Origin of the sequence: Myxococcus sp. CA023 (genome assembly GCF_010998615.1) — a bacterium.
Taxonomy (GTDB): domain Bacteria; phylum Myxococcota; class Myxococcia; order Myxococcales; family Myxococcaceae; genus Myxococcus.
Map to the genome: position 1 here is coordinate 1 of NZ_JAAEAH010000073.1, position 47938 is coordinate 47938.

Here is a 47938-nt window from a genome sequence, read left to right on the forward strand (position 1 = left end):
CTCTTCCGCCACCCTTGTCGCCGCCCTTGCCCCCTCCTCCGCCGCTAGGACGCACTGGGCCCTGGTCGGGAATCGCGAGTCCGTGGGGGATGGGCTCGAGGTCGAGCGCCCGGCGGATGAAATCGCGCAGCGATACGACCAGCCGCGCGGTGCCGACCTTGCGCCCGGCGACCATGTCCGCGGCAGCCTCCGCGGCGAGCCGCACCTGCTCCTCAGTGCCGAGCAGCATCACATCCGACAGCGCCGCCTCGACCGCGTCGCGCGTGCGCCGACGGCGTTCGAGCGCCGGGTGGTCGAGCGACGACGCAAGCACGAGGCCCTGGTCGGGCTCCTGTTCGAGTGGCTCGCCAGCCGCGAGCCGACGGCGCATGTCGCGCAGATGGGTCGGGTCCACGACGAGCTCACCGGTGAATGAGCCGCCGAGTGTCTTGTATGCGGAGATCAGCGTCTTCAGTCGCTCGTTGATCTGGCGGTTCTCGCGTTCGCGCCGGCGCTGCACGGTCTGCATCACCAGCAGGCGGATGCTGACGACGACCAGCGACACCAGCACGAGGCTGGCCAGCGTCGCCGCGAGGCCACGCCAGGAAGTGAAGTCGAGTGAGCTCATCATTGGCGCGACGATAGCGCGTCCATCGCGCAGTCGCCGCGACGCGCTCCCGTGTGCCGCTGACTCGTCTTGCTGAGGAAGTGCTGCCACGGTGGAGTCCTTCACCCATCGGTACCCTGTGGCCGTGGTGGCGGCGGGCACTCACAAGCCGGACCAGGAGCGCTTCAGCCTCCAGGTGAAGCAGAGCCGCTTCGGGTTGTGGCTCAACGAGGAGGGCACCGTGCGCGGCCAGGTGGAGCTGGGCTTCGTGGACCTCGCCACGGCCACGCCCACCATGCAGGCCCTGCCGCGACTGTGTATCGGGCGGGCGGAAAAGCCGCGAGGGCGTGAGCGTGCTGGCCACCGGGCTCACCTTCGCGAGCCCCGGGGGCGCCGAGGGCGGTGAGGCGCTCGCCGCCCATGCCGACCTCTCCGCCGAGCGGGCGCAATCCCCAAGCGCCGCGCTCCGGGTGAAGCAGGCGTTGTGCCGAGCCTGGCGCAACCACGCCCCACAACGCTCTACCGCCCTCCTCAAGCAAGGCGGCCAGGGACGTCAGCGCGCCCGCGTTCTGGCGGAGGGATTCTTCGCGGTGCTCTTCTTCCTGGCCGAAGCGACCTTCGCCTTCGCGACTGCCGGCTTCCCTTCGCCGCGCGGTGCCTTCGCCTTTGCGGCCGCCTCCATCGCTTTTCGGGCTTCGGTCTTCTCGCCTTTCCGCAACGCGAGCGCCGCGGAGATCCACTCCGGTGCGTAGCTCGAAGTGCATCCCTTCGGAATCGGTCGCGGGTCCCAGCGACCGAGGCGCTCGCCGATGGCGATGGCCTCCGAGGTGTACGCGGGCAGGTGGAGGCCGATCCAGACCAGGCAGAAGTTGATGCCCTCCTTCACCCGGTACGGTGCATCCGGAAGCTCACGCTCAATGCGCTCGAGCGTCGCGCCTACGTCGAGTTCCTTCTCGAGGCCTCGCGCAATGCGCCCAGCAAGAAGCTTCCATCCGGCGCGGCGAGGGAGTTCCTTGCTGCCGTCCATCCACTTCTCCTGAAGCTTCGGGGCGACGGGCGCATGTATGAGCACGCGACCGACGAGTTCGTCGACCAGGGTCGGGTTCGAGAGTGGCTCGAGGAGCCCGCGAGCCTCCTTCTCAGTGAGCGCCGCGGGATCGAGGAGCATGCACGCGAGGATGCGCGCATCGTGATTGCCGGTCCCCCACAGTTCCAGTCCGAGCCCGTGGTTCGTCCCCAACGTCGCTGCCAGGCCACGGATTTTGCCGAGCAGCACACCGAAAACATTGTCGACCACCCCGTCGCGCACATAGCGCTGGCGCACCTTCTCGTCACCATGGCTCTCGAGCAGCTTCATCACCTGGGACAGCGACATTGTTTTTGGCATGGGGAGCACCTCGACGAGCGGTGGATTGAGAGCGGCCGGAAGGGTGGCACGACAGGTGCCCACGGTCGAGGAACGCTTCCCCAGTCAATGCCAACGCGCAGCCACAGAAGCGAGGGTGCGGCCATCCGGATGTGGCACCGTGGCCACGGGAACCGAAACGCTGCAACCAGGCGCGCGTCCCTAGCGCGCGTAGAGGCCCACCGCCGGGAAATCATCCTGGCGAGCGGGCCCCCGCCCCTGCTGCCACTCAAGGCGGAAGCAAAGGACGGACAGGCGCCCTGGCGAGGTTCGGGGTCGCCAATCGCCGCCCATGCAATTGGTCCTTCTCCTTCTTGGAACTGTTCTCCGCCCTCAGGCACCCGATCCTCGTATAGGAGTACGAGATATCGAGCAGATGCCCGCCACCATCGAACTGTTGGAGGTGGCCCCCACCACCTGGAGTTCTACGCGCCGCAGGAGTACGAGCGGCTGGTAAAGGCGGCGGCGAGGCGGGGCTGCTGAACCGGGGAAACTTCACCGTGAGCGTGGAGTACAGCCGCCAAGATGAGGGCGACGCGGAGCCCCGCAAGGTCAAGCAGGCGTTCAGCCATGGAGAATCCGTTCCCTCCTGCAGGGAATTCCAGGTCCTGCCCCCCCGAAATGCTGTGTGACAACGGCAAGGAATGCGCCTGAACCATGGATGAACTACTTGCACTGCTCGGGCGCTACGCTCCCTGCTCCAGCGGTCAAATCGAAGGCTACCCAGACTTTCTCGTGGATGAATTGGAGGACGTCTTCGGTCGTCCGCTCCCAGCCGTCTACCGTCTCTTCGCCGAGGTCTTCGGGTCGCGTGGAGGGCCGCTCCTGGCCCATGTGCGCTCCTTCGACCCCATCCTCGATGTCGCCGAACTCTATCGGGTCGTGCCCAAGGGAGAGATGCCCCCCAGGCGTTTTCTCTTCATCTTCGGAGACCCCGACCCACTGGCCCCCCATCATTACTGGCTCGACCTGGAGTCCCCTTCCGAAGAAGGAGACTGTCAGGTCGCGCGCATGCCCTTTGGTGCGGACGCATGGAAGACGAAGCTGCACCGGGAGGCCATCAGCTTCCGGGAGCTGCTCTTCCTCTGGGCCATGGAGCACGTCCACCTGCCCACCCTCCCTCATCAAGCCAGCTATGTACGTAGGGAGGGACACTCGACTCCCAGCGCCGAGGACCTCGCGCGTCTCATCGAGAAGATGGGCTTCGCCCGGCTCCCCTATCCCCGCTACAGCCTACTCTTCGAGCGGGAGGGGGCCGCAGCACGACTGTACCGCCCTCCTGATAGCCCCCACTTCAACCTTCGCGTGGGCATGCGGCGTCCCAAGGAGCTGGAGCGATTCCAGATGCTCCTTGAAGACAACACGGACCTGCGGAAGTCCCCATTCTAATCGGGGACCCTGCACGGGCACTCAGCACGTCGTTGGCCGGACGCTTACGATGCTTCAACGCTGCAGCAATGGCCTCGCACGCTGGTCTTCGCACCAGGACACAGCACCTTCCCCCCTGTGTCAGGGAAGTTGTCGCGTAAGAGGGTGAGCCAATCCGAGTCGTGCCTGATTTGGCGGGGGTAGTTCCATTACCAGACCAGCGCGGCGGCGTTCTAACAGCGATCTGATGGAGTCCGCGAGAGGTCACGCCATCCAGATGCGATGCTCGGTCAACTGGCCGGATGAATCCCTCTCCAGTCGCACTCCGTACGCATCCCGCGGTCCGCAGTGACTCGCCGCGTACACCGCAGGCTCGCGACGATACGGAGCGACTTCAAGCACTCCGACCCTTGTCGCCAGTGGGGAGTACAAGGAAGAACGCTGCATGGAGTGGTGGCGCAGATAGCGCCACACGTCATGGCGAACGAAACAGGAGTCGCTCAGGAACCAAGCCCCTAGCAGCGGCACAGCAATCCTGAGGCGCTCAAGTTCCTCATCATTCTCGATAGCCCCCCACAGCAGAACCCAGGTCCCCCAAGGACGCCTCCGCTCATCACGTGACGACCAGTCAGCCACCAGCATCCGGACCGCCTGCGCGATGAGCCATCGTCCTGGGTTGTCAAAGTAAGCCATGGGAGTCAGTGAAGTCTTGGCTCCAGGCGTCGAGAGAGCAATCTCGTCCACGGTTCGTTGTACCGATGCCCCACTCCAACAGGGCTCCCATCCATCCTATACATCGAGCCAGTGATACTTCGCGCCAGCAAGCTTCGGATTAGCTGGACAATCGGCATGACCATGAAGAGCCGCTTGCTCGCCAATCCCAGACTCTAGACGTAACGCCCGACATAGAACAGCTTCACCAGACCATCGCCCAAGGCGTGTACAACGAGCTTCCAGACGACGGCTGGGTTCAGGCCACCTATTCGTACCTGGCCATCACCCTCTTCTCCGAAGAAACCGGCCGGTACCGCCTCGCCGACGGGCAGCAGCGCTCCTTCGCCGCGACAGACGAAGTCACGGACGCCTTCGACGAGTTGAGGACCCGGACGGCGACACTCGGCAAGAACGGCCACGCCTGGTACACGACCACGCTGACCATCACCGCCGACGGCAACTTCGCGTTCGACTTCAACTATGACGAACTGCCACAGTTCGAAGTGGTGCCCTCTGCCGGCAAATGGGCCGATGAATTCCGCACCTACCCGCGCCAGGAACTCCAGGCTCGCGTCCCCGTCCAGCCCAGGTGACCCGAGGTTCGCGCCCGCAACCGGTCGGCCAGAGCCGCGAGGACTATCGCCCCAAAACGAAACGGGCTGGAGACCTTGCGATCTCCAGCCCGCTTCATGACGTGGTCGGGGAGACAGGATTTGAACCTGCGACCCCTTGGTCCCGAACCAAGTGCTCTACCAGGCTGAGCCACTCCCCGATATGTCACCTCGCCGGACGGTCCTTCTCGGGACCGGCGAAGTGCGGGCGGTAGTACCCGAGCCGCCCAGCCGAGTCAACGTCCTCGGATCACCTTTTCTTCCGCCCCTCCCCGCCCAGAGGGAGCTGGCGGCCGGGCGATACCCGGGTGGCCTCCGACTCCGCTTCCCAAGACCACGAATTTCCTGTACTCCCGGACAGTTTCCCCTCTGCTACACTCACGAGGCAGCCTGCATTGTTGCACCGCGATGCCATGACGCCGCCCCCCGTCGTCCTCATCTCCGATGACGAGCCCCTCATCGTCTCCGCCCTCGCCCGCGAGGGGAAACGCTCCGGGCTGAACTGCATCTCGGACACCACGTCCGAGCGCGTCCTGGAGCTCGCCCGCGAGCACCGGCCGGCCGTCATCATCCTGGACATCAACCAGCACCAGGACGGCCGGGACCTGCTCGCCCAGCTCAAGCAGGACCCCAACACCCGCGACTGCAAGGTCATCATCCTCAGCGCCGTCGAGGACCAGTTCACCCGCCACGTCTGCTTCGAGCTCGGCGCCGACGATTACGAGGTGAAGCCCTTCGACCCCACCTTCATGACCCGCGTCGCCCGGCTCGCCTCCACCGTGGCGCGCCCTCGCACCTGAAGTCAGCCGCGCCTCACGGGCGCAGCGAGCGGATGGCCTCCGCGTAGTCCTTCGAGCCGAAGACGTAGCTGCCCGCCACCAGCACCGTGGCCCCGGCCTCCACCACCCGCTTCGCCGTGGTGGCGTTGATGCCGCCGTCCACCTCGATGTCCACGTCCTTCAGCCCGCGCGCATCCAACATCCCGCGCAGCCGGCGCACCCTCTCCACTGTGGACTCGATGAAGCTCTGCCCGCCGAAGCCCGGGTTCACGCTCATCAGCAGCACCATGTCCACGTCGCCCAGCACCTCCTCGATGGCCGACAGCGGCGTGCCCGGGTTCAACACCACCGCCGGCTTCGCCCCGGCATTGCGAATCTGCTGAAGCGTCCGGTGCAGGTGCGGACTGGCCTCCACGTGCACCGTCAGCACGTCCGCCCCCGCCTTCACGAAGGCCTCCACGTAGCGCTCCGGCTCCACAATCATCAGGTGCACGTCCAACGGCTTCGTCGCCACCCGCTTGATGGCCTCCACCACCACGGGCCCAATCGTGATGTTCGGCACAAAGCGGCCATCCATGACATCCACGTGAATCCAATCCGCACCAGCGGCTTCGATGGCGCGGACCTCTTCGGCCAAACGGCCGAAGTCACAGGACAAAAGCGAAGGAGAGATGCGAACGGGGCGGCGGCTCATGCCGCGCTTCATAACCGCAACCCGCGCGCTGGATAAGGCCGAACGCAACGCGGCGACGTCCACCAGACAGCCAGGGACCCGCCAGGTGGGTCCCCCGAGGCAGTGTGCTGTCTACCCGTGCTAGAACTTTGTAGCCCTTCGCGGCCGCTGGCCGCTTCTCACGGAGCCGCCTGGTGCTCGCTCAACCCGCCCCACAGCCCGAGCTGAACCGCCGCCTGGCGAAGCTCACGTCCATCCTGGATGTCGCGAAGGCGATGAGCGCCGAGCGCGACCTCGACCTGCTCCTGCCGCTCATCCTCTTCGAGGCCACCAAGGTGGTGGAGGCGGACCGCTGCTCGCTCTTCATCCTGGACCGCGAGCGCAACGAGCTGTGGAGCAAGGTGGCCCAGGGCTCCAAGAGCGAAATCCGCCTCCCGGTGGGCAGCGGCGTCGCCGGACAGGTGGCCCAGACGGGCGCCGTCATCAACATCCCCGACGCCTACGCCGACGCTCGCTTCAACCGCTCGTTCGACGTCTCCAGCGGCTACCAGACCAAGACCATCCTCTGCGTCCCCATGCGCGACGCCGGCGGCGAGGTGACGGGCGTCATCCAGGCCCTCAACAAGCTGGACGGCGCCAGCTTCAACGCCGAGGACGAGGAGCTGCTGCTCGCCCTGGGCGCCCAGGCCGCGGGCGCCATCGAGAACGCCCTCCTCCACGAGGACATCAACCGCCTCTTCGAGGGCTTCGTCTCCGCCTCCGTCGTCGCCATTGAATCCAGAGACCCGACCACCGCCGGTCACTCCGGCCGCGTGGCCGACCTCACCGTGGCCCTGGCCCAGGTGCTTGAGCACCTGTCCACCGGCCCCTACGCCCACACGCGCTTCTCCGCCGGGGAGATTCAGGAGCTGCGCTACGCCTCGCTGCTGCACGACTTCGGCAAGGTGGGCGTGCGCGAGCCCGTGCTGGTGAAGGCGGAGAAGCTCTACCCCCATGAGCTCGAGGGCCTGCGCGCCCGCTTCCAGCTCGCCCGGAAAGACTTGCAGCTCCAGAGCTACCGCCGCCGCCTGGAGGCGGTGAAGATTCGCGGTCAGGCGAACCTGGCGGAAATCGAGGCCGAGGAAGAGGAGCGGCTCGCCCGCGAGTCGTGGCAGTTGGACGAGGTGCTGGAGTTCATCCTCTCCTGCAACCGCCCCACCGTGCTCGCGCAGGGCAACTTCGAGCGGCTCCACGAGCTGGGCGCGCTGCGCTTCCTGGATGCCCACGACAAGGCCCAGCCGCTGCTGCTTCCGGGGGAAATCCAGTCGCTCTCCATCGCCCGCGGCACGCTCTCTCCCGAGGAGCGCCGCGAAATCGAGAGCCACGTCGAGCACACCTACCGCTTCCTGTCCCAAATTCCGTGGACGCGCACGCTGCGCCGGGTGCCGGAAATTGCCTACGCCCACCACGAGAAGCTGGATGGCACCGGCTACCCCCGCGCGGAGAAGGACATCCCCGTCCAGTCACGGATGATGTCCATCTGCGACATCTACGACGCGCTCACCGCCAGCGACCGGCCCTACAAGAAGGCCGTGCCGCACACGCTCGCGCTCGACATCCTCCGGCGCGAGTCCGACGCCGGGCAGTTGGACCCGGCGCTCTATACCGTCTTCATCGAGGCCGACATCCCCCGGAAGGTCCTCCAGGGAATCAAGTAGCCGCTCAGCCCTGGATGGTGTGCAGGCGCAGGCTGTTGATCTTGCCCGGCTGCCCCACTGGCGCGCCGAACACGATGACGATGCGGTCGCCCTTGCGGCCCAGGCCTCGCGCCAGGAGCTCTTCCTCCACGCGCTTCACCATGGCCTCCGTGTCCTGGGTGGGCTCCAGCACGCGCGGCACCACGCCCCACAGCAGCGACAGCCGGCGGCGCACTTCCTGGTTCGGGCTGAAGGCGACAATCGGCACCGTGGGCCGGTAGTGCGACAGCAGGCGCGCCGTCACACCCGACAGCGTGAAGGCCGCGATGAGCGAGGCGTTGCTCGCCTTGGCCGCCTCGCAGGCCACGCGCGCAATCACGTCCGGGAAGTGGTTGGGCAGCCCCAGCGGCGTCTCCAGCACGCGCATCAGCGACTGCGTCGTGCGCGCGGAGGACTCGGCCGCCAGGATGATGCGCTCCATCATCTGCACGGACTCGATGGGGAACTTGCCGCTGGCCGTCTCGCCCGACAGCATGACCGCGTCCGCGCCGTCGAACACGGCGTTGGCCACGTCGCTGGCCTCGGCGCGCGTGGGGCGCGGGTTATCAATCATGGAGTTCAGCATCTGCGTGGCCACGATGACGGGCAGGCCGCGCAGGTTGGAGCGCCGGATGATGTCCTTCTGGACGGCCGGCACTTCCTCGGGGGGAATCTCCACGCCCAGGTCGCCGCGCGCCACCATCACGCCGTCCGTCTTGTCCAGGATGGCGTCCAGCCGGGCAATGGCCTCCGGCTTCTCCAGCTTGGCGATGATGGGCACCGTGCGGCCCACCTCGGCCATGGCCTGGCGCGCGGTGTCCAGGTCGGACGGCTGGCGTACGAAGGACAGCGCGATGTAGTCCACGCCGGCCTTGATGCCGAACACCAGGTCCTCACGGTCCTTCGGCGTCAGCGCCTCCGCGCGCACCGCCACGCCGGGCAGGTTGATGCCCTTGTTGTTCTTCAGCGTGCCGCCGTGGATGACCTGCGTGCGGATGAGCTTCTGCTTGTCCGTCTCCAGGACCTTCAGCTCCAGCAGGCCGTCATCCAGGAGGATGCGGTCACCCGGATTCACGTCCGCGGCCAGGAACGGGTACGTCGTGGACACGATTTCGTCCGTGCCCGGAACCGTTTCGTCCGTGGTGATGTGGAAGGTGCCGCCTTCCTTCAGCTCGGTGCTGCCCTTTACGAAACGGCCGGTGCGAATCTTCGGGCCTTGCAGGTCGCCGAGGATGCCCACCGCCTTGCGAACCTTCAGCGACGCGGCGCGCAGCTTCGCGATGTTCTCCGCGTGCTGCTCGTGGCTGCCGTGGGAGAAGTTCAGGCGAGCCACGTCCATGCCGTTCTCCAGGAGCGCTTCGAGCATCTCCTGGCTCTGGCTGGCGGGACCGAGGGTGCAGACAATCTTCGCTCTTCGCATAGAGCTCGTGAGGATGGGTTTCCCTCACGGCAGCGTCAAGCACGCTGCATGGGCCGCTTCGCTCGGTAAAACGGTAAATGAGCCAGCGAACGACGCGGCGCTCAACCGCGCAACAGCACGCCCAGGTTCTCCCGCTCCCAACGCAGTGCGGCGGCGTAATGCGGGAATGTTCGCTCGCGTTCGCGGAAGGCACGCGGGTGATGCACGCGGCGGCCACCCCGGCCCGTGCTCGGGAAGAGCTGGTGGAGCATCTCGTGGAAGATGATGAACTCCACGAAGAAGGAAGGCACCTCGGGGGTGTCCAGCGCCGGGTGGATGCGAATCTCACGCGTCTGGTGGTCGTAGACGCCCAGGCGGATGGACTTGCGACGGCGGCGCGGAGGCATGCGCCCCCAGCCAATCCGGGCCTGGATGAGGCCCTGGAAAAAATCTCGGTTGGTGGCGTCGTAAAGCGCCTGGAGGTCGAAACAGCGCCCGCGCGGGTTGAGGTCCGCGTCGGATTCGCGGCGCATCTGGCGGATGCGCGGCTGCTGACCGCGGATGTACTCGTCCAGGATGGCGCCCGCGGTGCGGTGTCCCCGGCCCGCGTAGTCCGCCACCGCGCGCACCACCGGCTCCGGCGCGTCCAGGAACATGTGGTGCAGCCGCAGCGCCAGCACCGCGGAGCCCCGGCGGAAGGACACCATGGTGGAGCGGTTGTCCGTCACCGACAGGCGCACCGGAATGCCCAGCTCGGCGCTCAGCCGCCAGGCCAACGATTCAGCCCGGGACCACAGCTCCTCCCGCGTGGGCGGGCGCGTGACGATGCGGGGTGCCTCGTCGGGCAGGAGGTTGCGCTGCGGCATCGGCACGGGCGGTGCGACGGGCCGCGGCGCGGGCGCCACGGGCGCGGCAGGTCCCCCCTCGGGCCGGGGCGCGGCCGTGCCCTCCGCCGCGCGGCCGGCGGCAGAGAGACCTCGAGGGAAGAGCGACGTCTGGCGGAATTGCTCGGGGGACACGCGGCTGCGCATCGTACCCCGCACTTCCGGGGACTCAAGGGCGGCGGTCCGCTGCTCGCCTCCTCACCGTCAGCCCGTCAACCGCGCTCACACGCAGCGTCCACTAACAGGAGGGGAAGGCAGGCGAGCGTACGACGCGCCCTCACGGTGCGGGCGGCTCCGCGTGCCGGGACTTGAGGAGCCGCTCCAGGCGCTCGGGCTCCATGCGCACCACGAAGGTCTTCTCGCGCGTGAAGGTCACCTGCCCCGGCGCGCCGCCCTTCACCTTGCGCACGAACTTCGCGGGCACGTAGCTCACCTCACCGCGCGGCTCGCCCTTGGCCCCGGAGTGGTGCAGCGCCAGGTGCGCCGCGTCCAGCAACACCTCCTGCCCCACCTCCTGCCCCTTCTCCAGCGGCAGCACCACGTGGCTGCCCGGTACACCGCGTGCGTGGAGCCACAGATGCCAGGGTCTGGCCACCTTGAAGGTGAGCGCGTCGTTGTCCTCCGAGCCGCGCCCCACCCAGATGCGCGCCCCGCCATGGCCCACGTACTCCTTGAAGGGCCGGCCCTCCTGCGCGCCCTCGCCCCCACTGGGGAGCTGAAGCACCTCCGCCTGCGCCAGCAACGCGGCGTCCTCCATCCGCTCAATCTGCGCGAGCGCCTGCTGCGCGTGCGCCACCTCGCGCGCCAGCTCCGCCTCGCGGTGACGCGCCTGCTCCACGCCCCGCAGCAGCCGCCGGTACTGGTGGAAGTGCCAGTCCGCCTCCTCCTTCGGGGTGCGCTTCGGGTCCAGCGTCACCCGGACCTCCTTCGCGCCCTCCTCTGTATAGGCGATGAGCACCGCCTCGGTGGCGCCCCGCTTGAGACGGTAGAGGTTCTGCGCCAGCAGCTCGCCCACTTCGCGGTGCTTCTCCGCGTCCGGGCCGCGGGCCGCCTCGGCGCGCACCTTCTCCAACGTGCGGGAGGAGCGCTTGAGGCGCGCGCGGTACGGCTGCGCCAACCGGCGGCGGATGGTCTCCGAGCGGCTGGCCTTGTCGCGCGCTCCGAGCAGGCGCTCCGCGGCCTGGGAATACGGCAGCGCATCCGAGTCCTGGGGAGCGAGCCGCGAGGGTTGGCTCCGGGCCTTCTCGCGGGCCTCGGGCGGCGGCGGCTCCGGCGGCGCCCACGCCGCGCCCGGATGCAGGCCCCGGCGCTGCGCGAAGCCCTCACCGGAGAGCATCAGCACGCGGCCGTTGTCGCTGAGCAGCAGCAGACCACCGGGCGCGCCCACCTCCAGGAGGAGGCGCCTGCGCACGTCCTCGCGCTCGAAGTCGAAGGCCACCACGCGCTCGGCTTCCATGAAGCGGGCGCCCTGGAGCTTGAAGCCTGTCAGCTCCTGACGCAGCCACCGCTGGAAGGGGGCGGGCTCGCCCGGCGTGGGGAAGCGATCATCCGCCACGGACACCCGGGCCAGGTCACCTTCCGCGCACAGGCACAACAGGATGGATCTACCCGGGACGCGAAGCTCCACGTAGGCGAGCCTGGGAAGGGGACACCAGGCCTTCTGCGCCACCGCGCCAGTGAGGCGCTCCGCCACCTCCGCCACCACCTGCTCCAGCTCCACGGGACGCAGCGACATGGGGCACTCCGGGTCCTGAAAATGAAAACGGCCCGGCGGGTTTCGCCGAGCCGTTCACCGGACGTCAACTACCGTCCGCTCATGACGACGGGACTGCTCAGGACTCCGGCGTAACCGGGGCCGCCACCGTCTTGGCCTTGGTGGTGCGCTTGCGAGCCGGGGCCTTCTTGGCCGCCTTGCGGGTGGTCTTCTTGGCGGCCGCCTTCTTCGTCGCGGTCTTGCCAGCCGTCTTGCGAGCGGTCGTCTTCTTCGCCGACTTCGCCGCCTTCGTGGCCTTCGCGGTCTTGGCAGCCTTCTTGGTCGCGGACTTCGCAGCGGTCTTCTTCTTAGCGGCCATCAGAATCCTCCAGTTCAGTGGTTGGCCCCAGGTCAACCGAGGCCCTGCACTCTTCTTGATGGGAGTGAGTGCTTGAAGTGAATGGTACGGGCGACATGCCAGTGTGTCAACGCATGGTGATGTATTGCATCGCGTGCGAGGCCGATTTTTCGGCATCGAGCGCGTCCGCAGGTGCCGAACGCCACCTCGCGGACACTCGCGAGCGCATCCGAGGTGTCGCGCGCGAGGCCGAGTTTCCGGCTCCGGACACGTTTCGGCCACTTTCGAGCACGACGTTGGCGCATGCCGCGGCGCATGCGCGCGAGCGACGCGGCGCTTTTCGTCGTGGGGTGCGGCGTCTACGGTTCGCCACCACATGAGCGCCACCGAGCAGACCTTCCCCGCGGACTTCACCTTCGGCGTCGCGACCGCCGCGTACCAGGTGGAGGGCGGCATCGAGAACGACTGGGCCGAGTGGGAACGCGCCGGGAAGCTGAAGGAGCCGGACGCTCGCTGCGGCCCCGCGGTGGACCACTGGAACCGCTACGAGGAGGACTACGCCCTGGCCCGGGCGGTGGGCGCCACCGCGTTTCGCATCTCCCTGGAGTGGGCGCGCATCGAACCGGAGCGCGGACGCTTCGACGAGGCGGCGCTGGAGGCATACCGGGAGCGGCTCCTGAAGATGAAGGCCCACGGCCTGCGGCCGGTGGTGACGCTCCACCACTTCACGCACCCCACCTGGTTCCACCGGGAGACGCCGTGGCACCAGCCGGCCAGCGTGGACGTCTTCCGCCGGTACGCGAAGCGGTGCGCGGCGCTGCTGGAGGGGCTGGACGCACTGGTCATCTCCTTCAACGAGCCCATGGTGCTGCTGTTGGGGGGCTATCTGCAGGGCGCCATTCCTCCGGGCCTCGCGGATGGCCCCACCACCATGCGGGCCATGGAGAACCTGGTGCGCTCGCACGTGGCCGCCCGGGAGGAGCTGTTGTCCCGGCTGGGCCGCGTGGAGCTGGGCATTTCCCAGAACATGCTCGCCTTCGCGCCGGACCGCTGGTGGCACCCGCTGGACCGCGCGCTGGTGAGGCTTGGGGCCCAGGCCTACAACCATGCGTTTCACGAGGCGCTGGCCACCGGCAAGCTGCGCGTCACCATGCCGGGCGTGGCCTCCACGCGCGTGGACATCCCTGGCGCGCGGGACTCCGTGGAGTTCATCGGGGTGAACTACTACACCCGCGCGCACCTGCGCTTCGTGCCGCGCCCGCCCTTCATCGAGTTCAAGTACCGGGACATCCACGGCCGGGGCCTCACCGACATCGGCTGGGAGGACTGGCCGGAGGGCTTCCTCCAGACGCTGCGCGACGTGAAGCGCTACGGGAAGCCAGTGTGGATTACGGAGAACGGCATCGATGACCGCGTCGGCACCCGCCGGCCCCACTACCTCCATTCCCACCTGGCCCAGGTGCTGGCCGCGCGCGCGCAGGGCGTGGACGTGCGCGGCTACCTCTATTGGAGCCTGCTCGACAACTTCGAGTGGCTGGAGGGCTGGGGCCCGCGCTTCGGCCTCTACCACGTCGACTTCGACACGCTCCGCCGCAGCCCCACGCCCGCGTGTGACTACTTCCGCGCCGTGGCCACCGGACGGAAGCTGGTACCGCCAGACGCGGTCCGCGCCTCGGGCGCTTGAGCGGCGCGCCGCCCACGAAGGGCACGGGCTCCCTCCTTATATATAGAGAAGCGCCGTGCCCTCAGCCCAGCGCCGCCCGGTAGTCTACGTCCTGCTCCTCACCGGGGCCCGCGAGGTCCACGTGGGCCGCGGCGAAGAAGCGGCGCACGCAGTCCTCCACCGCTGACGGCACGTCCAGGCCGTTCACCTCCGCACGAAAGGCCGCGGCGCCGTACAGGCCGTGGGCGTACCACGCCAACTGCTTGCGGAAGGAGCGCACGGCGCCCAGCGGGTCCCCCATGAAGTCCAGGTGCGCCCGGAAGTGCCCCAGCACCAGCTCGCAGCGCTCGCGCGGCGTGGCGGGCGGGCCCCCGAGCAGCTCGCGGAAGATCCACGGGTTGCCCAGCGCGGCGCGGCCAATCATCACGAAGTCGCAGCCGGTGGTCTCCAGCATGCGCGCCGCGTCCGCGGGCGTCTTCACGTCCCCGTTGCCGATGATGGGCAGCTCCGGGAAGTGGCGCTTGAGGTCGGCGATGACGCTCCAGTCCGCCTGCCCCGAATAGCCCTGCTCGCGCGTGCGGGGGTGGATGGCCAGCCCCGCGCAGCCCGCCTCCTGGAGCGCGCCAGCCACCTGAAGATAGTTCAGGCTGCGGGCGTCCCAGCCCGAGCGAATCTTGCAGGTGACGGGCAGGCCGGTGGCCTCGCGGATGCGCCGGACGATGTCCGCCGCGCGGGGCACGTCACAGAGCAGGCCGCTGCCCGCCCCGTTCTTCACCACCTTCTTCACCGGGCAGCCCATGTTGATGTCGATGATTTGCGCGCCGGCCTCGCGCCCCACCACCGCCGCCCGGGCCATGGCGTCTGGCTCGCCGCCGTAGATTTGGAGCGAGTAGGGCCGCTCCACCTCGGCGTCGTAGCGCAGGTACTTCAACGTCCGCTGGTTGGCGCGCATCAGCCCCTGCGAGCTGACGAGCTCGGTGGGACAGAGCGCCGCGCCCAGACGGAAGGCGAGCACACGGAAGGGCATCTCGCTCACCCCGGCCATGGGGGCCAGGATGTACGGATTCGGCAGGGTGTAGGGACCAAGCTGCGGCATGAAGGGCGGGGAACCTAGCGGATTTGCCCGGGACATGGCGGAGACGGTGAGCAAGTGCCTGCGCTCGGAGGTCCTAACGGTTAAGGTCCGTCCCCATGTTCCGCTTTCGTCTCGGGAGCATTCCCGTCGAAGTCCACCCCAGCCACCTGCTGGTGTCCGGCATGCTGGCCTGGAGCTCCGTCCCCGCGGCCCAGAACGGCTGGCCGTTCCGTCAGGTGGATGGCGCCCCCACCCTGGGCCACGCCAGCGCGATGGTGGTCTACATCCTGTCGTGGATGCTCATCGTCTTCGTGTCCGTGCTCATCCATGAGATGGGGCATGCGCTGGCCAGTCGCCTGTTCGGCTACCGGCCAAGCATCGCGCTCGTCTGGATGGGTGGCCACACGCTCCCCACCGACGCGCCAGGTCCCCTTCCGTGGAAGCGGGATTTGCTCATCACCGCGGCCGGCCCCTTCTTCGGGCTGATGCTGGGGGTGACGAGCGGGCTGGGCTACGTCCTGTTCGAGGGCCGCTCGCCCGCGCTCGACTTCTTCCTGCTCACCTTCATGATCGCCAACTTCTTCTGGGCGTTCCTGAACATGCTGCCCGTGCTCCCGTTGGATGGGGGGCGCATCACCACCACCCTGGCCACGCGGATGTTCGGTCCGCGGCGCGGCTTCGTGCTGGCGCAGGGGCTGGCGCTGCTGGTGTGCGTGGGGGCCGTGGTGTACGGCCTGCGGTCGGGTTGGCTCCTGCTCACCCTCATCTTCGCCATGTACGGCATGCAGTCCTTCCGCGTGGTGGCGGAGGCGCTGCGCAACGGACAGGCGCAGAGCGTCCCACTGGAAGGGCCGCTGGCGGAGAAGCTGCGCGAGGCCCGGGCCGCGCTCGACGCGGGCCGCATGGACGAGGCGCGGCGGTTGGGCGCGTCCGTGCTGGAGGCCAACGAGGGCCTGACGCCGCGGGTGGCCAGCCATGCCCACCACCTGCTGGGCTGGCTCGCCTTGAAGGAGGGCCAGGGCCGCCAGGCGCTGGACCACTTCTCGCAGGTGCAAGGACTGCCCGTAGAGCCGCACGCGGTGGCGGCGTCCTTCTCCCTGGTGGGCGATGACGCCCGCGCGGTGGAGTGGTGGAAGCAGGCCTGGCAGGCCTCGTCGGACCGGACCGTGATGCACGAGTACGCCGGCACGCTCATCCGCATGGGCCGCGAGTCGGAGGCCCTGAAGCTCCCGGGCCTGGACCCGGAGGCAGCGTTCTCCTGCGCGGAGCGGGTGCTCTTCATCCGGGGCGCATACTCGGAAGCCGCGGCCGTGGGCGAGGCGGCGCTGCAGCACGCGCCCAGCGCCACGCTGGCCTATGACGCGGCCTGCGCCCATGCCCGCGCGCGCAACGTGCCTGACGCAATGCGGTTGCTGCGCCGCGCCACGGAGCTGGGCTTCACCGACGGGGCCTATGCCGCCTCGGACGAGGACCTGGCTCCGCTCCATGGGTACCCCGCATTCGAGGAGTGGTTGACGGAGCTGCGGCAATCCGCCGCCTCCTGACAGTGGGATGACAGGCGGGGGTGTTGATGCGGGGTGAGGCTGAGCACGTTCCAGCTCGGCCCACCCAGCGCACGAGGCTCCCTTGCAGACACCGTCTCCAGCCCTGCCCGCGGCGGATGAGCGCCTCAACTGGCTCTCCTCCATCCCCTTCTTCGCAGTCCACCTGATGTGCCTGTTCGTCTTCGCCGTCGGGGCGAAGCCGGTGGACGTGGCCGTGTGCGTCGGCCTCTACGTCGTGCGCATGTGGGGCATCACCGCGGGCTTCCACCGGTACTTCTCCCACCGGGCCTTCAAGACGGGACGTGTCTTCCAGTTCATCCTCGCCTTCGTGGGCAGCATGTCCGCGCAGAAGGGCGTGCTGTGGTGGGCGGCGCACCACCGCCACCACCACCGCTATTCGGACCAGGCGGAGGACATCCACTCGCCCCTGCAGAAGGGCTTCTGGTGGAGCCACGCGGGGTGGATTCTCTCCGACAAGTACAACGACACCCGCATGGAGGGCATCAAGGACTTCGCCCGCTTCCCGGAGCTGGTGTGGCTCAACCGCTTCCACCTGATGCCGTCCGTCCTGCTGGCCGTGGCGCTCTACTTCATCGGCGGCTTCTCCATGCTGGTGTGGGGCTTCTTCGTCAGCACCACCCTGCTGTGGCACGGCACCTTCACCATCAACTCGCTCAGCCACATCTTCGGCAAGCGCCGCTACAAGACGACGGACACCAGCCGGAACAACTGGCTGCTGGCGCTCATCACCCTGGGCGAGGGGTGGCACAACAACCACCACTTCCATCAGAACACCGCCAACCAGGGCTGGTTCTGGTGGGAGGTGGACCTCAGCTACTACTCGCTGAAGGTGCTCTCCTGGTTCAAGGTGGTGGAGGGGCTGCGGCTTCCCTCCGAGGCCACGAAGTACGCGTTCCAGAAGTACACCGACGAGGAGCGCGCGGCGCTGGCGGCCCCCACCCGCTTCTGGGGTGCTTCGGGCGCGCGGGCCCAGTTCGTGGCCACGAAGGCCGCGGGGGATGCGGCCCGGGCCGCCAGTGATGCGGCGAAGGCCGCGGGCGACAAGGTGCGAGAGGCCCTGACGACCGCCGCGGACCACCTGCCCACCTCCGCGCCGCCAGCCTCCGCCATGCTCAAGCGGCGGTAGCCGTTCGAAGCTGAAGCGAAACCGCGACGCGCCTGTCACGCGCGCGACCCGACGGCTGGCCGCCCTGCACACGTCCGCGTCACGAACCTTGAGTGGCGCCTGACCCACTGTTAGTGGGACCTGCAATGAATGCAGGGGATGTACCCGCATCAAGCGCGGCGGCCCAGCGCGCAATCTGGACTCAACTGCGCGCGGCGATGGGCCGCTTCGTCCACGCCGCGCTGAAAGCGTCCAACCGCCTGCGGCTGCCCGGCCCCTCTGTCCTACCGGTAGCGGGCGCGGTGGTCGGCCTGTACAGCGGGCTGGCGGCCGGCATCTTCTCCAACCTCATCGGGTTGGTGAGCGGGCTCACCTTCGGGGCGGCCTCGCTGAAGCACACGCTTCGCCAGGACCAGTTCCAGTCGCTCATCGAGGCGTTCGCCGCGGCCCGCTGGCATCCGGAGTACGCCTTCATCGGCGTGCCCCTGGCGTCCGGCGCGCTGCTGCTGGCGCGCATCATCGAGCCTGGCGGGCCCCGTGACGAGGTGAAGCGCCGGCTGCGCCTGCTGGCCCTGCTGGCCCTGGGCGGGCTGTCGCTCTACTACCCGCTGGTGGCGCTGTCCGCGCTCAACAGTGTGTTCGGACACAGCCACAACCTGCCCGAGGCGCTGCCCCACCTGCCCTGGTGGCTGATGCTGCTGGCGCCCACGCTGGGCGGCGTGGTGGTGGGCCGGCTGCTGCGGGACAAACCCGAGACGCATGGCCACGGCGTCCCCGAGGTGGTGCGAGCGGTGAAGAGTGGCGCCAACGCCCTGCCAGCGGACCGGGGCCTGCTGAAGCTGGTGGCGTCCGCCATCACCATTGGCAGCGGCGGCTCGGCGGGCCGTGAGGGGCCCATCGTCTACGGCGGCGCGGCGTTCGCATCCACCGTGGGCCGGGTGCTGGGCTTCAGCCGCAAGGAGCTGTCCATCCTCCTGGCGTGCGGCGCGGGCGCGGGCATCTCCGCGTCCTTCAACGCCCCCATCGCCGGCGCCGTGTTCGCGATGGAAATCATCCTTCGCGAGTTCGAGCTGCGCGTCTTCTCCCCCATCATCCTGGCCAGCGTGGCCGGCACCCTGGTGAGCCAGGGCGTCATGGGAGAGTCCGCCATGCTCCGGCACGTTCCCTACGAGCTGGTCAGCGGCGGCGAGGTGCTGGCCTACGCGGGCCTGGGCATCGCCTGTGGGCTGCTCGCCTTCACCTTCGTGCAATTGCTGCACGGCGTGGAGCACTACTTCCATGGCCATGGGAAGGACCGGCTGTCCCCGTGGCTGGGCAGCAAGCCGCTGCCGCTGCGCGCAGGACTGGGCGGTCTGTGCGCCGGCATCCTGGCCTTCGCCAGCCCCACCGTCTGGGGCAGCGGGCACGACTACATCAACCTGGCCGCGCTGGGACGGCTGCCCTTCCTGTTCCTCATCACCGCGTGTCTGCTGAAGCTGGTGGCCACGGCCATCACCATCGGCTCGGGTGGCTCGGGCGGGACGTTCTTCCCGGCGGCGCTCATTGGCGCCATGGCGGGCGGCGCCTTCGGCACCCTGGTGCACTCCTTCTTCCCGGAGAGCACCGGCCCCAGTGGCGCGTATGCCCTGGTGGGCATGGGCGGCGCGGTGGCGGCGCTCACCCGCGGCCCGCTCACGGGAATGATGATGCTGTACGAGCTGAGCGGGAACCACGACATCATCCTGCCGCTGATGGTGACGTGCACCATCGCCTCGGCGCTCTGTCACTACCTCACCGAGCGGAAGACGCCGAAGGTCCAGAGCGACACGGACCTGCTGGAGGCCACCCCCGTCCGCTCGCTGATGGCCCACCTGACACCCGTGCCCGCGGGCATGCCGCTGCGGGCGCTGACGGACCTGCTGCTCACCTCCGAGGCGGGCACCCTGCCCGTCCTGGACACCGTGGGCCGCATCTACGGCACCGTGCAGGTGGAGCAACTGCGCGAAGTGTGGCGCGACGAATCCGTGTACCCGCTGCTGGTGGCCAGTGACCTGGCGCGCAAGCTGCCCGCGCTCTCCCCCGACGCGAACCTGTCCCATGCCCTCCACGTCATGGACCACGAGGACGTGGATGCCCTGCCCGTCAGCGTCCCGGCGGGCAGCCCCACCTGCGGGCTGCTCACCCGCGCCGCGGTGCGCAGGTTCCTCTTCGCGCAGCATGCCCAGGCCCACGCGTCGGGCAACTACCCTGTCAGCCCCACCGAGGCGAGCTGACGCCCCACCCGCTCAGTGCGTGGGGGGGCCCGCTGGAGACAGCACCTCCTGCGTGCCCACGAGGCTGGCGTAGGCGGAGAGGTAGCGGCTGGCCATCCGCCGGGGCGTGTACGTCAGCGCCCACGCCCGCGCGCGCAAGGCCAGCCGGGTGCGCAGCCCGGTGTCCTCGCGCAGCCGCTCCAGCGTCTCCACCAGGGCATCCACGTCGTCCGGGGGCACGAAGCACGCGGCCCCATCTCCCCACACCTCGCGCAGCGCCGGAATGTCGCCCAGCACCAGCGCGCAGCCGGACAGGGCCGCCTCCAGCGCGGTGAGGCCAAAGGGCGCGTATCGGGCCGGCAGCACATAGATGGATGCGCGCGACATCCACTCCGCCAGGACATGCGGCTCCAGGCGCCCCATCCACTGGAGGTGGCGCGGCTCCGCCTTCCGATCGGAGGGATGGCGCGCGTCTCCCGCGAGCCGCACCGGCCAACCCAGGCGGGGCGCGGCGGCGTCCAGCACGGCGACATTCTTCGCGGCGTCCCACGGACTGCCCACGCTGAGGATGAAGGGCTCCCGCTCCGAGCGAGGCGGCACCCGGTCCGCGCGCCGGGCATGGGGGATGACCTCCGCGGCGGTCAGCGGGCCATAGTGCATCTGGAGGGAGTCGAGCAGGTCCCGGCTCGGCGTCACCACCCGGCCCGCGGCGCCCAGGCCCGCGGTGACGGCCTCGCGATAGCGCGCATGGCACGCGGGCGCGTCCTCGCCCTTCACCGCCCGCCACCACGACAGGCGGCATGCGTGCCCCACCACCAGGGGCCGGTGCAGCCACGGCAGCGCCCCGTGCACGTAGCCATTGAGGTGCACCACGTCCGGACGCACCCGGCGCTCCAGCGCGAGCAGCCAGTCGCCCGCCGAGCGCACGTCGTCCCACGGGTCCTCCATCCACTCCAGCCGGAAGCGCCCTTCCTCCACGGTGAGGTTGGGGATGCCTCGCGCCTCCGCCCACTGCGCGCTGGTGAGCGGCGCCCCCATGGTCGCCAGCGTCACCTCCACCCCGTGCGGCGCGAACGCCCGGGTCAGCTCCAGCGCATACGTCCAGACGTCGCCCACGGCGTCGGCCGTCATCAGCACCCGCCGCACCGCCCGGCTCGACGTGACGTCACTGCCGTGCGCATGCCTGCCCTCGTGGGGTGGGGCATGGGTCTCCTGGCCGTCCATTCCACTCGCCATGCGCATCCGCTGACTGTTCATGGTCCCCCCCCGCAGAGCCCCGGACTCATGGAGGGCAACGTAGGCCGAGCGCCTCCATGGGAGGATTGCCCCACCGCTCCCCTTCCCTGCATGACACCCGATGGATGGAGAGACGAGGCCCCTCCCAGGCCCCTCCTCGTCCGTCCGCCAGGCCCAGCAGATACCCTCCGCGACGCCCTGGCCGACGGACGCCCGAAGGGTCATGCTGGGAACACGAGAGGCCCTCCATGGAGATTCTCCGAGCGACTCCGTCCGAGCACACGCTGCTTCGAAACCTCTACCCGCTCTACCTCCACGACCTGAGCGAGTTCGGCGTCGACTACGCCATGGACGAGCAGGGGCGCTGGCGGCCGGACTTCCTGCCCACGTGGCTGATTCCCGCCCCCGAGGTCCACCCCCTGCTGCTGCGCTGGGAGGGCCGCGTCGTGGGCTTCGCCTTCGTGGGACAGTCCCCCTTCCCCTACATGACGCCTGGGCGCGACTTCCGGATGAGCGAGTTCTTCATCCTGCGAAACGAGCGGCGCATCGGCCTGGGCCGGCTCGCGGCCAGGGCCGTGTTCGACCTCTTCCCCGGCATCTGGGAGCTGTCCCAACTGCCACGCAACCGCCCGGCCATCGCCTTCTGGCGCAGTGTCATCCACGAGTACACGGGGGGCGCCTTCGAAGACACCTTCATCGATGGTTCACCCGCGCAGGTCTTCGACAGCCGGCAGCGCGTGGCACCCGCTCAGGGACGGTAGCCACGTGCCTTGCGCGGCTACTTCGTGCCCGAATCTGGCGTCTTCGCGTCCGCGCCGGCCGGCTTGCGCAGCGGGCACGCGACAATCGCTCCGTGCGGGTTGATGGCGTCGTTGCCGGACTCGACCTTGAGAATCTTCAGGCCCTCACCCACGACGAACGTGTACCGCTTCGGCACCGACAGCAGCGGCATCTTCACGTCATAGGCGGAGACGACCTTCCCTTCAGGGTCGGGGATGAACGGGAACGGCGCCTTCAATTCGGTCTTGAAGCGCGTGAGCGTCTCCGCGTCATCCATGCTGATGGCCAGCACCTGCCCCTGCGCCTTCTCCACGTCCGCGTAACGGTCTCTGTACGCCTTGAGCTCGCGGGTGCAGCCGCCCGTGAAGGCCTTGGGGAAGAAGGCCAGGATGACGGGGCCCTTCTTCACCATCTCCGACAACGTGTAGACGTTCCCCGCGGAGTCCTTCGCCGTGAAGTCCGGCGCCGTCTCTCCGGCCTGGGGAATGGCACCGCTGAAGAATCCCGCAACGAGCAATGGCACGAGCATGGGCGGGACTAGACAGGACATCCCGCCCCCGGACAAGACAGAGGCAGGCTACTTCTTCGCCGCCTCCGCCATCCGCGCCCACACCGCCGACGCGGCCTCGCGCGCCTGCTCCGCCACCACGGTGGGACTCACCGACAGCGGCCGGCGCGCCCACATGCGCCACACACCATCCACCATCACCGCCTCCACGTGCCGGCTGCCCAGGCCGAACACCACGTGCCAGGCCAGGTTCTCCGCCGTCAGCGGCGTGGCTGGCAGGTAGTCCAGGATGAGCAAGTCGGCGAGCGAGCCCTCGCGCATGGGCCCCACCGATGCGTCGAAAATCTGCGACGCCATGCGGTGCCCGTTGGCCAGGTAGCGCAGCACATCGATGGGCTGCCCCGCCTCACGTGAGCGCAGGTACGCCGCCTGCGCCTCCGCGAACAGGTCCGCCGACACGCCATCCGCGCCCAGCGTGGCCCGGGCCCCGAACTTCAGCGCCGGCGCGTACCCCACCTCCAGCCCCTGGTTGGCGCGCGGCGTGTGCACCAGCCACGCACCGGTGGCAATCACCTGCGCCAGGTCCGCCCAGTCCAGGTGGCCCACGTGCGCCAGCTGGCTCTTGGGCGACAGCAGGCCCGCCTCCAGCAACCGCGAAACCGGCGAGGCACCGTAGTTCTCGTTGGACAGGCGCTCGTCGAGCGGGTCCTCCGCCAACGGCAGGTGCAGGCCGCCATCGCCCAGCGCCTTCAGCGCCTCCGCCAGGCCTGACAGCGCATCCGGCCCGATCGTGAAGCACGGCGCCGCGCCCACCTGCCCTCGGAAACGCCCCTTCGCCTTCTTCGCGAAGCTGACCGTCTCCTCCAGCCCCTCCTCGCGGCCGAGCGCCCCCTGGCGATCCGACACCGCGTAGGCGAGCACACCGCGCACGCCCACCTCATGGAGCCCGCGCGCCAGCCGCACCAGCGAGCCCGAAATCGCCTTGGGCGAGGAGTGCAAATCGCACACGGTGGTGGTGCCGCACTGAAGCGCCTCCAGCCCGCCGGCACAGCCCGCCACCTGCACGGCGTCCAGGTCGAGCGCGTTCTCGTACGGCCAGGCCACCTGCTCGAGGATGTCCTGGTAGGTCTCCAGCGGCGGGCGCGGCATGCCACGGCCCAGCACCGCGTACAGGCGGTGGTGCGCGCTCACCAGCCCCGGGAAGACGAGCTTGCCCGACAGCGCCACGACTTCGTCATCCGGGCCCGGCGTCAGGTCCGGCCCACGGGCGACGATTCGCTCTCCTTCGATGCGCAGGTCCACGCGCTCGACCAGCGCCGGCTCCAGTTCGACGACGAAACCACCCTTGAGGACTGTGCCCAACCATCCCTCCGGCCGCAGCGCGTGCGTGTGTCTGGGCCACCTCCCGCCAGGCCCACGAGACAGGACGGACGTTAACATTCCCGCTCCCAGGCGCGAGCGGGGAGGTAGAGGACCCCCACCCGCCGTAATAGCCACAACACTGTGCGCGGACGGGCGCCTACACATAGACTGCGCGCACTTTGGAGCCGGAGCAGAACCCCTATCAGGTGGGTCGCTACCGACTGTCCGCGCGAATCGCGACAGGCGGCATGGCCGAGGTGTACCTGGGCCGCCGCATCGAGGACGACGGCAGCCGTGGGCCCTCGGTCGCGGTGAAGCGGTTGATGCCGCACCTCGCCTCGGACCGGCGCGTGGTGCAGATGTTCCTCAACGAGGCCCGCATCACCGCACAGGTGCGACACCCCAACGTCGTCACCATCATCGAGCTGGGCATGGAGGGCACCGAGCCCTTCATCGCCATGGAGCTGCTGGAGGGACGTTCGTTCGCCGAGCTGCGTCAGGAGGCCGCCGAGCACGGACACCGCGTGCCGCTGGGCATCACCCTGCGCGTGCTGGTGGAGGCCTGCCGGGGACTGGACGCGGCGCACCGCGCCGTGGATGAAGCGGGCCGGCCGCTGCGCATCGTCCACCGCGACTTCACGCCCGACAACATCCACGTGGGTGTGAATGGCGCGGTGAAGGTCATCGACTTCGGCATCGCCAAGGCGGACGCGCTGGGCTCGGGCACGGAGCCCGGCATCCTCAAGGGCAAGTTCTTCTACATGTCGCCGGAGATGATTGCCGGCAAGCCGGTGGACCACCGCGCCGACTTGTTCGCCGCGGGCGTCATGCTCTACGAGCAGCTCTGTGGCCGCCGGCCCTTCACCGGACTGTCCGCCGACGAGGTGCTGGGCCGCATCGCGGAGGGACGCCCCAAGCCGCCCACCGCCTTCGACCCGTCCGTGCCCAGCGCGCTGGAGCTGGTGTGCCTCACCGCGCTGGCCCGAGAGCCGGCCGCGCGCTTCGACAGCCTGGAAGACTTCATCGCCGCCATCGAATCGATTGGTGGCGCAGCGGAGATGGCCACACCCGAGCAGTTGGCCGCCTACGTGGATTCGCTCTTCCCCCCGAACCGCGACCCCAAGCGACTGGCCCTGCGGCGCGCGCGGCTCGCGGACCCGTCCCACGGAAGTACGCCGGCGCCCCACACCCGGCCCATCCTGGGCGTGGTCGACGCGCCCACCGCGTGGCCTCAGGTCTCCCGGACCACGAATCCCGACGCGTCGACGGTGGCGGGCGCCACGCGGAAGGCACTCGCGGGCACGCCACCTTCGACTCCAGGAGCCGAGCACGCCCCGAGCAGGCGACGCTCGCGCATGGTCCCGCTCATCGCAGGCGTGCTCGCGCTGGGTGCAGTGGGCGCGGGTGCGACGTGGTTCCTCACGCGTCCCGCAGCGCCCCCCGCCGAGCGCCTGGCCCGGGCGGAGTCCGCCTCCACGGCGGATGCGAAGGCGGCTGCCCTGGAGGGACTGGCGTCGGATGACCGGGCAAGCGCGGAGGAGCTGAGCCGGGCGGGCGCGCTGCTGCTGGAAGCCGGCGCGCACGCGCAGGCCCTGGCCCTGGCGGATGGCTTCGTAGCGCGCTTTCCCAAGGACATCGAGGCGCACCTCATCGCCGCGCGCGCCGCCACGGAGTTGCGACTGGGCAAGCGGGCCGAGCGCGCCCTCGAGGAGGCCACCGCGCTGGCCCCCAAGGACCTCCGCCCACCGCTGGCGCTGGCCGAGCTGCGCGAGCGTCAGGGGGACATTCCGGGCGCGCTGGCCGCGCTGGCCACGGTCCACGCCCGGAAACCCGGCGCCTCGGAGGTGACGCCACGCTACGGCCTGCTGCTCTCGCAAAGTGGCCGGCTGGATGAGGCCGCCAGCGTGCTCTCCGCGTGGACACGCTCCCACGATGACGCCGCGAGCCTCGCCGAGCTGGGCTTCGTGCGATTCCGACAGCAGCGCGTGGACGAGGCCGCCACCCTGCTCAAGCGCGCGATTCGGAAGGCGCCCAAGCTCGCCGTGGCGCACTACTACCTGGGGGCCGTGCTCTTCCGGCAAGGCGACACTGCGGGCGCCGAGCGTGCCTACGTCGAAGCGGACCGGCTCTCTCCCGAGGACCCACGAGCGCTGGCCTCCCGTTGCCAGCTCCACGCCCACACCGGCAACACGGCGGGGGTCACCGAGGTGAAGCGCGCCCTTTCCGAGCGCTTCCCGACGCGCGCGGAGGCCCTGTCCGCGGAGTGCGTCGCGGTGAAATGACGCCAACACTTCGTGCGTCACGGCCCCGGCCCATTAACTTCGAGGCCATGCGCTTTCGCAGAACTCGCCTCGCCCTCGGCGTCCTGCTCGCTGGTGCCACGGCGTGCTCGTCCTCGGACACTTCCCGTCGGTCCACGGAGGATGCCGGCATCGTCCCTCCCACCGGCGAGGAGCCCATGATGCCGGAGCGCACGGCCTGCACCGGCCTCACGGTAGGGCCCGGCACCTACGACTGGACGGTGGCGCACGACGGGCGCACCCGCCACTACCGCGTCCACGTTCCCCCCGGCTACGACGCCACCCGGCCCACCGCCGCCGTGGTGGCCTTCCACGGCTTCGGCTCCAACGAGGTGGAGATGGAGGGGCTGATGCGCCTGTCCACGCTCGCCAACACGGAGGGATTCCTCGCCGTGTATCCCCAGGGCCTCAGCGCCTCCGAAATCAATCACCAGGGGACTGACGGCACCAGCCGGGGGTGGAACGCGGGCGCGTGCTGCGGCCCCGCCTGGACGGCCAAGGTCGATGACATGGGCTTCGTGGACACGTTGCTGGCGGACCTGGATACGCGCGTGTGCGTGGACACGCGCCGGACCTTCGCCACGGGCATCTCCAACGGTGGCTTCTTCTCGTACCAACTGGCCTGCCAGCGCGCGAGCCGCTTCGCCGCCATCGCCCCGGTGGCGGGCATGGAGGGCGCCACGCCCTGCAACCCGTCGCGCCCCGTGCCGGTGCTGCACATGCACGGCACCGCCGACCCGGTCATCCGCTACCAGGGTGGCAGCAACCTGGGCCCCTTCGGCGGCACCTACCCGTCCGCCGAGGAGTCCGTGCGCCGCTGGGCCGAGCGCAACGGCTGTACGGGCCCCACCGTGGAGACGTACCAGCAGGGCGACAGCACCTGCACCGCCGCCACCGGGTGCAGCCCGGAGTCCGCCACCGCGTCCCTGTGCACGGTGCAGGGTGGCCAGCACACCTGGCCCGGCTTCACGGACTTCAATCACGGCGGTACACCCCACCTGGACGCCACGCGGGAAGCGTGGAAGTTCTTCCAGGCACGCCCCCGGCCCTGAGCCCACCGCGAGGAGAGCCCCGCCATGCATTCACGCGCCCTCATCATCAACGCCGACGACCTGGGCTACGACCCGGCCGTCACGCGCGGCATTCTCCGCTCCATGCGCGAGGGCGTCGTCTCGTCGGCCACCTTCATGGTGAACACGCCCTTCTCCGAGGCCGCCGCGCGCGAGGCTCGGGGCCTCGCCATCGGCCTGCACCTCAACCTCGCCCGGGGCACGCCCGTGTGGAGCGGCTTCCCGCGCGAGCTGCTCGGCGAGGACGGCGGCTTCGTGGAGGCGCGCGCGGGCAGCCTGCCGGCGGACGTGGTGGAGGCGGAGTCCTTCGCCCAGCTCGCACGGCTCGCGGGCCTGCTGGGCCAGCCGGCCACGCACGTGGACGTGCACAAGCACAAGCACCTGCACGCGGGGGTCCTGGAGGGCCTGGCCCGGGCGGCGCGGAGCGTGGGCGTCCCGGTGCGCTCCATCAACGCGGAGATGCGGCGCACGCTGCGTGCCCAGGGCGTCGCCACCAACGCGCACTTCGTGGGGGACGCGGGCGCGGAGGCGTACTGGACGCTGGAGCGCTTCACCTCGGAGCTCGCCGCCCTGCCCCAGGACGGCGTCATCGAGCTGATGTGCCACCCGGGCTACCGGCCGGAGACGCTGAAGAGCGGCTACGCGGCCCAGCGAGAGGTCGAGCTGGAGACCTTCCTCCACCCCCAGGCGCGCGAGGTCCTGGCCCGGGAGGGAATCGTCCCGGTGGACTTCCGCGTGCTCACGTCCGGGAGCTGACCAGGTCCAGCGGCACCTCGGCCGTGGACCGCCGCTCCATGGCGAGCGCGTTGCGCACCCGGGTCACCAGGTCCTCGGGCCGGTAGGGGCGCGTACACAACGACGTGCCCTCATGCGCCCACCAGGGGCGCTCGTCTCCAGCCAGCAGGATGGGCACCGGCCGCGCGCGCGGCAGCGTGGCGAAGGTCTCCAGGAAGACGCTCGTCTGTCCCTGCGTGGCGCTGGTGGACAAGACGATGAGGTCCACCGGCAGGTGCGTGGCTCGCCGCAGCGCCTCGGCCCCGTCGCGCGCCGTCAGCACCTCGAAGCCCTCGGAGAGCAACACCTGCTCCGCCGCGGCCTCCTGGGTCTGGTCCTCGTCCAGCAGCAACAACCGGTGGGGCAGCCGCCTCACGTCGTGCGCCGCCATGCGAGGCAGGCTCAGCGAGAAGGTGCTGCCCTTCCCTTCCGCGCTGCGCATCGACAGCGCGCCGCCGTGAAGCCGGGCGATGGAGTGGCTGATGAAGAGGCCCAGCCCCAGTCCGCCGAAGTTGCGGTGCGACACGTTGCGCGCCCGATAGAAGCGCTGGAACACCTGCGACTGGTCCGCGCCCGGAATGCCGATGCCGTGGTCCTGGACGTGGATGCGCGCCTCGCCCTGGGAGCGCTCCACCGTCACGACAATGGGCTCTTCCGACGCGCTGTACTTGTGCGCGTTCTCCAGCAGGTTCACCAGCACCTGCTCCAGCCTGTCCCTGTCCCCGCGCACCCAGACGCGCTCACGGGGTACTTCCACGGCGAAGGGCCGCTCGAAGGCCGCGCGGAAGTGGTCCACCACCTCCGCCACCAGTTGCCCCACCTCCAGCGGCGCCAGGTCCAATGCCAGCCTCCCCGCGTCCAGGCGCGACGCGTCCAGCAGGTCGTCCACCAGTCCCACCAGCCGGTCCACCTGCCGCTTGGACTTGAGCACCGTGGCCAGGTCCACCGGCTGGCCCGACGACAGGCGCCGCTCCATGGTGAAGAGGCCCAGCTTCAGCGGCGTGAGCGGCGTCTTCAGCTCGTGACTGGCGATGGAGATGAACTCCTCGCGCACCTGGAGCGCCGCCTTGGCCTCGCGCAGCAGGCGCGCGTTCTCCACCGCCACCGCCAGCTGGTTCGCCGCGGCGCTCCACAAGTCCAGCTCCCGCACGGAGAAGGACGTGCCCTGTTCCTTGTAGAGCAGCAGCAGGCCCACCGTCCGGCGCGGCGCGCACAGCGGCACCGCGGCGAAGATGGAGCCCATGGAATCCCCATAGCCCCGCTGGATGCCCAGCTGCGCCTGACGCAACGCCAGCGCCTGCCGGAACGGGTCCGACTGAGAGTCGAAGGTCGCCTCGGGGGACTCCGAGCCGGCCAGGTCCGACACCGCCACCCGGCGCAGGCTCCCGCCCTCCTCTTCGCAGAGAAAGACCTCGGCGCGGCGCACGTGCGCGCAGCGGACCAGGGCCACCACGGCGGCGGCGCAGACGCTGTCCACCTCCAGCGTCTCCCCCACCGAACGGGCAATCTCCTGCACCGCCTGGGAGAAGGCCCCCTCGTCGTCCACGCCCGCGGGCTCCACCACCAACCAGACTCCCGCTGCCTCGCCCGTCGAGGCGGGCTTCACCTGCACCCGGACCTGACGCAGCGCGCGGGTGATGACGTGGCCGGTGTGGGACGCACCGTCCCGGATGGCGCGCTCCAGGGCGTCCAGACTCCGGGTGCGCTCCAGGGCGTCCCGCAGGTCGCCACCGGCGTGCAGCGCCACGCCCGTCTTGTGGGCGAATCCTTCCTCGCACCACTGCACGCGCAGGTCCGGACCGACGCGAACCAGCGCCAGCGGCAGGCACGAGAATGCATCTTCGACGTCGGAGGGAAGCGGCATGTGCTCGGGCGGGGGAAGAGGCTCCCCTTGATTATGGGCCCCTGCCCAAGCGGCAACCGGGCCCTCCCCAGGATTCCCCCCTGCTGGACGCCAGGCGCGTTGGCAGGCGGACATCGACGGGAGGGATGACACGCGGCGTTGGTGTGGTAGACGACAGCGCCATGCCCTCGCAGCCGTCCAAGGAACTTCAGACCTTCCCCAACCCCGCCGCCGATCGCGACTACGAAATCGTGTTCGACGTCCCGGAGTTCACCTGTCTCTGCCCGCTCACCGGTCAGCCGGACTTCGCACGTTTCAAAATCAGCTACGTGCCGGACCAGAGCTGCATCGAGCTCAAGAGCCTCAAGCTCTACATGTGGGCGTACCGCAATGAGGGGGCCTTCCACGAGAAGGTCACCAACACCATCGCGGACGACATCATCAAGGCCATCCAGCCGCGCAAGCTCACCGTGGTAGGCGACTTCTTCGTGCGCGGCGGCATCGGCACCATCGTCACCGTCACGCACGACAAGTCCAAGCAGCAGGCCTGAGCCACCCGCCGGCCTCAGCGGGTGAGCTGCTCCACCAGCGGCGCCCACTGGGCCTGGGTGAAGTAGAGCCCGGTGCCCGCCGCCGTCATCAACGCGATGGCGGCGGCCAGGGCCCACCTCAGCTTCCCGCCCTGGCGGGAGCGCCCCGTGTCGAACCCCTCTACCGCGGCGTCCAGCTCGTGCGGCCGCATGAGCTGCTGGGCCTCCGTCTCCGTCAGCTTCTGACGGTGGCGCAGGAAGGCCACCAGCAGCGCCGCGTGGGACACCTGCACCTCCTGCGCGAGGAAGACGTCCAGTTCGCGGCGCATGGCGGCGGCGTCGGGGAAGCGGTCCTCCGGCTTCACCTCCATGGCGCGCTGGATGATGCGCACCAGCGGCGCGGGGACGTTGGGCGCCACCTTGGAGAGCGGCGTGTACTTGCCGTCGCGAATCTTCGCGAAGACCTCGCCCGCCGTCTTGCCGTGGAAGGGGCGCGCGCCGGAGAGGGCTTCGTAGAGCAGCACGCCGAGCGAGAAGATGTCGGTGCGGCCATCCACCGGCACGCCCGTCACCTGCTCCGGGGACATGTACGACGGCGTTCCCACCGCCATGCCTTGCTGGGTGAGCGCCTCCATGCCCACGTCCTTGGCGATGCCGAAGTCCATCAGCTTCACCTCACCGGACTTGGTGAGCATGACGTTGGCGGGCTTGAGGTCGCGGTGGATGATGTGGCGGAAGTGCGCGTGGTCCAGCGCGCTGGCGATGCGCGCGGCGATGACGCCGGTGACGTCCGCTGGCAGCGGGCCTTCCTTGATGAGCGTGTGGAGGGTGGGGCCGTCCACCAGCTCCATCACCATGAAGAGGCTCTCGGCCTTCTCCACCATGTCGTAGAGCGTCACGATGTTCTGGTGGCGGAAGGCCGCGAGCGCGAGCGCCTCGCGCCGGAAACGCGACAACGTCTCCCTGTCGCGCTGGCCATCCGGGAGCAGTTCCTTGATGGCGACTTCGCGCTGCAGCATCTCGTGCAGGCCTCGGTACACCAGGGCCATGCCACCACGTCCCAGCTCTCCGAGTACGCGGTAGGCACCAATCTTCCGATGACGAACGGGCTTCGCAGCAGGGGGCACGGCGCGCAGGCTATCGAAGCAGGCGCACAGCGTCGATGGGGGGATGTGGCCGCGCGCCTCCGGGCCGGGTCCGAGCATTCATGTCCTGGCCCCGCACGATGAAAGCCCGTCTCTTCCTCCTCCCCGTTCTCGCGCTCTTCACCTTCAGTGGCTGCTTCCACCATCACCACTTCGACTCGCGTCCGCCCAAGTCGAAGAAGTCCAAGCGGAACAGCAAGCACTGCCACCCGAGCCAGTACTGGGACGGCACCGAGTGCAAGCACAAGGGCAAGGGCAAGGGCGCGCGGAAGCACGACGGGCGATGACGGCCCGTGGCGGGACGGCCCCCATGTCACGGTGAGGCTGTCCCGTCGAGACGCTGGGAGCGGTAGGGTGGAAGGCGCTCATGCGCGCCGAAGCCTCACTGCCGCCATTGACCGCTCCTGGCCTCCGCCTTCCCCTCAACGAGGTCCGTGAGGAGCGCGTCACCCTGCTCGACGGCGGGACGGAGGCGTACCCACGGATGCTGGAGGCCATTGCCACCGCGCAGGTGCGGGTGCACCTGGAGGTCTACACCTTCGAGCGGGATGGCATCGGCGCGAGGTTCCTCGAAGCGCTGGTGGCGGCGGCGCACCGGGGCGTCGCGGTGAAGGTGGTGGTGGATGGCTGGGGCAGCATTGGCGCCAGCCGGCACCTCACGCAGACGCTGGAGGCCGCGGGGGCGAAGGTGCGCGTGTACAACCCGCTCACCTCGCTGTGCACCGGCCGCTCCTGGCGCAACCACCGGAAGATTCTCCTCGTCGATGACTCGGTGGCGTTCCTGGGAGGCATCAACATCGGGGACGCGTACGCGGCGAATGGGGACCAGCCCGGCTGGGCCGACCTGGCGCTGGAGCTGCGAGGTGACATCTGCCGGCAGTTGGGGGCCACGCTGCACGCGGGGGCCTCCGCGCTGGAGTCGGGCGCGGTGAAGTTGTTCCTGTCCGGCTTCGCGGGCGGGCACCGGCTGCGCAAGCGGTACCTCCAGGCGATTGACGGCGCGGAGCACGAGGTGGTGCTGGCGCACGCGTACTTCCTGCCGGACAAGGGTTTCATGCGGGCGCTCAAGCGCGCTTCGCGGCGAGGCGTGGCGGTGCGGCTGATGCTGGCCGGGCGCAGCGACGTGGTGTTCGCGCGCGCGGCGACCATGCGGCTGTACCGCGACTTCCTGCGCGCCGGGGTGAGCATCCACGAGTGGACCGACTCCACGCTGCACGCGAAGGCGGCGCTGGTGGACGGCAGGAAGCTGCTGGTGGGGAGCTTCAATCTGGACCCGCTGTCGCTGGTGAACCTGGAGACGCTGGTAGAGGTGGAGGAACCCGGCGTGGCGGCGCAGGCGCAGCGGTGGCTCGACAAGCACCTGCGCGGCTCGCGGCGGGTGTACCTGGAGGACTGCGCTCGCTCCGGGCTCCAGCAGTGGCTGCTGGACATCGTGGGGCTGGCCGTCGCCCGCCTCGCGGAGCGCTTCGCCAGCTTCATGGGCCGGCGGCGGAAGCGGTAGCGTGCCTCCCCGTGTGTGCGCGGCCTCCATGGCCCTGCACGGGAGGGGACATGCCGCGACGTCCGTGGATGGCGCTGGTGGTCAGTGGCCTGGTCGCCGGTTGCGCGGCGCGACCGGAGCGCTACGGCTTCGACTCAGCGACCAGCGCGTGCCGACAGAATCCGGCGGTGTGCGCGCGAATGGCGGGCGAGGAGGCCGTCCTCCCTGGCACCCGGGCCATGCGGGTGGCGGGCTCCATTGGCACCGCGGGTGACGCGGCGCTGCGACTGCTGAAGGCGGAGGGAATCCATCCTGGGACTCACACCCGAGGCAGCGCGCCGCTGGGAGCGCCGCTTCCTCGACTGAGCAACTGATACATGGCTGTCACGCACTGAAGCGAGGGGCCAACCTGCCGGTGCGGTTCCCGCTGCGATTGCCACCGGAGCCCCGTAGACTCCGGCGAGAACCACCCATGCCTTCTCGCCCTCCTCCGCCCGTACTCGCCGCCATTGACGTGGGCACCAACGCCGTCCGTCTGGAGCTTGCGCGGCCAGACGCCGACGGCGCGCTCGAAACCCTGCACCAGGAACGCGACGCCATCCGCCCGGGAGAGGGCGTCTTCGCCACCGGCTCCATGCCGGAGGAGACGGCCGAGCGCCTGCTGGCCACCCTGCGCCGCTACGCCGCCCTCTGCCGCCGCCACAAGGCCCAGGTGCGCGCCGTGGCCACCAGCGCCATGCGCGAGGCCAAGAACAGCGCCGACATCGTCCGCCGCGTGCGCGAGGAGGCCGGCCTCAACCTGGAGGTCGTCAGCGGAAAGGAAGAGGCCCGCCTCATCTGCCTGGGCGTGCTCCACCGCAAGCCGTCCCACACGCGCTCGCTCCTCATCGACATCGGCGGCGGCAGCACCGAAATCGCCACCGCCATGGGCGAGAAGCCCGACAACCTCTGGAGCCTCGCGCTGGGCTCCGTGCGCCTCACCGAGGTCTTCGACGCCTCGCGCACCGTGCCGCCCAAGCAACTGCGCCTCATGCGCAGCTTCGTCTCGGACGTGCTGCAAAAGACGCTGCCCCCCACGGTGCCCAACGTCCCCCGCGTGGCGCTCGGCTCGTCCGGCACCATCAGCGCCGTGGTGTCCTTCGCCGCCGCGGAGAACAGCGGCAACGCCACCGTCCGGCAGCTCACGCAGACGGTGGACACCCTGGCGCAGATGCCTCCCGAGCGCCGCCGCAAGCGCTTCGACCCGCGCCGCGCGGACATCATCGTCTCCGGCGCTGTCATCCTGGAGGGCGTGGCCAGGCACCTGGGCGTCGAGTCCGTCAGCGTCGTCAACCGCGGCCTGCGCGACGGCATCCTCGTGGACCTGCTCTACCGGCAGGATGAGCACCGCGAGGACCACAGCCTCGCGGACGCCGCCCTCGCCCTGGGCAAGCGCTTCTACTTCGACGAGAAGCACGCCCGCCAGGTCGCCCGGCTGTCACTCACCCTGTTCGACAACCTGGCCGCCCTGCACCAGCTGCCGCTGTCGGTGCGCCCCCACCTGGAGGTCGCCGCCCTCCTCCACGACGTGGGCCACGCCGTCAGCTACGAGCGGCACCACAAGCACACGTACTACCTCATCCGCCACGCCGACCTGCCGGGCCTCGCCGACCGCGAGCGCGAGCTGGTGGCCCGCGTCGCCCGCTACCACCGGCGCAGCCCGCCGGAGCTGACCCACGCCGGCATGGCGGGCCTCAACCCGATCGAGGCGCGGACGGTGCGCAAGCTGGCCACCTTGCTGCGCGTGGCCAACTCGCTGGACGTCAGCCACCACCAGCCCATCAAGGACTTCAAGGCCACCAACGGCCGCGACGGCGTGGCGCTGCACCTGCACACCAGGCACCCCGTGGACCTGGAGCTGTGGAACGCGGACCGAGAGGTCCTGAACTTCCGCCGCGTCTTCGGCAAGCGGCTCACCTTCCACGTCCACCACACCTCCACGAGCCGCTAGCCCCCGCTCCCCCGGCCGCCAGGCAGAAGAGGGGGCGGCGTTCGCTTTGCCCTCACCCGGGGCGATGCCCAGGCTCCAAGTCACGCGGGTCTGCGTCCGCGCAGGCCCTTTCCGTCTTGGGGCCCCGAGGGGGCAGGAGCGCACGCAATGAAGGCTGTCGTTTTCCATGGGATTGGGGACATCCGGCTCGACGACGTAGAGGAGCCGCGAATCGAAAAGCCGACGGATGCCATCGTCCGCCTGACGGCGAGCGCCATCTGCGGCACGGACCTCCACATGATTCGCGGCACCATGCCGGGCATGAAGCCGGGCACCATCCTGGGCCACGAAGGCGTGGGCGTCATCGAGGCGCTGGGCGATGACGTCCGCAACCTCAACATCGGCGACCGGGTGGTCATCCCATCCACCATCGCCTGTGGCAACTGCTCGTACTGCCGCGCCGGGTACCACGCGCAGTGCAACGACGCCAACCCCAACGGCCCCAGCGCGGGCACGGCCTTCTTCGGCGGTCCCCAGGAGACGGGGCCCTTCCACGGCATGCAGGCGGAAAAGGTGCGGGTGCCCTTCGCGAACGTGGGCCTGGTGCGCATTCCCGAGGGCGTCAGCGACGAGCAGGCCATCCTCATCTCCGACATCTTCCCCACCGGCTACATGGGCGCGGAGCTGGCGGAAATCAAACCCGGTGACACCGTGGCGGTGTTCGGCTGCGGCCCCGTGGGACTCTTCGCCATCGTCAGCGCGAAGCTGCTGGGCGCCGGCCGCGTCTTCGCCATCGACTGCCACGAGGACCGGCTGGACCTGGCGCGGGCCCAGGGCGCCGAGGTCATCAACTTCGAGGAGGAAGACCCGCTCGAGACGCTCAAGCGCCTCACCAACGGCATTGGCGTGGACCGCGCCATCGACGCGGTGGGCGTGGACGCCATGCATCCGCACCACGGCCCCGCGGCGAAGAAGGCCCACCAGGAGAAGGCCGAGTTCAAGCGCGAGGTGAAGGAAGCCGCCCCGAAGACGAATCCCAAGGGTGCCAACTGGGTGCCCGGCGACGCGCCCGCGCAGGCCCTGATGTGGGCCGTGGAGGGACTGGCCAAGGCCGGCACCCTGTCCATCATCGGCGTCTACCCGGCGCAGGTGCGCACGTTCCCCATCGGCATGGCGATGAACAAGAACCTCACGATGAAGATGGGCAACTGCAACCACCGCAAGTACATCCCCAAGCTGCTGGAACTGGTGCGTACCGGCGTGGTGGACCCCACGGCCATCCTGTCCCACGTGGAACCCATGAGCGGCGCCATTGACGCGTACCGCAACTTCGACGTGCGCAAGCCCGGCTGGGTGAAGGTGGAGCTGGAGCCCACCCAGCTCCAGTAAAACGCCGAGGCCCACACCGCTCACGCGTCCAGCAGCAGGCACGAGTCTCCGAACTCGTGCCCCAGGTAGCCGCGCGCCTCCGCGTGCGCGGCCACCTCCTGGAGCAGCGGCAGCGGCGCGAAGGCCTGGAGCAACGCATGGTGGCGGCTCCCCGGCTCGTGCACGTCGGTGAGCAGCCCGTGCACCAGTCGCGGGACGAAGCCGGGCCCCAATAGCAGGCGGGCGCGCGGCTCCACATGCAGCAGGCGCCCCTCCTCGGGACGGTCCACGGGCCAGCGCGCGGGCTTCATGCGGCCTCCAACTTCGCCGCCTCCAGACGGGCGCCCGAGGGCAGCGACTCCGACCGCCACGCCACCCACTCCACGAGCCGGGCCGCCACCGCCTCCGGGCGGCTCAACTGCGAGTAGTCCCCATCCGGCACCGCGTCGCGGTACATTCGCGTGTCCATCTCCCCGGGGTCCACCGAGACGAAGCGCACGCCCGTGCCCTCCAGCTCCGCGGCCCAGACGCGCCCCAGGTGTTCCAGCGCGGCCTTGGACACGCCATATGCGCCCCAGCGGGGATAGGCGGACACCGCCGCATCCGAGGTGATGTGCATGACCAGCCCCTTGCCTCGCACCGCCATGTTCCCGGCCACCGCCTTGGTGAGGCGAAAGGGGCCCACCACGTTGACCTCCAGCACGCGCTGCAGGTCCTCGCAGGCGGTGTCCAGCAGCAGCGGCAGCGGCGTGGGCCCCAGCGTGCTCGCGTTGTGGACCAGCACGTCCAGCGGGCCCACCAGCGCGGTGGCCGCGCCCACCATCGGGTAGATGGCCTCCTTATCCCCCACGTCGTAGGCCAGCGCGTGCGCCTCCAGCCCCTCCCAGCGCAGCGCCTCCGCGACGGCCTCCATCTCCGCGGCATGGCGCGCCACGCCCACCACCCGCGCGCCTCGGCGAGCCAAGCCATTCATCAGCGCCAGCCCCAGTCCCCGGCTCGCGCCCGTAATCAGGATGCTCTTGTCGATGCGAATCATTCGTGCGTTCTCCTTGCGACGGGAGCTACACGCCGCTCGCCATTCCGTTGGCGTGTGGTCCAAGGGCTTGGCAGATTGCCAATCCATGAACGACGATGACCTGCCCGGCAGACTGGCCCGCAACATCCGTTCCCTGCGCGAGACGCGAGGCGCCACACAGGCGCAGCTGTCCCGGCTGGCGGGCGTGCCGCGCGCCACCTGGGCCCATTTAGAGTCCGGCGCGGCCAACCCGACACTGTCCGTGCTGCACCGCGTGGCCGCCGCGCTCCAGGTATCGCTGGAGGAGCTGATTGCGAAGCCCCGCGCCAGTGCCCGGCACTACCCGCGCGCCACCCTGCCCGTCCGGACGCGTGGTGGCGGCATGTTGCGCAAGCTGCTGCCGGACCCGCTGCCTGGCATGGAGTTCGACCGCGTGGAGCTGCCGCCGCAGGTGCGCATCACCGGTGTTCCGCACACCCCCGGCACCCGGGAGTATCTGGCGTGTGAGTCAGGGGAGCTGGTGCTCGTCGCCAGTGGGGAGCGCTTCCACCTCCAGCCCGGGGACGTGGTCGTCTTCCGGGGGGACCAGAAGCACTCGTACGAGAATCCTGGAGCACGAACGGCCGTGGGTTACTCGGTCGTCCTGCTGGCGCCTTCGATATGAGCTCGCCAGAAGCGCCTGCCCGGGGAGGTACACTGGGGCCCATGGCGCACCTCTCGCGAGTCCTCACCGTCGTCCTGGGCGCCGCGCTCGGCGCGCTGGGGGCCTGGGTGTTGATGAAGCCCGCATCGCCGTCGCTGCCGGACACGCCGTCCGTCGTGCAGCAGATGCGGGACGTGGCCCGGCTGGAGACGCTGGAGGTCGCGCTCTACAAGAAGGTGACCTTCGCGCCGGAGCCCCAGGCCACGGATGCGCTCTGGAAGGACGTGCTGAACTGGGCGCGTTACGCGCTCCAGAATCCGCATGGCCGCGCCATCGTCTTCGCGAACGCGCACCTGGGCTTCGACTTCCAGCGCTTCGACCGCTCTCATCTCCAGGTGACGGGCACGCGCGTCTACGTGGTGCTGCCGCCCATGGAGGTGAAGGTGGAGCTGCGTCCCGGCGAGACGGAGGTCATCGACTCCAACCTGGACAGCGAGCAGACGGCGCAGTTGCTGGAGAAGGCCCGCGTCGCCTTCGAGCAGGAGGTCCGCTCGAACGGGAAACTCCAGCGGCGGGCGCGGGAGTCAGCGGAGCGTTCGCTGCGGGCGCTGCTGCTCACGCTGGGCTACCGCGAGGTGCTGTTCGTGGACCAGCTGCCCGCGGGCACGGCGGGCTGAAACTGCCTCACACCACGGACAGGCCCTCTTCCGTCAGGCGGAAGGTCCCCGGGATTCCATCCGGCGAGGGCACGAGTCGCGCCAGAGACTCACACGCGGCGGCATCCGACTCGCGGCAGGCCAGCACCAGTTCCCGCCGTCCGAGGGCCACGCGCAGGGGGCCCTCTCCGGCGAGCAGTGCCAGCTCCTTGCGCTGCGAAGGCAGGAGCAGTCGCGCGGCGTCATGGCCGTCCCCCTCCGCAACGGCCCAGAGTCCGGAGAATGCCTCCGCCAACCGGACTTCCCCCTGGTCGACAAGCACGGGCCGCACCGGAGCCAGACGCGAGGCGAGGTTGCGCCATGCCGCCGCGTCCGCCGACTCTGGCGTGAGTCCCGCGGGGGCCAGTGCGGCTTCGGGCAGGTAGCGCACGAACTCCGCGTCCTCCAGCACGTAGAAGACTTCCAGGCCCACGGGACCGGGCCGGTGCAGGGCGCCCACGGCGCGCGCCGCGAAGTCCGCTGGGCGCAGCACCGGACGCAGCCGCGCTTCCAACGCCGCGACCTCCGCGCTCAGGCCCGAGGACAGTCCGCCGAGCCGCGCCGCCAGCGCATCCGCGTAGGCAGTGAGCCCCTGCGTGCCCGGAGACTCCTGGTAGGCCGCGTACAGCGAGCCCACGTCCACGCGTCCAACACCGCCCGTGGCGAGCTTCACGAGCAGGTCCTTCCCCTGCCGCCGGAACGCCACCCGGGCGCGGCCCAGCGCGGCGGTGAGCGCGGCGGTGAACTCCGGGCGCAGCACCTGCTCCTGGGGAATGGGCGGAGGCGGCAGGTCCACGGACTCCAGCTCCTCCTTCAACAGCCGCGCCTCGGCGTCGAAGGGGTCGCGAGCCAGCGCATCCGCGACGTAGGCACGCGCCTTGTCCGCTTCACCGCGCCGCAGGCCCAGCACCGCGAGCACCTTGAGCACCTCCGGGTCTCCTGGCGACTGGGCCAGGACCTCGGTCAGCAGCCGCTCCGCGTCGCCGTGGCGCTCCAGTCCGAGCAGGGCCCGCGCCAGTCCCAGCCGCACAGGCAAGTCGCGTGGGAAGTCCCGCCGCAGGGTCTCCAGCAGGGGCAACGCCTCACGTTCAGCTCCCGCGTTGATGAGGGCGTGCGCCAGGGCTAGGCGCAAGGCGGAGCCGGTGCCTCGCTGCGCCTCGGCACGGAGCAGGGACAGCTCCGCGTCGCTCAGAATCTCACCCGCCTCCACCTTGCGGCGGACGCGCTCCAGGTCCAGGGGGGCACTCACTGGCGGGACTCTAACGACCATCTCGGCGCTGGACGATAGGTTCCCCAAACCATGCGAACACTCCTGTCACTCTGGCTACTGCTGCTCACGGCAGCGTGGGCAGGCTGCGCGTCGGCTCCACAGGCGTCCTCTCAGCAAGCATGGAACGGCGCCGAGGAGGCGTGCGCCGCGCCAGATGAGGACCAGTGCGTCTCGCTCCTGTGCATGGGAGACGCCTGCGGCTTCTACCGGTGTCAGGACCTGGACGGCGCGGTGGAACTCGCGCGCTTCCCACCGGCTCGCCCGCCCGCGGCGGTCGCGGCTCCCGGCCGAGGCCCACGGAGGCACCGGGGCGGAGGACAGCACCTGCCTCGGGGCGCCGTCATGGTGTTCCCCAACTGGAATGGCGCCCCTGAGCGATTCTTCTCAGCGCCACCTCGACTCACGCCTGGACGCTGGGAGAAACACCACATCTTCCCGCAGGCAGAGGACCTCGCCCGCTGGTTCGAACGGCAGGGAGTGAAAATCCACGACTACACGATGCCCATTCCACGCCACGTCCATCAGCGGATTCACCGGGGCGGCGAACGCGGCGGCGAGTGGAACAGGGCCTGGCGTGAGTTCAAAGACGCGAACGAGGGTGCGACCCCAACCGAGATTTTCAGACACGCAGGGGAGCTGATTCACCGCTTTGAGCTCATGGGCGGTCCCATCCAGCCCTACTATTCTCGCCCTGGAGCATGAGAACGAATGACGCGTTTCTTCTGGCTGCGCGAAGACTCGACGGTACAAGCCCACACCAACGGCAGCCTCAACGCCGCGCACAAGTGGGGGCTACCTGGCCTCGCGGGATGCCCGGGCTGCGGTGAAACCTGGGCCAGTTCAGGACACCAGTATCCCGCCGTTGATTTGTCCGTCCTGCCCGAGCAGAGCGCCTTCTTGAAAGCCAGGCCTGAGCCATTCACCGAGTTCTCACGGCTCCGGGAGCTGGTACGGCCCCTGGCACCACCAGGTGCCCTGCTTCCCCCGGGGACGACGTTCGGCCCGTTAGTGGGAACCGCCTCCGGGCGGTTCGGTTCCTTCGCATGGCTGGGCAGCAGTCTGCTGCTGATTCGCCACGAAGAACTGGAGCGACTTCGGGAGGAAGGCATCCGCGGGCTGCTCGGCGCGCGAACAGAGCTGCGGTTCCGGCAGAAGGACGCCCCCGAGTTCCTGGAGCTTCAGCTCGACCCGCGTGGTCAACTGCACGCGGACTGCATGCCGCCTGACCTGCCCCCTCGATGCGCCACCTGCGGACGCCTCGGGTTCCGTCGACCCGACGAGCCCATCCTCGACGCGGCCTCGCTCCCAGCGGACGTGGACCTGTTCCGGGTGGGCAACTTCGCCACGATGATTGTCGGCACCGAGCGGTTCATGGAAACGGTGCGCCGCCTGGAGCTGGACGGCATCTCGTTCCGCGAACTGCCCACGCGCTGACAAATCCGTCCCTCAGTGCCTGCTCGGTTGCTGCGGCTCCTGCATCGACATGGGCCGGCCCATGCTGGCCGCGGGCGACTCGTCCTCGAGCATGCCGCGAATCATCTCGCGCAGCTCGACGGAGTCCTCGTGGCCGTGCGCTGAGACCGCGTGCGAGATGGCCGCCTGGAATACCTCGTCCTCCTCGCCCGAAATCGTCAGCGTGCAGTGGGTGTCACTCGGCGCATTCCGGCAATCCATCGTCTTGCGTGACATGGTGGTGTCTCCTCCTCTCTCAGAGGTGGACACCGCCCCCCAGCGCAACAAGGGAGGGACAGGCAGCCAGGGCCCGGCTGCCGTGCCCACCATCACACCTTCCGCCTCAGCGCGCGTTGAGCGTGGCCACGAAGAACGTACTCCGCGCCTCGAACAGCCGCGCCGACACCCCGTCGTATTGCTGCTGCGCCTCGGGTGTCTCGAAGTACTGGTCGTTCCAGGAACCCATGCCGCCAAACACATCGGACAGCAGGTAGGCGAGCATCCCGCGCAGCTTCTCCTCGGACATCCCCAGCGACTGGAGCAGTCCCAACGAGCCCAGCCTGTCCTCGAAGACCTGCACCGGCCGCCCGTCGAAGCCCGCGGCCTTCACCGCCTCCAGGTAATCCGGCACCCGCTCCGGTGACAGTTCGTCGTAGCGCGGCGCCTGCCCTTCGAGCGCGAAGAGCGCCAGCTTGAACGCATCCGCGAAGTTCGAGCCCTGCGCGGCTGAGAAGGCAACTGCCTCCCGCAGTGCCTTCGTGAAGCCACGCCGCGCCTCGTCCCAGGACGGCCCCTCGGCCACGGGCGCGGGCCCGGCCGCCAGTTCGTGGAACAGGTACATCTGGTACACGTCGGGATTGGACTGCAGGCGCAGCAAGTCCTTGCCCGGAATCCATCCCGGGTCCTCATCCCGAGAGAACGCAGGCCGGACACATCCGCGCAAGGACTCGGGGATGACCAACTCCGCGCCATGCGCCCGGGTCGCCTGCTGCAACGCCATCATCAGGTTGCCGGTCAGCATCGACTGGAGCCCATCCGGCGCCATCGTCCGAAGACGGGCCTCGAAACCCTCCGCCGTCACGGGCGCCTCCCCTTCCGCCAGGAACGGGTTCTGGTCCTGGGCGATGCGCGTCCAGGCATCCGCGGCAAAGGGCTGCGCGGCCACCAGGTCAGCGAACTGCTGGGGCGTGGTGGTGTCGGTGAGGAGAAGTTGCTCCTCCGACGGGACGAACTCCGCCTGCTGCTCGGGAGACAGCATCTCGCGAAACAGTGCGTCCGGGTCGCTGGTGTAGAAGCAGGCCTGGAGCGCGTCTGGAATCGTCACGTCCGCGCCGTGACGGCGAAGGGTGGCCTGGAGTTCCTCCACCAGGTCACCGCCGCGCAAGTCGTAGTGCACGAACCCGTCCGGCGAGGCCAGGTAGTCCGGCACCTCCGAGGCCGGCACCGCGGGCCGGTCGTTGAGCTGGTTGTTCTCGGAGATGGACTCCGCCCAGGCCTCGAAGACGCGGTCCGCGTGCGACTGCGCACGGGCGAAGTCCACGAGTTGCCGCGCGGTGAGCAGGTGCGGGCGGCTGGAGTGCATTCGCAGGAGGAAGAGCGAGGACGCCCCACCCGAGGTCACCTCCAGCACCACGCCTCCCGCGTTGGCGAACGCGGCGGCGATGTGCGCGGGAAGCGCCTCGGACGAGGACGCGCCGAGGTCCACCACGCGAACGGAGCGCACCCCACCCGCATCGAACGAGTCGAGCCACGTGGCGAGCGGGAGCTCACGCCCATCCTGGAGCCGCACACCCAGGGAGTACGCTCTCGGCACCTCGAGCCGCCGCAGCGCCCAGGCATCACCCAGCTCCTCTTCCAGCGCCTTGAGCCGCTGAGGCCACCGGGCACGGTCCTCCCGCAACAGCGAGGACACCAGCACCAGGCAAAGGTCATCCACCCGCACGCACTGCCTCCGGGAAACGGACGCGGCGGGAAGCGCCGCACCGGAGACCAGACAAAGCACGGCAACGGACGGATGCAAACACGTCACGGCCTCGCCCGCGTCAGGACGGCACGCGAGCGAAGCCGCGTCAGGCGAAGCGACAGCTACTTCTTCGGCTTCGGCTCGCCGTGGGTGTAGATGTCGTAGCCGATGCCGCCCAGGCTCTCGCGGTCAGGCTTGTCCTGGTCGAACTGCACGACCTCCAGGTGGTAGGGCTCCGGCGTGGCGTCCGCCGAGCGCTCGAAGAACATCCGCAGCTGGTGCTCCTCGCGGAAGCCCAGCGGCAGCTCGTGGAACACGCCCCCTTCCGGAGACACGACCTCGAACTCGCCCTCGCGCAGCATCTTCATGCCCTCGGCCTTGCCGCCCACCTCCACCCAGCGCTTGAACAGCTCGTCCGGCAGACGCACGACGACACGGCCGCCATTCATCGGGAAGGGCCGCTGCCGGTCCGTTTCCGGCACCCGCACCGCCAGCCGCAGCGCCCGGATTCCCTCGTGCACGTTGCGCACGATGAAGTGGACCTCCTCGCTGCCGGACTCCAGGTCCACGATGTTCACGTTGCGCCAGATGATGTTGTTGTTCTGACGGACGTTGGTGCCGATGTCCGTCGTCTCGGTGAACGACATGGGGTCGGATGCGGACTCCCAGCGCGCCACCAGGCAGTAGTGCCCCTCACCGGGCAGGCCGCTCCACGGCGACTCGACGATGTGCGTGTCGGGCGTGAAGCCGTTGACGGCGACGTCACCGAACTGCGTCCAGTCCGTGGGCCAGGCCAGGCCGGTGGAGGCGTTGGCGTAGTACAGCTTGAGGCGCCCCGTGGCGCCCGGACGGGGCCCGCCGTGCAGCTTCACGTAGGCGTAGTTCGTCGCGCCCAGCTCGGGGTTCTGGTGGACGTGCGGGTTGGCGACGCCGTCCGGGTTGCGGCGAATCCAGATGTACGGGCTGGCCCACATGTCCTGGCCCACGGTGGCGGGGTCCGGCTCCAGGCCGGTGTCGGACCAGGTGTCGCGAATCCAGACGTCATACGGGTCCGGGCAGGTGGCGCTGCGCAGCGCGCACTGAGGCAACAGCGAACCCAGGTGGGAGATGATGGAGGTGATGGGCACGCCACGGTTGGGGCAGTTGGCGCAGTGGTGCAGCGCGACGACGCGGTGGTCGGAGTTGGCGATGACGGGAGAGCCAGACGAGCCACCCTGGGTGTCCGCGTAGTAGCCGATGTCCGGCGGGCCACCCGGCGAGCACGCGGGCCGGTTGAGGGCGAAGATTTCCGCGAAGCCCGAGGCGTCCGACGCGTGCGTGGAGTTGCGGGCGATGTACTTGCCCCAGGCGGCGGGGTGCTGGGGAATGTAGATGCGCTCATCCACGAACGCGGTGGTGTTGCGGAGCTGGAGGTAGCCGTAGGTGGCCGTGGGGTTGGTGGGCAGCCGCACCAGGGCGTAGTCCCGGGGCGCGTCCACGGCGATGAGCGTGGAACTCGTCGCCACCACCGTGCCCGGACAGCCGAACCAGCTGTTGCAAGCGGAGGTACAGGCGCCGCCCTCGGCCATGAACTCGAAGTCGGTGTTGAGCGCGTCCGAGGTGTTGGCGATGCAGTGCTCGTTGGTCATCACGTGGCCCTGGTTGCCCACGAGCCAGCCCGTGCAGGCCCCGCTGCCGTTGATGAGCAGACGGGCCACCGCGCGCGAGTGCTTGTACTGACGCGGGTCCGACGTCTGGTAACAGCGCGCGTTGCGCGAGTCGTCCGGACCGCAGAGGGCCTTGTTGTCCAGGTCCTCGCCCAGCGCCGCCAGGTTGGCGAAGCCGCGAGCGAACCGGTCGATGGTGTAGCCGGACTTCGCGTGGCCGCCCGTGCTCCACAGCTCGACGATGGCGACGTCACCGGAGATGTGACCACTCCAGAAGCCGCCCCTCACCGGCGCGTTGCCCTCGCCCTTGCCGAAGCCCTCGTAGCGGTACTCACGCGAGCCGTCCGGCGCGCGAACGATGACGTAGTCCCCCGACGCGAGCGCGAACTGGCTGAAGTGCGGCGCGATGTACGTGGCCCCCGGGCTGCTGAGGCGGTCCGTCCAGGCCAGCTCGGCCTTGGCGCGAACGCCCTCCGGCCGCGCCTTGGGCTGACGTGACTTGAAGGTGGCGACGACGTCCTCGCCCACCTTCACGCGCCCCTGGGCATCCCGCTGTAGGGGAGGTTGTGACGTACGGCCTTCGCAGACCGCGCTCTCTTCCGCCATGGCACCGCCGCCGGCCAGCATCATTCCGGCCAGCAACAGGCCTCTCAGATTGAATCTCACGCAGCACCTCGTGGGGGGTGGCAACCACCGGGGGTGGACGCCCGAATCAGGACCGCGGGCACCGGCGGGCCCGCGGTCCTGGAGCAAGCGACGAGCCACACTCGCAGTTCTAGCCAGACAGGGAGATTGCAATGGGGAAGCACCCGCTCCGCTCAGACACGGGCCCTTCCCGGCGGAACGGGCTTCGCGGTGTGACGCGCGCCGCAACATTTTGAGTGAAAAGTGTAACGCCGCGAGCTACCGGCCCGCCTGAGGCACCACGTCGTCCTGTCCGCTGCGCTCAGGCGGGTGGCGCGGAACCCGCGGTCGACGAACCGTTCTCGGAAGCGGCGGTGTCGGACTGCCCCAGGAAGTCGTCCAGCGCGCCCACGTCGATGGGCTTGCGGAACACGGCGTCCACCAGCGCGAGGTTGGAGCGGTTCTGTCCGCGCACGTCCATGCCGGTGACGATGGCCAGCAGCGCCTGAGGGGTCTTCTTGCGCAGCTCGCGCGCGAGCTCCCAGCCGCTCATCTCCGGCATCACCGCGTCCAGCAGCGCGGCGTCGTAGCGGCGCCGGTCCCACATCCCCAGCGCCACCGCGGGGCTGTGGGCCACCTGGACCTCGTAGCCTTCCTCGCCCAGCACCTCCGCCATCATCCGCGCGTTGTCGAGGTCGTCATCCACCACCAGCACGCTGCGCGTCTGCTGGAAGCGCCGGGGCCCCGCCGGCCGCATCACCTCCGTGCGCGACGGCTCCGGACGTGGCGCGGTGGACACGGCGCCTTCATGCACGCGGGGCAGGCGCACCACGAAGGCCGTGCCCGTGCCCGAAGCCGGAACCTCCGCCGTCAGCTCGCCGCCCCAGCGTTCCACCTGTGCCCGCGCCACCGCCAGGAACAGGGACAACTGCGGCGCGCCCGCGTCCCGGCGCAGCGGGTCGAACAGCCGCGCCAGCTCATCGGGCGCGTAGGGCGTGCCCTCGTCCTCGACGCGCAGCGTCAGCCACGCGGAGCCATCCGTGCGGGTGGAGACGTGCAGCCGGCCACCGGCCTCCATCCGGTCGCGCGAGACGAGCAACAGGTTCACCACCAGCTCGCGGAAGAAGCCCGTATCCGCGCGCACGTTGCCGACGTCGCCCAGGTCCAGGTCGACGTACACCGGGTGCTCGCGCTGCTCCAACTCGCCGCGTGCCAGCTCCAGCGCCTCGCGCACCGTCTGGTCCACCGGGACGTCGGTGGGCTGCTCCTGGGTGCGCTGGATGTTGAACTCCTGGAGCCGGGCCACCAGTTCGCCAATCTGCTGCACCGTCTTGTCGAGCGCCTCCAGGTGCTCGGGCTTGAACTCGCGTTGCAGCAGTGTGATTCGCAGCCGCAGCACGTTGAGGAAGTTGTTGAGCGCATGCGCCGCGCCGCTGGCGAGCTGTCCCAGCGCCTGCTGGCGGGTGCGCTGGAGCAGGCGGCCCTGAAGCCTGCGCAGTTCCCCGTGCGCGCTCTGGAGTGCCTTCGTCTTGTTCACCGCTTCCGTGCGGTCGGTGAAGGTCTGGATGGCGCCGGCCAGCTCGCCCTCCTCTTCCCAGACGGGCGTGGCGCTCAGCTCCAGCGTCGCGGTGTCGCCGCCGGGGCGCTCCACCACCATCATCACCCCACGCACGGGCCCCTTCTCCTTGAGTGCCCGCAGGAAGGGCATGTCGGCCAGCTTGAAGGGCTCGCCCGTGAGGTGGCGCGCGTTCACCTGCGTCAGCACGGGATTGATGGTGTTCGCCGCCCGCACCCCCACCACCGCGCGCATGGGCACACCCATGAGGCGGCTCACCGGCGGCGTGGCGAAGGAGACGGTGCCGTCCACCTCCGCCAGCATGATGCCCACGTCCACCTGGTTGAGCACCGACTCCATCACCGCCGCTTCACGAAAGCGCACCTCCTCCGTCTTCAGGATGCGCGCATAGGACGCCTGGGCCGCGGCGTCCGCCTCCCACACCAGCTCCGCCATGAGCTCCGCCACCTGGGGCTCGATGAAGCCACCGTTGCGGCGCGCGTAGACGTGGAGCATCACCTCTTCCAGGGACTTGAACTCACGCGTCAGGTCCTCGGGGTCGAAGTTCTGGCTGTAGCGGAAGGCGCCGTGCGGGCGGACCACCTCCGGCCAGAGCCGGACGACGTCGTCGGGCCGGTCCCGGAGCAGGCGGGCCAGTTCGTCCAGCAACCGGCGCAGCGGGGCGCGCAAGTCCCTGCCGGGGACCTCCACGTCATATGTCTCCGCGCGCAGGCGCTTGGCCCACAGGCGCGCCAGGCGCTCGCGCTCCTCCTGGAGGAGGTGGGACAGGGCCTGTATGGGATTCACGTCGGGCACGTTCAAGTCAGCAAGCTGCACACGCGCGCTCGCCATGGCCACCCGTGCGCCCGCCCGCCTGCCTGCCACC

General features: G+C 69.6%; 43 protein-coding genes and 1 tRNA gene. 23 read left to right on the forward strand and 21 right to left on the reverse strand.

The genetic code is table 11. The features are described from left to right. Nucleotides 1-607 (reverse strand): hypothetical protein (locus F8M74_RS28060; protein WP_240462309.1); only part of this gene is annotated, 607 nt, incomplete at its 3' end. Nucleotides 608-698: 91 nt separating this feature from the next. Here F8M74_RS28060 and F8M74_RS28065 point away from each other — a divergent pair. Beyond that, entirely contained in the window at nt 699-992 is a 294-nt protein-coding gene (locus F8M74_RS28065; protein WP_141255601.1) for a hypothetical protein, read from the forward strand. 147 nt (nt 993-1139) lie between these two features. Here F8M74_RS28065 and F8M74_RS28070 read toward each other — a convergent pair whose 3' ends face one another. Beyond that, nucleotides 1140-2036 (reverse strand): DNA alkylation repair protein, encoded by an 897-nt coding sequence (locus F8M74_RS28070; protein ID WP_228560440.1) that lies wholly within the window; start codon nt 2034-2036, stop codon nt 1140-1142. Between the two features lie 612 nt (nt 2037-2648). Between F8M74_RS28070 and F8M74_RS38150 the strand changes: the two genes are divergently transcribed. Beyond that, the gene (locus F8M74_RS38150) at nt 2649-3380 is read left to right on the forward strand and encodes a hypothetical protein (protein WP_228560438.1); all 732 of its coding nucleotides are present in this window, start codon (nt 2649-2651) and stop codon (nt 3378-3380) included. Nucleotides 3381-4297: 917 nt separating this feature from the next. Further along, entirely contained in the window at nt 4298-4666 is a 369-nt protein-coding gene (locus F8M74_RS28080; RefSeq protein WP_162295060.1) for an immunity protein YezG family protein, read from the forward strand. A 102-nt stretch (nt 4667-4768) separates the two neighbouring features. On the opposite strand, the gene F8M74_RS28085 is transcribed toward F8M74_RS28080, so the two are convergent. Further along, nucleotides 4769-4845, reverse strand: a tRNA-Pro gene (locus F8M74_RS28085). Between the two features lie 252 nt (nt 4846-5097). Here F8M74_RS28085 and F8M74_RS28090 point away from each other — a divergent pair. Further along, entirely contained in the window at nt 5098-5484 is a 387-nt protein-coding gene (locus F8M74_RS28090) for a two-component system response regulator (protein WP_171410165.1), read from the forward strand. Nucleotides 5485-5497: 13 nt separating this feature from the next. On the opposite strand, the gene rpe is transcribed toward F8M74_RS28090, so the two are convergent. Next, nucleotides 5498-6157 carry a ribulose-phosphate 3-epimerase gene (gene rpe / locus F8M74_RS28095; protein WP_140795259.1) on the reverse strand — a complete coding sequence of 220 codons (660 nt, stop codon included), beginning with the start codon at nt 6155-6157 and terminating at the stop codon, nt 5498-5500. 173 nt (nt 6158-6330) lie between these two features. On the opposite strand from rpe, the gene F8M74_RS28100 reads away from it, so the two are divergent. Beyond that, nucleotides 6331-7833, forward strand: a complete 1503-nt coding sequence (locus F8M74_RS28100; RefSeq protein WP_140795260.1) for an HD family phosphohydrolase — start codon at nt 6331-6333, stop codon at nt 7831-7833. 4 nt (nt 7834-7837) lie between these two features. On the opposite strand, the gene pyk is transcribed toward F8M74_RS28100, so the two are convergent. From pyk to F8M74_RS28120, 4 genes are all read right to left on the reverse strand, one after another. After that, the gene (pyk, locus tag F8M74_RS28105) at nt 7838-9271 is read right to left on the reverse strand and encodes a pyruvate kinase (RefSeq protein ID WP_090488705.1); all 1434 of its coding nucleotides are present in this window, start codon (nt 9269-9271) and stop codon (nt 7838-7840) included. A gap of 101 nt (nt 9272-9372) precedes the next feature. Beyond that, nucleotides 9373-10293, reverse strand: a complete 921-nt coding sequence (locus tag F8M74_RS28110; protein WP_141255595.1) for a hypothetical protein — start codon at nt 10291-10293, stop codon at nt 9373-9375. Nucleotides 10294-10411: 118 nt separating this feature from the next. Next, a complete protein-coding gene (locus F8M74_RS28115; protein WP_141255594.1) occupies nt 10412-11869 on the reverse strand; it encodes an NFACT RNA binding domain-containing protein in 1458 nt (485 codons plus the stop codon). 97 nt (nt 11870-11966) lie between these two features. Next, a complete protein-coding gene (locus F8M74_RS28120) occupies nt 11967-12206 on the reverse strand; it encodes a hypothetical protein (RefSeq protein WP_020478039.1) in 240 nt (79 codons plus the stop codon). 355 nt (nt 12207-12561) lie between these two features. Between F8M74_RS28120 and F8M74_RS28125 the strand changes: the two genes are divergently transcribed. After that, nucleotides 12562-13869 (forward strand): glycoside hydrolase family 1 protein, encoded by a 1308-nt coding sequence (locus F8M74_RS28125; protein ID WP_141255593.1) that lies wholly within the window; start codon nt 12562-12564, stop codon nt 13867-13869. A gap of 61 nt (nt 13870-13930) precedes the next feature. On the opposite strand, the gene dusB is transcribed toward F8M74_RS28125, so the two are convergent. After that, nucleotides 13931-14944 carry a tRNA dihydrouridine synthase DusB gene (gene dusB, locus F8M74_RS28130; RefSeq protein ID WP_141255592.1) on the reverse strand — a complete coding sequence of 338 codons (1014 nt, stop codon included), beginning with the start codon at nt 14942-14944 and terminating at the stop codon, nt 13931-13933. 95 nt (nt 14945-15039) lie between these two features. Here dusB and F8M74_RS28135 point away from each other — a divergent pair, with 95 nt between their 5' ends. The 3 genes from F8M74_RS28135 (at nt 15040) to F8M74_RS28145 (ending at nt 19845) form a co-directional block, all read left to right on the forward strand. Next, the gene (locus F8M74_RS28135) at nt 15040-16467 is read left to right on the forward strand and encodes a M50 family metallopeptidase (protein ID WP_141255591.1); all 1428 of its coding nucleotides are present in this window, start codon (nt 15040-15042) and stop codon (nt 16465-16467) included. An 82-nt stretch (nt 16468-16549) separates the two neighbouring features. Further along, nucleotides 16550-17614: an acyl-CoA desaturase gene (locus F8M74_RS28140; RefSeq protein WP_141255590.1), complete on the forward strand. Its 1065-nt coding sequence runs from the start codon at nt 16550-16552 to the stop codon at nt 17612-17614. A 197-nt stretch (nt 17615-17811) separates the two neighbouring features. Then, nucleotides 17812-19845: a chloride channel protein gene (locus F8M74_RS28145; RefSeq protein WP_141255589.1), complete on the forward strand. Its 2034-nt coding sequence runs from the start codon at nt 17812-17814 to the stop codon at nt 19843-19845. Nucleotides 19846-19857: 12 nt separating this feature from the next. Here F8M74_RS28145 and F8M74_RS28150 read toward each other — a convergent pair whose 3' ends face one another. Continuing rightward, a complete protein-coding gene (locus tag F8M74_RS28150; RefSeq protein ID WP_141255605.1) occupies nt 19858-21066 on the reverse strand; it encodes a glycosyltransferase family 4 protein in 1209 nt (402 codons plus the stop codon). A 242-nt stretch (nt 21067-21308) separates the two neighbouring features. On the opposite strand from F8M74_RS28150, the gene F8M74_RS28155 reads away from it, so the two are divergent. Then, entirely contained in the window at nt 21309-21821 is a 513-nt protein-coding gene (locus F8M74_RS28155) for a GNAT family N-acetyltransferase (RefSeq protein WP_141255588.1), read from the forward strand. Nucleotides 21822-21838: 17 nt separating this feature from the next. Here the strand turns inward: F8M74_RS28155 and F8M74_RS28160 are convergent, their stop codons facing one another. Together F8M74_RS28160 and F8M74_RS28165 are read right to left on the reverse strand one after the other, a co-directional pair. Continuing rightward, the gene (locus F8M74_RS28160; protein ID WP_141255587.1) at nt 21839-22369 is read right to left on the reverse strand and encodes a peroxiredoxin; all 531 of its coding nucleotides are present in this window, start codon (nt 22367-22369) and stop codon (nt 21839-21841) included. A gap of 48 nt (nt 22370-22417) precedes the next feature. Beyond that, nucleotides 22418-23710 carry an amidohydrolase family protein gene (locus F8M74_RS28165; RefSeq protein WP_141255586.1) on the reverse strand — a complete coding sequence of 431 codons (1293 nt, stop codon included), beginning with the start codon at nt 23708-23710 and terminating at the stop codon, nt 22418-22420. A 206-nt stretch (nt 23711-23916) separates the two neighbouring features. Here F8M74_RS28165 and F8M74_RS28170 point away from each other — a divergent pair, with 206 nt between their 5' ends. From F8M74_RS28170 to F8M74_RS28180, 3 genes are all read left to right on the forward strand, one after another. Beyond that, nucleotides 23917-25992, forward strand: coding sequence for a serine/threonine-protein kinase (locus F8M74_RS28170; protein ID WP_255470584.1), 2076 nt, complete (start codon nt 23917-23919; stop codon nt 25990-25992). Nucleotides 25993-26168: 176 nt separating this feature from the next. Beyond that, a complete protein-coding gene (locus F8M74_RS28175) occupies nt 26169-27062 on the forward strand; it encodes a PHB depolymerase family esterase (RefSeq protein ID WP_228560436.1) in 894 nt (297 codons plus the stop codon). A 24-nt stretch (nt 27063-27086) separates the two neighbouring features. After that, nucleotides 27087-27836, forward strand: a complete 750-nt coding sequence (locus tag F8M74_RS28180; protein ID WP_141255583.1) for a carbohydrate deacetylase — start codon at nt 27087-27089, stop codon at nt 27834-27836. Here F8M74_RS28180 and F8M74_RS28185 read toward each other — a convergent pair. Beyond that, nucleotides 27820-29718, reverse strand: a complete 1899-nt coding sequence (locus tag F8M74_RS28185; protein ID WP_141255582.1) for a hybrid sensor histidine kinase/response regulator — start codon at nt 29716-29718, stop codon at nt 27820-27822. The two genes, F8M74_RS28180 and F8M74_RS28185, sit on opposite strands and share 17 nt — an antisense overlap. 161 nt (nt 29719-29879) lie before the next feature. Here F8M74_RS28185 and queF point away from each other — a divergent pair, with 161 nt between their 5' ends. Further along, the gene (gene queF / locus F8M74_RS28190; protein ID WP_090488789.1) at nt 29880-30248 is read left to right on the forward strand and encodes a preQ(1) synthase; all 369 of its coding nucleotides are present in this window, start codon (nt 29880-29882) and stop codon (nt 30246-30248) included. A 14-nt stretch (nt 30249-30262) separates the two neighbouring features. Here the strand turns inward: queF and F8M74_RS28195 are convergent, their stop codons facing one another. After that, entirely contained in the window at nt 30263-31354 is a 1092-nt protein-coding gene (locus F8M74_RS28195; RefSeq protein ID WP_141255604.1) for a serine/threonine-protein kinase, read from the reverse strand. Nucleotides 31355-31452: 98 nt separating this feature from the next. Between F8M74_RS28195 and F8M74_RS28200 the strand changes: the two genes are divergently transcribed. The 5 genes from F8M74_RS28200 (at nt 31453) to F8M74_RS28220 (ending at nt 36210) form a co-directional block, all read left to right on the forward strand. Continuing rightward, a complete protein-coding gene (locus tag F8M74_RS28200) occupies nt 31453-31659 on the forward strand; it encodes a hypothetical protein (RefSeq protein ID WP_240462310.1) in 207 nt (68 codons plus the stop codon). An 80-nt stretch (nt 31660-31739) separates the two neighbouring features. Beyond that, nucleotides 31740-32873, forward strand: a complete 1134-nt coding sequence (locus F8M74_RS28205; protein ID WP_141255580.1) for a phosphatidylserine/phosphatidylglycerophosphate/cardiolipin synthase family protein — start codon at nt 31740-31742, stop codon at nt 32871-32873. 50 nt (nt 32874-32923) lie between these two features. After that, on the forward strand, nt 32924-33226 hold the full coding sequence (locus F8M74_RS28210; protein ID WP_228560435.1) for a hypothetical protein: 303 nt from the start codon (nt 32924-32926) through the stop codon (nt 33224-33226). 98 nt (nt 33227-33324) lie between these two features. Next, on the forward strand, nt 33325-34842 hold the full coding sequence (locus F8M74_RS28215; RefSeq protein WP_141255579.1) for a Ppx/GppA phosphatase family protein: 1518 nt from the start codon (nt 33325-33327) through the stop codon (nt 34840-34842). 147 nt (nt 34843-34989) lie between these two features. Beyond that, entirely contained in the window at nt 34990-36210 is a 1221-nt protein-coding gene (locus F8M74_RS28220) for a zinc-dependent alcohol dehydrogenase (protein ID WP_141255578.1), read from the forward strand. A 20-nt stretch (nt 36211-36230) separates the two neighbouring features. On the opposite strand, the gene F8M74_RS28225 is transcribed toward F8M74_RS28220, so the two are convergent. Together F8M74_RS28225 and F8M74_RS28230 are read right to left on the reverse strand one after the other, a co-directional pair. Beyond that, the gene (locus F8M74_RS28225) at nt 36231-36500 is read right to left on the reverse strand and encodes an S-adenosylmethionine:tRNA ribosyltransferase-isomerase (RefSeq protein WP_228560433.1); all 270 of its coding nucleotides are present in this window, start codon (nt 36498-36500) and stop codon (nt 36231-36233) included. Further along, the gene (locus tag F8M74_RS28230; protein WP_141255577.1) at nt 36497-37225 is read right to left on the reverse strand and encodes an SDR family oxidoreductase; all 729 of its coding nucleotides are present in this window, start codon (nt 37223-37225) and stop codon (nt 36497-36499) included. The genes F8M74_RS28225 and F8M74_RS28230 overlap by 4 nt, the downstream gene beginning before the upstream one ends. Nucleotides 37226-37310: 85 nt before the next feature. Between F8M74_RS28230 and F8M74_RS28235 the strand changes: the two genes are divergently transcribed. Further along, complete coding sequence (locus tag F8M74_RS28235) at nt 37311-37868, forward strand: helix-turn-helix domain-containing protein (RefSeq protein ID WP_011556259.1); 558 nt, start codon at nt 37311-37313, stop codon at nt 37866-37868. A gap of 41 nt (nt 37869-37909) precedes the next feature. Then, a complete protein-coding gene (locus F8M74_RS28240) occupies nt 37910-38524 on the forward strand; it encodes a DUF4230 domain-containing protein (protein WP_228560431.1) in 615 nt (204 codons plus the stop codon). A 7-nt stretch (nt 38525-38531) separates the two neighbouring features. Here the strand turns inward: F8M74_RS28240 and F8M74_RS28245 are convergent, their stop codons facing one another. Further along, complete coding sequence (locus F8M74_RS28245) at nt 38532-39812, reverse strand: tetratricopeptide repeat protein (RefSeq protein ID WP_171410171.1); 1281 nt, start codon at nt 39810-39812, stop codon at nt 38532-38534. A 30-nt stretch (nt 39813-39842) separates the two neighbouring features. Between F8M74_RS28245 and F8M74_RS28250 the strand changes: the two genes are divergently transcribed. Together F8M74_RS28250 and F8M74_RS28255 are read left to right on the forward strand one after the other, a co-directional pair. Continuing rightward, entirely contained in the window at nt 39843-40514 is a 672-nt protein-coding gene (locus F8M74_RS28250; RefSeq protein ID WP_141255574.1) for a TIGR02269 family lipoprotein, read from the forward strand. A 6-nt stretch (nt 40515-40520) separates the two neighbouring features. Continuing rightward, nucleotides 40521-41246, forward strand: coding sequence for a double-CXXCG motif protein (locus F8M74_RS28255; protein WP_141255573.1), 726 nt, complete (start codon nt 40521-40523; stop codon nt 41244-41246). A gap of 12 nt (nt 41247-41258) precedes the next feature. On the opposite strand, the gene F8M74_RS28260 is transcribed toward F8M74_RS28255, so the two are convergent. From F8M74_RS28260 to F8M74_RS28275, 4 genes are all read right to left on the reverse strand, one after another. Then, on the reverse strand, nt 41259-41501 hold the full coding sequence (locus tag F8M74_RS28260) for a DUF1059 domain-containing protein (RefSeq protein ID WP_141255572.1): 243 nt from the start codon (nt 41499-41501) through the stop codon (nt 41259-41261). Between the two features lie 106 nt (nt 41502-41607). Next, nucleotides 41608-43200 (reverse strand): hypothetical protein, encoded by a 1593-nt coding sequence (locus F8M74_RS28265; protein ID WP_228560429.1) that lies wholly within the window; start codon nt 43198-43200, stop codon nt 41608-41610. A 149-nt stretch (nt 43201-43349) separates the two neighbouring features. Next, the gene (locus tag F8M74_RS28270) at nt 43350-45539 is read right to left on the reverse strand and encodes a serine protease (protein WP_228560427.1); all 2190 of its coding nucleotides are present in this window, start codon (nt 45537-45539) and stop codon (nt 43350-43352) included. Between the two features lie 280 nt (nt 45540-45819). Next, on the reverse strand, nt 45820-47937 hold the full coding sequence (locus F8M74_RS28275; protein WP_305847182.1) for a response regulator: 2118 nt from the start codon (nt 47935-47937) through the stop codon (nt 45820-45822). Between the last annotated feature and the right edge of the window lies 1 nt (nt 47938).

What these genes read in the sequence shown, in the direction of transcription:
- F8M74_RS38150 (WP_228560438.1), top strand. Translation starts at nt 2,649, where the DNA reads ATGGATGAACTACTTGCACTGCTCGGGCGCTACGCTCCCTGCTCCAGC.
- F8M74_RS28090 (WP_171410165.1), top strand. Translation starts at nt 5,098, where the DNA reads ATGACGCCGCCCCCCGTCGTCCTCATCTCCGATGACGAGCCCCTCATC.
- rpe (WP_140795259.1), bottom strand. Translation starts at nt 6,157, where the DNA reads ATGAGCCGCCGCCCCGTTCGCATCTCTCCTTCGCTTTTGTCCTGTGAC.
- pyk (WP_090488705.1), bottom strand. Translation starts at nt 9,271, where the DNA reads ATGCGAAGAGCGAAGATTGTCTGCACCCTCGGTCCCGCCAGCCAGAGC.
- F8M74_RS28115 (WP_141255594.1), bottom strand. Translation starts at nt 11,869, where the DNA reads ATGTCGCTGCGTCCCGTGGAGCTGGAGCAGGTGGTGGCGGAGGTGGCG.
- F8M74_RS28120 (WP_020478039.1), bottom strand. Translation starts at nt 12,206, where the DNA reads ATGGCCGCTAAGAAGAAGACCGCTGCGAAGTCCGCGACCAAGAAGGCT.
- F8M74_RS28125 (WP_141255593.1), top strand. Translation starts at nt 12,562, where the DNA reads ATGAGCGCCACCGAGCAGACCTTCCCCGCGGACTTCACCTTCGGCGTC.
- dusB (WP_141255592.1), bottom strand. Translation starts at nt 14,944, where the DNA reads ATGCCGCAGCTTGGTCCCTACACCCTGCCGAATCCGTACATCCTGGCC.
- F8M74_RS28135 (WP_141255591.1), top strand. Translation starts at nt 15,040, where the DNA reads ATGTTCCGCTTTCGTCTCGGGAGCATTCCCGTCGAAGTCCACCCCAGC.
- F8M74_RS28145 (WP_141255589.1), top strand. Translation starts at nt 17,812, where the DNA reads ATGGGCCGCTTCGTCCACGCCGCGCTGAAAGCGTCCAACCGCCTGCGG.
- F8M74_RS28150 (WP_141255605.1), bottom strand. Translation starts at nt 21,066, where the DNA reads ATGCGCATGGCGAGTGGAATGGACGGCCAGGAGACCCATGCCCCACCC.
- F8M74_RS28155 (WP_141255588.1), top strand. Translation starts at nt 21,309, where the DNA reads ATGGAGATTCTCCGAGCGACTCCGTCCGAGCACACGCTGCTTCGAAAC.
- F8M74_RS28160 (WP_141255587.1), bottom strand. Translation starts at nt 22,369, where the DNA reads ATGCTCGTGCCATTGCTCGTTGCGGGATTCTTCAGCGGTGCCATTCCC.
- F8M74_RS28175 (WP_228560436.1), top strand. Translation starts at nt 26,169, where the DNA reads ATGATGCCGGAGCGCACGGCCTGCACCGGCCTCACGGTAGGGCCCGGC.
- F8M74_RS28180 (WP_141255583.1), top strand. Translation starts at nt 27,087, where the DNA reads ATGCATTCACGCGCCCTCATCATCAACGCCGACGACCTGGGCTACGAC.
- F8M74_RS28185 (WP_141255582.1), bottom strand. Translation starts at nt 29,718, where the DNA reads ATGCCGCTTCCCTCCGACGTCGAAGATGCATTCTCGTGCCTGCCGCTG.
- queF (WP_090488789.1), top strand. Translation starts at nt 29,880, where the DNA reads ATGCCCTCGCAGCCGTCCAAGGAACTTCAGACCTTCCCCAACCCCGCC.
- F8M74_RS28200 (WP_240462310.1), top strand. Translation starts at nt 31,453, where the DNA reads ATGAAAGCCCGTCTCTTCCTCCTCCCCGTTCTCGCGCTCTTCACCTTC.
- F8M74_RS28205 (WP_141255580.1), top strand. Translation starts at nt 31,740, where the DNA reads ATGCGCGCCGAAGCCTCACTGCCGCCATTGACCGCTCCTGGCCTCCGC.
- F8M74_RS28210 (WP_228560435.1), top strand. Translation starts at nt 32,924, where the DNA reads ATGCCGCGACGTCCGTGGATGGCGCTGGTGGTCAGTGGCCTGGTCGCC.
- F8M74_RS28215 (WP_141255579.1), top strand. Translation starts at nt 33,325, where the DNA reads ATGCCTTCTCGCCCTCCTCCGCCCGTACTCGCCGCCATTGACGTGGGC.
- F8M74_RS28220 (WP_141255578.1), top strand. Translation starts at nt 34,990, where the DNA reads ATGAAGGCTGTCGTTTTCCATGGGATTGGGGACATCCGGCTCGACGAC.
- F8M74_RS28225 (WP_228560433.1), bottom strand. Translation starts at nt 36,500, where the DNA reads ATGAAGCCCGCGCGCTGGCCCGTGGACCGTCCCGAGGAGGGGCGCCTG.
- F8M74_RS28230 (WP_141255577.1), bottom strand. Translation starts at nt 37,225, where the DNA reads ATGATTCGCATCGACAAGAGCATCCTGATTACGGGCGCGAGCCGGGGA.
- F8M74_RS28235 (WP_011556259.1), top strand. Translation starts at nt 37,311, where the DNA reads ATGAACGACGATGACCTGCCCGGCAGACTGGCCCGCAACATCCGTTCC.
- F8M74_RS28240 (WP_228560431.1), top strand. Translation starts at nt 37,910, where the DNA reads ATGGCGCACCTCTCGCGAGTCCTCACCGTCGTCCTGGGCGCCGCGCTC.
- F8M74_RS28245 (WP_171410171.1), bottom strand. Translation starts at nt 39,812, where the DNA reads ATGGTCGTTAGAGTCCCGCCAGTGAGTGCCCCCCTGGACCTGGAGCGC.
- F8M74_RS28250 (WP_141255574.1), top strand. Translation starts at nt 39,843, where the DNA reads ATGCGAACACTCCTGTCACTCTGGCTACTGCTGCTCACGGCAGCGTGG.
- F8M74_RS28255 (WP_141255573.1), top strand. Translation starts at nt 40,521, where the DNA reads ATGACGCGTTTCTTCTGGCTGCGCGAAGACTCGACGGTACAAGCCCAC.
- F8M74_RS28260 (WP_141255572.1), bottom strand. Translation starts at nt 41,501, where the DNA reads ATGTCACGCAAGACGATGGATTGCCGGAATGCGCCGAGTGACACCCAC.